Consider the following 53,153-nt stretch of genomic DNA (forward strand, 5'->3'; position numbering starts at 1 on the left):
ACGACTTCTCCTTAATACCCAATATGCTATATATTTGTCTGAAATCCATATACTTCTGAGAGCCACTTACTATTATAATTTTTAACAGATACCTGCTATAAGTCATTGTTAGCCTTTAGGCTATCATTAATAACAGTCAATGCAGAGATGCTCTTACAAGAGATTTAGCAGAGAAAGCGTTTTAATAGTGTAGGTTATCAGTAGCTTGGTCGTTAGATTATTGATAATATTCTGTTATATATAGACACAATACTATAAAACATTACTTTAGTTTAAAGATTTTATATGGACGATTGAGTGTTTGATCCAAAAAATCATAGCTTGAGACAATGTCTAGAGCATATCCTCAATTTAATAGACTATCCTCTAAATAAGTTGAAAATGGTTGAATTTTGCCAAACATCGTTAAATAGCTTATCAATATCTCGATATTATTTGCGCTACTTTCCTTGTTTGATGCCAATTTATCTCATTTTTATCATCATTTTTTAGAGTGAGGATACGCCCTAATAAATATTCGCACTGACTGTCTGTTTTTCTGCTGGCGGCAGCATACTATAGCACTTGGGAATTATTTGTTATACTGGCGCGCATATTAGCCAAATTGGCAAGAATAGATGAAACAAGGTAGATGAGTATGCAAGCTTGGGTAATTGGTAATTGGAAACAAAATCCAGCAACGAGTCACGACGTCGATTTGTTGTTGAATAATTTGTTGACTACAATTGATGCTAAAGAGCAAGCCGCCACAGAACTGTCAAATAGTCGCTGTCAGTTGATGGTAGCACCAAGCTGTATTCATCTGGCAGCTGTCAGTGCGCATTTAGCTGGTAGTTCGATATTGAGTGCAGCGCAAGACGTCAGTGCGCATAGTGCCAGTGTTGGCGCTTATACGGGTGATTGCTCAGCACAGCAAATAGCAGACGCTGGGGCAACTTGGACGATACTGGGTCATTCTGAGCGTCGCCAGTATCATAGCGAGTCTCACGATACGTTATTGCAGAAAGTGACTCACGCACTCACCCAAGGTTTGGGCGTGGTATTTTGTATTGGTGAAACTCAGGCTCAATATGATGATAAGCAAACCCTTGACGTAATTGACACTCAGTTATCAGTAATAAAAGAAGTAATTACTACCCAACCAGATCTCATATCATCACTATCTGATCGATTGATCATTGCTTATGAGCCAGTGTGGGCGATTGGTACTGGCAAAGTCCCAACTGTGAGCGAAGTCAGTCAAACACATCAGCATATTAAGCAAACCATCACAGGCTTTGCAGAATCACTAAAGGTAATGAGTGTATTATATGGTGGTAGTGTCAATGCGGATAATGCCGATAGCTTCGCTGCAGATCCTATGATTGATGGGGCATTGGTTGGCGGCGCATCATTAAAGGTAGAGAGTTTTTTGGCAATTGCCAATGCCTTTAGTCGAGCTAAAGACTAGTCAATAAAGATAAAACGTGCATTTCATGGCGCTCTCGATTATAAAATGTCTTTATCAGTTGGCAAAAGTAGGTTTAACAGTGCCCTTGCAATCGTGTACAATGCGCCTTATTTATATAATCGATTTGGCAGCATTACCCGTCAATTGCTATTCCTATTAACCGTAAGATTTATTTTCCGTTATCAGTCGTCATTACGCGGCAAAAGAGGCCACCATGTTTACGTTTATATTAGCCCTGCATATTATCGTGGCGATTGCCATGATCGGCTTGATTTTGATACAGCATGGTAAAGGGGCAGACGCTGGAGCTTCTTTTGGCGCTGGCTCGTCAGGTACGGTTTTTGGTGCGGCAGGAACAGCGAACTTTTTAACGCGTGCGACAGCAGTATTAACAGTGATATTTTTTATCACCAGTATGACGCTAGCCGTTCACGCGCGCAAACAGGCTGAAGATCAGTTCCGTTTAGATGCACCTGTGTCAGCACCACAAACGCCGCGTCCATTGACACAGAATCCTCAATAACTGTATTTTAAAGAAACTTGCCTTTAATAGCTGTCTTTAGTCATTGCCTTTTAATTGAGGCAGCTCTTGCTATTTTGAGGCGTTAGATTTACAATGCTTTTCTGTTTTAGCAGTCTGATTCTATCGATGCCTACCTTAAGCATCTATTATGATAGATTAGATAGTAATAATAGAGCAGTGAAAAATGCGATTGTGGTGGAATGGTAGACACGCCATCTTGAGGGGGTGGTGGCGCAAGCTGTGGGGGTTCAAGTCCCCCCAATCGCACCAAGTTTTTAAAGTTGTAACGTATTAAGTGCGGCGTTAGTAATATAGGTAAGAAATTTAGTTTTATTTATTTAAAATAAAGATTGACACTTATATAAAACCCCCCTATAATACGCACCATAGATTGATGCGGGGTGGAGCAGTCTGGTAGCTCGTCGGGCTCATAACCCGAAGGTCGTTGGTTCAAATCCAGCCCCCGCTACCACTTTTTATACTGATGTTTTATACACTAAATTTGTCAGTAACGATTAGCCCACCATTATGTTTGTGGGTTTTTTTGTATCTGACGGTCAGTGGTATCGCGGTATCTATCCTACTTATGCTAAGCTCTAGTTCTATAGAGTGCGATATTATTCGTTATTGGTTGTCACCTGCCGCTATCGGCGCGCTGCTTCTTAAGCACACTATCCTTTATTCCTCACTCCTTTATCGATAGTACTGCTTTGTGAATAATAAAAGCATTGTCTGGCTGAGCTTGATGTTTTTTGTGCTCATCCCTATATAAGCGCATATCATATAAAATAATATGTTTGTGATTTAAGATAATATAATGACTGTGTCTCTTACTAATAAATAAATTCCATGAGTGAGCGACAATTAAGCGGTTTACTAAGTACGATAGATACGTGAATAGGAAAAGATAAATAGATTATGAAGCTTTCAACCAAAGTTACAGAACTGACTAATATTATTGCTCCTGCCGTCGCGGCTTGCGATGTGGCATTATGGGGTATCGAGTTTGCACCGCAAGGCAATCGCTCTTTATTACGCATCTATATTGAGGCATTGCCAGAAGAGCAGGCCCAAAATAAACAAGTAACCATTGAAAACTGTGCAGCAGTGAACCATCAAGTGAGCGGTATTCTTGAGGTTCATGATCCGATTGCTGGCGAGTTTATCTTAGAAGTCTCTTCACCAGGTTTCGACCGTGCATTCTTTTCAGATGAGCAGATGCATGCCTATGTTGGTCAAACCGTCAGCTTGCGTTTAATACAAGCGATTGGTGAAGGTGATCAAAAACGTCGCAAAGCGACAGGTACTTTAGATAGTATCGATGCAAATGTCTTAAATCTGACATCAAGCGATGGTCAGCAGTTTGAGATTGCGCTGAGTAATATTGATAAAGCCAATTTGATTTATGAAGATGCCTAAGCTTTTGTACAGCTTGGTTTGATTTGAAAACTTGAAGTAACAAATCATCCATCAGCATTTTAATATCCAAACAGCTTATATAGCTTACGGTGAAAATATAATAGCAATACATAAATTATAAAATTTAAGTCAATTAAAAATGATAGGACAGGTATAGCATGAGTCGTGAAATCTTAACGGTAGTAGAAACTGTCAGTAATGAAAAGGGCTTAAATCCTGAAGATATCTTTGAAGCGATAGAAGATGCTTTGGTGGTATCGACTAAGAAAAAAGTATACACCGAACAGCCAGAAGTGGCAGTACGGGTTGCTATCGACCGTACAACGGGCGATTATGATACTTATCGTTATTGGACAGTGGTTGCAGATGAAGACCATGAAATGCCTGCTTGTCAGCTAGCCATCAGCGATCTTGATCCAGAAGAATGGTCAATCGGCGATGTCAAAGAAGAACAGATTGAATCGATTGAGTTTGGTCGTATTGCTGCGACTCAAGCCAAACAAGTCATCATCCAAAAGATTCGTGAAGCTGAGCGTAATTTAGTAGCAGATGCTTTTGAGCCACGTGTTGGCGAGATGATGTATGGCGAAGTCAAGAAGCAGACTCGTGATGGCTATATCATTGATCTAGGTGACAATGCCGAAGGCTATTTGTCACGTGATCAGATGCTGCCGCGTGAGCAATTACGTGCAAAATCACGTATCAATGCCATTTTGTATCATGTAAACCGTGAAAACCGCGGCGCTCAGTTGCTACTGTCTCGTACTCATCCTGAAATGCTTTCAGCATTGATGCAAAAAGAAGTGCCTGAAATTGCCGAACAAATTATTGAAATCCGCAACGTCGCGCGCTTGCCGGGTACTCGTGCTAAAATAGCTGTGAAAACTAACGATCATCGTATCGATCCAGTTGGTGCTTGTATTGGTATGCGTGGTACACGTATCCAAGCCGTACAGCAGGAGCTTGATGGCGAACGCATTGATGTGGTGGTGTGGTCAGATGATCCAGCACAGTTCATTATCAGTGCTTTAGAGCCAGCTGACGTCAGTAGCATCATTTTGGATGAAGATACGCAGACAGCTGATATTATTTTTAGTACCAATGATCAGTTGGCACGTGCGATCGGTTCACAAGGTCAAAACGTACGTTTGGCGTCTGAGCTAACGGGCTATAAGCTTAATATGATGCTAGAAGAAGAATATCAGCAGCGTCAACAAAACGAATCGAAAGCCTTTATCGAATTATTCTATGAACGTTTAGAAGTGGATAAAGACTTAGCACAAGCACTGGTCGATATTGGTTTTACCAGTATTGAAGAAGTGGCTTACGTACCAGTTGAAACCTTTTATGATATCGAAGGTCTAGACGATGAAGCGATTGAGATGATTCAAGAGCGTGCAAAAGAAGTGGTCATCGCTGATGAGCTGGTCAAACAACAGAACATGAAAGAGCCAAGTCAAGAGCTACAAGAGCTTGAAGGTATGACAGTCAATTGGGCCTATAAAATGGCACAAAAAGACATTATTACCGTTGATGATTTGGCAGAACAAGCAGTCTTCGATCTCGAAGATATCGAAGGTTTAGACTCTGAAACCGCAGGAAAACTCATCATGAAAGCTCGGGAATCTTGGTTCAATGAATAAGCGGTAACTGCATATCGCTGTCTTTTAGTGATATGCTATCGATAATAAAGTGCTGGTATGAGCGCAGTACCAATACCAGCCTTACCCCAATCATTTGTAGCCAACAACTGAATTGAACATATAGCAAATAATAGACAGTAGGTGATAATAAATGGCAGATAAGACCGTCAAAGAACTGGCAGATATGGTAGGCAAAAGCGCAAGTGCTGTACAACAGCAATTGGTAGATGCTGGACTGCCTGCTCGTGCAGAGGGTGACCTAGTCACTGAGCTTGAGCAAGAGAAGTTGGTGACGTATTTAAAGCAAAGTCATGGTCAGCAAGAAAAGCGTCGTATTAGTCTTAAATCTAAGACAACTAGCACTGCGCGCGTGACCGGCTCTTCAGGTAAATCTAAGAGCGTCAATGTGGAAGTGCGTAAAAAGAAAGTATTTGAAAAGCCTGATCCAGAAAAAATGGCTGAAGAGTTGGCTGCGCGTGAGCAAGCGATGATTGAGTCGCAAGAACGTGCTGCTAAAGATGCTGAAGAGCGTGCTGCTACCAAGAAGAAATCTGAAGAACGTCAAGCTGCAACCTTGGCTGCAATGCGTGCAAGCTTAGGCTCTAGCAAAAAGTCAGATGATAAAAACGATGATATCTCAACCTCAGTGGTTGTGAAGAAAGGTGGCAAAACCACTGTCGAAGTCAAACCTAAAGACCAACCGAAGAAAAAAGTTGCAGCGACGAAACCGAAAGTTGAAACGGCGGTTGAACGTAAAGCGCGCGAAATGCGTGAGAAAGAAGAAGCTCGTTTACGTGAAATCGAAACAGAAACACGCCGCGCTCAAGCTGAAGAAGCACAGAAACGTACGCTTGAACAAATGCGTAAAATGGCTGGAAAATATACAGATCAGCCTGCTTCTGAAGTTCGTAAAGACGAGCCACTAGCAGAAGGTTTGGTTGGTGATGCCTTAGAAGAATCATTTGAAAAAGAACGTCGTGAAATCAAGCGTGGCACCAGTAGTACTAGTGCTCGTGGCCGTGGTCGTCGTAAGAATCAAGATGAGCGTGAGATCAAAAACCGTAAAAACGGTTTGCGTTCAACGCAAGCATCACAGCATAAGTTCGAAAAACCTGTTGAAAAAATTGTTTACGATGTTGAGATTAGTGAACAAATTACAGTCGCAGATCTTGCTCAACGTATGGCAGTTAAAGCGCGCGAAGTCACCAAATTGCTTATGAAAATGGGTGAGATGGCTCGTGAGTCAGATACGATTGATCAAGCGACAGCAAGTTTGCTCGTTGAAGAGATGGGTCACAATCCAGTACTAGTTAGTGATACTAAGGTTGAAGACGATCTACAAGACGCCGTTGATGAGCGTAGCAGTAACGTTCAAACTCGTCCGCCAGTAGTCACAATCATGGGTCACGTCGATCACGGTAAGACATCATTACTTGATAAAATTCGTGAAACAAAAGTGGCAACTGGTGAAGCAGGTGGTATTACTCAGCATATCGGTGCTTATCATGTTAAAACCGATCGTGGTGTGATTACCTTCCTTGATACTCCAGGTCACGCGGCCTTTAGTGCTATGCGTTCACGCGGTGCACAGGCGACTGATATTGTTGTGTTAGTTGTTGCCGCTGATGATGGTATGATGCCGCAAACAGCAGAAGCTATTGATCATGCTCGTGCTGCTGGTACGCCAATTATCGTTGCAATTAATAAAATGGATAAGCCAAGCGCTGATCCAGATCGCGTCCTTAATGAATTGACTGCTAAAGAAGTCGTTTCAGAAGAGTGGGGCGGCGATACCCCAATGGCTCGTATCTCAGCCAAAACCGGTGATGGTATTGATGAGCTGTTAGAACTTATTAGCCTACAAGCTGAACTAATGGAGCTAGAGGCACCGTTAGACGGCGCTGCTCAAGGTGTGGTCATTGAATCAAGACTTGAAAAAGGGCGCGGTCCGGTTGTTAGCGTCTTAGTTAAAAAAGGTACGTTGAAGCAAGGCGACTTGGTCTTGGCAGGCGAGCATTACGGTAAAGTTCGTGCGATGACTGATGAACATGGTAAGCGTATTCAATCAGCAGGTCCTTCTATCCCTGTAGAAATTTTAGGCCTACCTGAAACGCCAGCAGCTGGCAGCGAGTTCTTAGTCTTAACCGACGAGAAAAAAGCTCGCGAAGTGGCAGAGTTTAGAAGCAACCGTGAGCGTGAGCGTCAACTTGAACGTCAGAATGCCATGCGTTTAGAAAGCATGTTTGATCAGATGGAACAAGGTGATGTGTCATTCTTGAATATCGTATTGAAAACGGATGTTCGTGGTTCGCTTGAAGCGTTACTTTCTGCCTTGAATGAGCTATCAACTGATGAAGTTAAAGTCAGAGTAATTAGCTCAGGCGTCGGTCCTATCTCTGAATCTGATGTGACACTTGCAGAATCTAGCGAAGCGGTATTGTTAGGTTTCAACGTTCGTGCTGATGCGACCGCACGTCGCAAAGCAGATGCCGCCAACATGGATATCCGTTATTACAGCGTTATCTATGGTTTGATTGATGATGTAAAAGCAGCTATGAGTGGTATGCTTGCGCCAGAACATCGTGAGAAAATACTTGGTGTTGCAGACGTTCGTGAAGTATTCCGTTCTAGTAAGTTCGGTGCTGCTGCTGGTTGTATGGTGGTTGAAGGTACAATTTATCGCAACAAACCTATCCGCGTATTGCGTGATGATCAAGTTATCTTTACTGGTCAATTGCAATCATTGCGTCGCTATAAAGAAGACGTTAATGAAGTACGTACTGGCATGGAATGCGGTATGGCTGTTCGTGGCTATGATGTCGAAGCTGGCGATAAGATCGAAGTCTTTGAAATCCAAGAGTTTGCACGTACTATCTAACGTTACAGTTCGATAGCAGGATATCTAATCATGCAATACGCTTAATCAGCTGAGCAGATTAGTATCTTCTCAATATCTAGCTGTACTTAGGCCTAACAGGTACATCCTGCTAGGCCTTTTTTACCAACTATTAGTCCTAAAATTTGTTAATAAGCCAATATATCAATCAGCGAAAATAAGCCATATTAAAGTAAGGTAACAATATGAACCAACGTCTACAACGCTTAGCCGACCAAATTCAGCGTGAGCTTGCTGTTCTCATCCGTGATGCAGTCAATGACCCTCGTTTGACTGGTTTTGTCACTATTTCCAGTGTCAAGGTTAGTCCTGACTTAGGATATGCTGATGTCTATGTCACCATCATGGAGCCTGAGCTTAACGATTCCATGAATAAGACCAATCATGAAGAGAGTATCAAAGTACTTAATAAAGCGGCGGGCTTTTTGCGCACCGAATTAAGCCACAGCCTAAAAACACGTACCACACCACGCTTGCGTTTTCATTATGACGAAGTGACTGCTCGTGGTAATTACATGATGGATTTAATCAGTAAAGCAGTTATTAAGACTGAAGAAAATGAGTCTGACGAGCAAGAAAACGAAGAGTAGAAGGGTAAAAGTCGTTATGTCTATCGCATCTACGCAAGCGGATAAAAAGTTTAGTAATCACCCTAACAAGATTAAAGTCTCGGGTGTTATTTTAGTTGATAAACCCAAAGGCATGACTTCACAGCAAGTGGTGTCAAAGGTGAAGTATCTTTTTAAGTCGCCAAATCATGACAGTAAAAAAGCGGGGCATACAGGGACACTTGATCCAATGGCAACCGGTCTATTGCCGATTTGTATGGGTGAAGCGACGAAATTTAGTCATTATCAGCTAGATGCGGACAAATCCTATCAAGCAACTATTCTACTTGGTGGTCAAACTGATACTGGTGATGCCGATGGACAAATCACTGCTAAGGCACCCATTCCAAAATTTGATGATGTACTTTTAGACAAAGTCGCCCAGCAGTTTTTAGGTGCCCAGCAGCAGATACCGCCGATGTATTCTGCACTAAAAAAAGATGGTAAAAAACTCTATGAGTATGCTCGTGCGGGAATCGAGGTAGAACGAGCGCCTAGAGATATTGTAATCAAGGCCATTGATTTAAAAGCGCTTGATCATGAGAAAATTCAATTGACAGTGACCTGTACTAAAGGTACTTATGTGCGTGTACTCGGTGAAGATATCGCCAAAGCGATGGGTACATTAGGGCATTTGACTGCATTACGCCGTACGCAGGTTGGTGATTTCAAAATCAATGATGCGATTACTTTGCCAGACTTGGAAGTATTAGCGTTTGATAACAGGCAAGAGCAATTGATGCCGGTAGATGCTTGCATTAATATTGAAGCTGAGATGGTATTGACGGTTGAGCAGTGTGAGCGTATACACATGGGTCAACGTTTGAATGTATTTGAGCAACTGACAGACAGTCTGCGCGACTATATTTCAAATAGTATCAGTCATCAGTCGTCTGTGTCAGAAAACAACGATATTCAACTAGATAGTGATATGGTTAGTAGTGACGATGACCAACAACCCTTGATCCATGAGATTCCAGCTGATATTCGTTTGATAAATCAGCAAGGTCAGTTTCTTGGATTGGGTGCCGTAAGTCTCAACGGTAGATTGCAGCCTAAAAAATTAATCCAGCGTTAATGTTACGGTTCTTATATAACCCTCGTTTAAACACGATTTAGCTTACTAATAGTTTACACTAATCACATATCCTCACATTTTATTGCAGGTTTCATCTATGGTGGAACCTGTTTTTTTTGTACTTTAGATCTACCGGATAGGAAGTCTGGATAGAAAAATAAATCGAACTAAGACTCTAAGAATAAGAACATAAAAAAATAATAAGATAAAAAGTCATATATCAAAAATAAAAACTAGGTTCGAAAGAGAATATTTAATAGGAACAAGATGGGTCAAAGGAAGACTATACAGCCAATAATAATAACGACTTATAAAAATAAAGTATGAATAATAAAAATACCAAAAGAAAATCACTCATAACGAAAAAAGGAATATCATGAAAACCATTGCTTTTTTACTACACAATAACTTCGAGCAAGCAGAATACGAAGAGGTTAATAATCAACTCAAAGATAAAGGTTACAAGACACTTCTTATAACCACAAATAAAGAAAAAGAAGTGCAAGCCATGCAGCAAGATGTAGACAAGGGCGACACCTTTATTGCTGATATTTTTGCAAAAGACGCAAGCGTTTCTGATTATGATGCGTTGGTACTACCAGGTGGTACTGTCAATGCGGATACGATTCGTGGCAATGAAGAGGCTCATAGTATTATCAATGCTATCAATGATGCAGGCAAGCCATTAGCTGTCATTTGCCATGCTCCTTGGGCACTTATCAATACAGGTATTGCCAAAGGTAAAACGCTCACTGCTTATCATACGCTGCAGATAGATTTAGAAAACGCTGGTGCAAAATTTGTAGATCAAACAGTACAGGTAGACGGTAATTTGATTACTTCACGTAATCCAGATGATATCAGCAATTTCGTTGATGCTATTGATAAGGCATTATCTTAATTTTTCTACCCATTTACTGAATAATTAATTATTTATATTTCTTAAACGTTCACAACCGTAACTGAGGAAAATATTATGTCAAATTCTAATCCAAACGATACCAAGCTTGAGCAACAACGTTCTGAGTCAGCAACTGCAGCGCTTAAAAGCCAAACTGAGAACAATCATACTGCAGATAGTGAAGCCGCAGCAGAGCGTATTGCGGACAACCTAGGAAATGCTAAAGAAGACAAGTAGAGTATGTAAAGTGTCATCCATAATAAGGTGACACTGATATATTTGCTTATCATATCAATATCACTGATGACATTTGCATTTCAATGTAAAAAGTATAAAGCAGCTACTTCAAAAAATAATAATTCAGGAGCTAATATGAGTAAATCATTGAATAATATGGATGAGCAAGAAAAAGAGATTAAAAGGCTTGCAGAAGACATCAATCCTAGCGAGCATGCTACTCCTGATAGTTTAGCAGAAGTTACCACAGCTGCACCGCTTGAAGATGATGAACTAGGCGGTAACGCGATGGAAGATGACGTTAAGAAATAAGCAAATTTTATTGCCTATTGACGGATGATTTAACTATAAAAAATAAATCTGACTTTACAAGTATTATGAAAAACTGCTGCTAGTTCAGCAGTTTTTTGTTATAATCACCGTCACATTTACATTAGGTTGAGATAAGACATCGTGCTTTATAGGCTGTCCAAAACGGATAGTTATATTAAGTGCTCTCTCATCGCAACTTATCCTAAATGGTCGTTATGACTCATTAGCTTGTCGTACACTAGGTCAACTCTAGTAATGCAGGGTTGTCCTGAATGACGTGCAGGCTATTTTATTTACTATTCTACTGCTTTAGATCTTACTCAAATTCGAGAATGTCTTAAAGCTTTTAGCATTGCCGGAGATATTTATGCTAACTAATACCGATCGCGAACAAATCATTGCTCAATACCAACGTGGCGAAAATGACACTGGTTCTCCAGAAGTTCAAGTAGCTCTATTGAGTGCTCGTATCAACGATTTGCAGAACCATTTTAAAGCACATAAAGCTGACCATCATAGCCGTCGCGGTCTTATCCGTATGGTTAACACGCGTCGTAAATTGCTTGATTACCTAAAAGGTAAAGATCTTGGTCGTTACACCACGCTTATCAGCCAGTTAGGTCTACGTCGTTAATCTAACGACAATAGTACGAGTGGATGCTAAAATAAAAGAAGCCATCATATGGTGCTATTTTAGAATTTTTGCTGAATCGCTTGGAACTTGCTTGTTGCTATCGATAAAACAGATTTTTCTAAAAACGGTGTGGAATAGTTTCACGCCGTTTTTTTATGCTTATTCATTTTCAAGATTGATTTTGGATAGCATTGGTTATAAAGACCAATTCAAAGTAGGTAATAGAATTTTTCGTGAAAACAGTAATACTAGAGCCTAGAGCTAAGTGTTTTCTATCGATAATTGCTGTGTTCGGCAATTCATTGGTCAATGGCTATAAATCACTGTAAAATAATGCCTTGTGAGTTTGATAGTATATCTACTACATATATGGTGACTATTTATAAAATACCCGTTTCTTAGCTTATAGAATAGCTAGCTGCGCTAATACCTGACTCTCAAAAGCGCAGAAAAATAGCCTATAGGGTTTTTAGCACCGAAGTCTTTTGACTTAAGGTCTTTTTGATAGTATTTATAGTAAAGCCAAAATTGAACGACCAAATATACACAATAGTACGATGTCTAGCACCGATAGGCATATGGAATAACTAGGTAATGTTATTGGCACTGGTTGAGATGATTTCTGAGAGAAAGACTGTCAATTATTAGTCATATACACTAGTAGTCACATACACAGAATTTTAATGAAAAATATCAGCTTTTTATAATGCTGATATTACTTTCGTCAGTCAACATTAGGAAGATTATATGACAATGTTTAACACCATTAAGCGTGAATTTCAGTATGGCAACCAACAGGTTGTGATCGAGACAGGTCGTATTGCTCGTCAAGCAAACTCTATCTTAGTACATATGGGCGGCGTTACGGTACTTGTCGCAGCAGTGGTAAAGTCAGAGGCTAAAGAAGGTCAAAACTTCTTTCCGCTAACGGTCAACTATCAAGAAAAAATGTATGCAGCGGGCAAAATCCCAGGTGCCTATGGCAAACGTGAAGGTCGTGCAAGCGAGTTCGAAACCCTAACCTCACGCTTGATTGACCGCCCGATTCGTCCGCTATTCCCTGAAGGTTATGTTAACGAAATTCAAATTACGGCAACGGTTGTTTCATCAGATAAGACTCAGTCTGCAGATATCGCAGCCTTAATCGGCGCATCAGCGGCACTGGCTATCTCTGATGCACCATTCAATGGTCCAGTCGCAGCTGCCCGTGTTGGCTTTATCAACGGCGAGTACATCCTGAACCCAACCATTGAGCAGCTTAAAGAGAGTGATCTTGATTTGGTTGTGGCTGGTACGAAGTCTGCGGTACTAATGGTTGAATCTGAAGCCGCAGAGCTGTCAGAAGATCAAATGCTAGGCGCGGTATTATATGGTCATCAACAACAGCAAATCGTTATTGATAACATTGCTTCAATGGCAGAAGAAATCGGTACTGCTAAGCAGCAGTATACTGCCCCTGAGCGTGATCAAGCGCTTACCAGCAGCATGAAAGAGCAGTTTGGTGAGCAAGTTGCTGACGCTTATACGATTACTGATAAGCAAGAGCGTTACACTAAGCTTGACGAAATCAAGCAGTCAATTATTGATGCACTTGCTGGTGATGCTGAGTCAGAAAGTTATACTGATACCGTAACTGAGCTTAAAGAAATTTATAACGATCTTAAATATCGTACGGTTCGTGATAATATCTTGTCAGGCAAGCCGCGTATTGATGGTCGTGATCTTGAGACTGTTCGTGCCCTCGACGTACAAGTTGGTGTATTGCCATACACGCATGGTTCAGCATTGTTCACACGCGGTGAAACGCAAGCATTGGTTACGACCACGCTTGGTAACAGCCGTGACGTCAACATGATTGACTCACTAGGTGGCACGATTCGTGACCATTTCATGCTGCATTACAACTTCCCGCATTTCTCAGTTGGTGAAACAGGTCGTGAAGGTATTCCAAAACGTCGTGAAATCGGTCATGGTCGTCTAGCTCGCCGCGGTGTACAAGCGATGCTACCGGATAGCGAACGCTTCCCTTATGTCATCCGTGTGGTATCAGAGATTACTGAGTCAAATGGTTCATCTTCTATGGCGTCTGTTTGCGGCGCAAGCTTGGCATTGATGGATGCTGGTGTTCCACTAAAAGCACCAGTTGCTGGTATCGCTATGGGTCTGGTTAAAGAAGGTGAGCGTTTCGCTGTACTATCAGACATCTTAGGTGATGAAGATCATCTTGGCGATATGGATTTTAAAGTTGCTGGTTCTAAAGATGGTATCACTGCGCTGCAGATGGACATCAAAATCGAAGGTATTACCCCTGACATCATGGAGCAGGCACTTAAGCAAGCCCATGCTGGTCGTATCCACATCTTAGAAGCGATGAATAAAGTATTGCCTGAGAGTCGTACTGAAATCAACGCTCATGCACCAAACTATGCGGTTATCGAAATCAATCCGGATAAAATCCGTGACGTAATCGGTAAAGGCGGAGCGATGATTCGTCAGCTAACCGAAGAGACTGGCGCAGTTATCGATATCGATGATGGCGGCACGATTCGTATTTTTGGTGAGAACAAAGCGGCAACTAAAGCAGCTATCGGTAGAATCGAAGCATTGACGGCAGAAGTTGAAGTGGGCAAAACTTATGAAGGTACGGTTGCTCGTATCGTTGATTTTGGCGCGTTTATTAACGTCTTGCCAAACACTGATGGCTTGGTACATATCTCACAAATCGCTGAAGAGCGCGTTGAGAATGTTTCTGACTACCTAAAAGAAGGTCAGATCGTTAAAGTCTTCGTCCAAGACGTCGATAACCGTGGTCGTATTAAATTGACTATGAAAGGTATCGAGCAAAGCTAATCGATATCTAATATAGTCAACATATAAAAACCGCTTTAAGTCTCTTGTCATGAGTACTTAAGGCGGTTTTTTTATGGGTGTAAAGTAAAATCTTATTTGCAGTAGAATATCTTATTAAAGTAACTGGTCTATATTAAAGTCTTTAGGAAGATGAATATCGATACGAACTTTAGGCAAATCTTGTAGTTGCTGTATGAGTAACGGTAAGATATCAGCGTGCCAGTCTAACGCAAGTGAGCCTGTGTTTGCTAAATTGGCTGCGTTAGACACGTTAGCTGTCTCATTTCGTAAGTGGTTATGAATAAGGGGACGTGCGAGGAGGGCAATTCTACGAATACCTTGATAACGGATAAGCGGGATAAGCTGCTCAGATAAATCATTCAACGCGGCAATTAACCATTGTGACCGTGTGGGGTGGTAAGGATGATTTGATACCACAAAATTAGCGATATAACTGGGCTGATTGCCATTACTGCTGATGCTTAAACCAGCTTGCTCAAGCACGCGTTTATGCAGTAAGCAGCTGCCAACACTCAGACTGCCATCGCGGCATGCGCGATAGTAACGTTGATAATTATCAGCAAATAAAGTTTTAGCTTTTGTGAGAACAGGATCTAAAAGAATCCCTGCAGTATTGACTGGTAGAATAAGCAGCTGCGCGCTACTATTTAAGATAGGGGCGTGGGTAAGTTGCAAAGTCGCCATTGTCAGCCCCTTGATAAAAGTCTAATAATTAGCTACTGTTTGTCGCCGTTTGTCTCGGCTTCTAATTGCGCTATTTGTTGTTCAAGTAGGGCGATTTGCTCTGCTTTCATATCAGTTAATTGCTTGTTCATCGTCAGTTGTTCAGCAGCCAATTTTTCTTGTTCAGCTAAGCGCTTACGCTCGTCTTCTAAGCGATCTATTTCCTCTTTGGCAAGACTATCTTTTTCTGGCAAAGCCGCATTTAAGATCGCATCAGCATTAGGTATTTGATTAACTGTGGTTATCTCATCAGTATTTGACGTTAAGCCACTATTATTTGAACTATTATCATTATTACCTAAAGGCGTAGCATCTAATTGAGTAGCGCTATCTGGTTCGGTAGTCGACGGTGTACTTTCAATAGGCGCAGTATTAGTGTCTATCGAATTGTTTTTCCAGACCAAGTAGCCAATCAATAATGCCGCTAATATAATAATTGACCACCATTTCTGGCGTGACTTAGTGGGCTTTTTTTTCAGTGATTTGGTTGACAGAGGACGCATTTTTTGGCTTTTCATACTATAGTCGATTTATGTTAGAAATATAAGTAGCCATACTATAGCAAACTCAAAATAAAAAGCCTATCTATTGCTAGATAGGCTGGTAGCTATTAAGACTTAACGCTTAATATTTAAGGTTTGAATTTTACTGTGCCGCTGGTACCAGTAGCCATAGCATCACGTATAAGCTGATCTTCAGCATGGTTTTTGGCACTGATGGCATCAGGGTCAGGGCGATGTTCGCTATGTCCACATAATGTGCATTCAATATACTCATCAGGTTCTGGGGTGACGACGTTTATTTGTACCACCGCATCCATCGCTTGACACTTAGGGCAGCGAACACCGGATAAAAACTGTCGCTTTGGTCGCGTTGATTGATAGCGCATTTAAATCATCCCATGTGTTGTTGAGGCATTAGCAGCAGCACTGCCTTTTTTAGTATCAGAAAAACCGCTATGACGTAACAAAGCATCGATACTAGCACTGCGACCACGGAAGTTTTCAAAGTTGATCTTGGCAGGGAAACTACCACCAACGGATAAAATTGTCTCACGGAAGGCTTTACCAGTGACTGGGTTAAAAATACCTTCTTCTTCAAACTTGCTAAAGGCATCTGCCGATAGCAACTCTGCCCATTTATACGAGTAATAACCTGCCGCATAGCCGCCTGCAAAGATATGACTAAAGCCGTTGGCAAAACGGTTATAGTCAGGCGTCTGCATGATAGCGATGTCGTCTCGAACGTTATTTAGCGTGTCTAAGATACCTTGATAATCAAGTGCTGGCGTGTGTGCATGAATCAATAAGTCAAACAGTGCGAACTCGATTTGACGTAGAGTTTGCATACCGCTTTGGAAATTCTTCACCGCCAATAACGCTTTAAGTTTGTCTTTTGGTAAGGGTTCACCTGTTTCGACATGACTGCTAATCAGCGCTATACCTTCGGCATCCCATGCCCAGTTTTCCATAAATTGACTGGGCAACTCGACTGCATCCCACTCGACGCCATTGACACCAGCGACATCACCGACCGTCACTTGGGTTAATAAATGATGTAGGCCATGACCAAACTCATGGAATAGAGTCAATACTTCATCGTGAGTCAATAAGCTTGGCTTGCCATCAAGGGCAGGAGTGAAATTACCCACCATAAAGCATACTGGTAGCTGCTGATGATTTTGTTCATCGTAAGTATAACGTGACTGGAAACCACTCATCCACGCGCCGCCGCGTTTACCACTGCGTGCAAATAAGTCAAAGTAAAAGCCACCAAGCAAGTTATCATCAGCATCGAATAACTGATAAAAGCTGACATCGTCGTGCCAGTGCGATACGGAATCACTTTGCTCTTGAACTTTGATACCGTACAGCCGTTCAACGATGGCAAATAATCCGCTAATTACTTTTGGTAAGGGAAAGTACGGGCGGATTTCTTCCTGCGATAAGCTGAACTCGCTTTGTTTTACTTTTTCGGCAATATAAGCACTGTCCCATGCCTGTAACTCATCTATACCATAATCCTGCGCATACTTTTGCAACTGAGCTAAGTCTTGCTTAGCCGCTGGAGTTGCTTGAGTAGCCAAATCCCGTAAAAAAGTTTCTACTTCTGCCACACTATCTGCCATTTTCGTCGATAGTGAGACTTCTGCATAATTGTTAAAACCTAATAGCTTGGCTTTTTGCTCACGTAATTGCAGGATTTGACTCATGATATCGGCGTTGTTTAGCGACTCACCTTTGGCATTGGTGTGCGCATCAAACTCAGAAGCACGCGTGACATAAGCGCGGTATAGGGTTTCGCGCAGATCGCGGTCATCCGCATGAGTCATGATGGCAAGATAAACAGGAATATTTAAGCTTGCTACGTAATAAGGACTTGGTAACGCATCGACTTCTACTTGCGTAAGCGTACCGTTAGCAAGCTGACGGGCTTTATATTGTTCGCCAGCGTCTGCGAGTAGCGCCAGTCCGCTTTCCGTTAAACCCGTCAATTGCTCTTGCTGTAGCGGTAGGGCATAGGCTTGGGTAGCATCCAATACGTTGTCTGAAAAGGTCGCTGATAAGGTGGAAAGCTGACTTTGAATAGCTGCAAATTTTTCTTGTTCATCTCTTGGTAATGCAACACCTGACAGCTCAAAACTGCGTAGCGCCAGCTCAATAGCCCGCGCTCGTGCAGGTTCAAGGGCGGCAAAAAATGCTGTGTCATTGACGATAGTTTGATAGCGATTAAATAGCGGCTGATGCTGTCCCACTCGTGTGCCATAGGCAGATAGTTTAGGTAGCAGTTCATGATGGACATGACGAATGTCATCATTGCTCATGACGCTATTCAGGTGCGATAGAATGCCCCAACTGCGATCCAATGCCAGATTAATATGATCAAAAGTCATAATATCCGCCAGTGCTTGCTCAGCACTGATATCAGTAGTGCTGTTATGGCTGTCCGTATCTGCGCTCATTTCATCTAAAAATGTATTGGCTGCATCGATTGCACTGATGACATGGCTTTGTAATGTACTTGGCGAAACGTTGTCAAAATCGACAAGGCGTAAATCTGTAGGAAGGGTTTTCATAAAAGTATCCGATATCTGATCGTAGTGAATGAATTATTATTGAGTAAACGTCGCTTTATATAAGAGATTGGCTTGCCGTGACATCTAGAACATCATTAGCGTTGTGTTATTTTTCTTTTTTGCTGTCTTATCGATAAGCTATATAAAAGATGGGTTCGTTTGACGAAAATACAACCTAATCATTGACTATAAAGAAAGTGAATCGAGAAGATAGTGGATATTTAAGGGGTTTAAAAGGGATCAGTCAGTCTTTTAGAACAATACAGAGTGTTCTACTTACAAAGCGCTATCATTTGCTTGCAAATTAACCCTACAGCGAGTGAGGTTTGACTGCTAGCATCAAGGCAATGGAATAAAAAGATTAAGCGCTATTGATAGCAAAAACTATGAATCAGTTGATTCATATTAAAAATCACAATGTTAAAAGTAAATGATAATAAAACAAGGAGCAATAAATGAAAGCGACTCTCAAAAGTTTACGTGAAACCAAAGCCAATCCTGCGGTTAGTATCTTTGTTAAGACTCATCGCGAGCATCCTGCTAATGATAAAGATCCCATTGCCCTGAAGAACCAATTAAAAGTGGCTGAAGAACGCTTAACCAACGAATACGATAAGCGCACAGCGACTACCATACTCGATAAGATCCATGATAAAACCAAAGAGCTAAATCACAACTTAAATCTTGATACCTTGGCTATTTTTGCTAGTACTGAGGATGTGCAAGTTATCCGTATGCCGATTGACACCACGGAGCGTGTGGTGATTTCACATCGTTTTGCGACTCGAGATTTGGTGCGTGATATGGCAAGCGCGGTCCATTATTACACCTTGGTGCTCACTCGTGATAATGCCCGCTTGATTGAAGCGTCTAATGATCGCGTAGTGAGAGAGTTCGATAAGGACGACGACCTGCAAAAAAACATGGATAATATTCCATTTCCTATTGAAAACAATGGTTTGTATACGACAGGCGACGGTGGCTCAGATCGCTCATCTAATAATGAAAGCAGCTATCTAAAAGAGTTTTTTAATCAGGTGGATAAAAGCGTACAAGAGTTGTGGGGTGAGCACAAAATGCCTTTGGTCGTAGTTGGCGATGCTAAAAATATCGGCTACTATAAAGAAGTTTGTGATCGTCCAGACAATATCATTGCCACAGTGTCAAATGCGACCAATCTAGAAGATGGTAGTGCTCAGCATATTATCAATAGTGTGCAAGAGGCGGTGGAAGGCTATCGTACATCACTGCATCAAGCTGCCATGGGTGAGATTGATAAAGCACGCGGTGCCAATATGTTACAAACAGATCTACAAGAAGTCTACCGCAGTGCCTTCCAAGGTGCAGGCGAGACACTTTATGTCCGTCGTGGTTATATACAATCGGCCAAAATTGATGAAAAGGCACAGACTTTGAGTCTTGCAGATGATGCGGCTTCAGAAGGCGTTACTGATGATGCCATTGGCGAAATCATTGAGCATGTCATTCATAATGGTGGCGAAGCAGTATTTATGCCACAAGATATTATGGGTGAAGATCAACCAATTGCTTTGGTGACACGCTATTAATTGCTAGATAGTGCTTATTGATGACAATCTTTTGCGAATTCGCCATTGATAGAAGATAGGTATAATATGGGAGCATTGGTTCGATAAGAATCAATGCTCTTTTTACATTGATGATATATTAAGCCTTTACCTAAAACATATGCTTGATTGCCGTAGATTGTTAAATGATGCGAAATAACATACCAAATACTCTCATGCTATTTAGCGTCACAGCAATGATGGCCTTTAGCTCCAGTCTCAGTATGGCAGAGACAGATGTGAATAATATATCTGTGAGCCATCTATCATGGGGTCAATTGCCGCCTTCTATTCAAAACTATTATCAAATAGACTCTAAAAAAAATAAAATGAGGCTAAAGACCAAAGATATTGTTGCTATTCGTTCTTGGATTGGCACAGTAGGAGAACAGTATTTGGTTCAATTACAGCGTTTCAATTCAACCAATAGCCCTGACGAGCCAGCAGGAGAGGTCTTCACGCATTTATATGTTATAGATGAACAAGAGGCTTTACGAGTATGGCAAATATATGACTATGTACCCTGCGATGGGTTAGATGTAATCGCAGAATTCGCTAAAAACACCGCCGTAGTGACTGATATTAATAATAACGGTGTTGTCGAAGTGAGTGTGCCTTATTATCTCGGTTGTCGTGGTGACGTAAGTTATGATGAGATGAAAGTAGTCATGTACGAAGGGCAGCAAAAATTTGCTGTACGTGGCAATTCTGCAATTTGTAACGCCAAGACAGACCAGCCAGTTGATGCTACTGGTTATTACGGTGGTGACTACAAGATTGATGAAAAATTACTACAGCAATCAGCGCTATCAGCTTCTCAAAAATCAGTATTTAGGCGTCACTTGCAATCAGTGTGGCGAGATAACCAATGTTCCATTTATTTTAAGTATGATGACTAATTCTATGACTACCACAACCTCTTTTGTGCTAACCAGCTATAACATTCATAAAGGCATGTCGCCGATGAATCGCCAAGTTAAAATACAAGGTATCGCCCAAGCGCTCGATATTATTGGCTCCGATGTACTGTGTCTCCAAGAAGTGCAAGGTCAGAATCTTAAGCGCAATATGCAGTACAACGAATATCCTGATCAATCGCAACATGAATGGTTTGGTGAGTATTTACAGCTGCAAAATAGCTATGGTAAAAACTCAGAGTATGAAAACGGTCATCATGGCAATGCGGTATTGAGCCGTTTTCCATTGGATCCTAAGCATAACGTCAATATCACCGTTAATAAGCTTGAGCAGCGTGGCGTCTTGCACTGCGAAGTACAACCAGTTGGATGGGATGTACCAGTGGTTGTACTGTGTGCACACCTAAATTTGTTTGAGCGTGATCGCATCAAGCAATATGAAGCCATTGCCAACTATGTTCGTAATGAGATTGCACCTGATCAACCACTAATTTTGGCAGGAGATTTTAATGATTGGAAAAAAATGTCTTGTGATAAGCTGGCTACTAGCTTGGGTATGACCGAAGCTTTCAAGCATTGTCATGGCAAACTGCTGCCAACTTTCCCAGCCAAGCTTCCTGTGCTGAGCTTAGATCGTATTTATGTGCGTAATCTAAGAGTGAAAAATGCCTGGGTGCATACGGGCAAACCATGGTCGACACTGTCTGATCATCTGCCGCTCAGTGCGGAATTGGCACATTTATAAATGATTATTAAATAAGCTTAAGTTATTCACTAAAAATAAAATTGAATGCAAATATAAAGTAATAGATACCTATAAGGATATATAACGATGTCTACTCTTTCTCATAATGTGCTACCAACGACCCAACATGCTGTACTCATACGTGAGTTTGGCGAACCTGAAGTGATGAGCTATCAAGAGGATGTGGCCATTCCTGTGTTAACAGACAATCAGGTGTTGGTCAAAGTTGCTTACGCGGGTATCAATCCTGTCGATTACAAAACGCGTCAAGGCAAAGGCTGGGGCGCTGATGCCATTCAAAAAGACAAGTTTGATAAAAATGAGCCTGCAATTTTGGGGTTTGATATGTCAGGCACTGTGGTCGATAGTCGTAGTGAGCAATTTACTATCGGTACACAGGTCGCTGCCCTGACTTTTCATGGTGGCTGTTATGCAGAGTATGTAGCAGTCGATGCTGACATGCTGGCAAAAGTACCGGATTCTGTCACATTAGAGCAAGCAGGTGCGCTGCCTTGTATTGGACAGACGGCGATACAGTTTGTAGAGTTTGCAGATATTCAAGATGGTGAGCATGTGGTGATAAACGCGCCAGCAGGCGGCGTGGGTCACTTGTTGATTCAGCTGCTCATGGATAAAGTGGCTAAAAACAATATCAAGGTGACCGTCATTTGCTCACCAGAGAAATATGCCAAGCTTGATGAAATAATAGATACCAATCAGCTTACAGGTTGGATTGATTATACCAAAGATGGTGAATTCCCTGAATTAAAGGCAGATGTGCTACTGGATTTGGTCGGTAATGAGGCAGGCGTGCGAGCGCTTAGCGTGCTCAAATCAGGCGGACGCGTGAATGTATTACCAACCATTTGGGTGGATAAACTCAAAGAAGCGGGTAGCCAGAAACAGTTAAAGGTAGCAGGTTATAAGGCGCAGCGTAGTGGTGAAGATATGGCCCGAGTTTTACAGCTCGTTGCAGATGGTAAGCTAACGCTACGTATTCAGCAAACCTATCCACTGTCTGAAGTGGTCGCGGCTCATCATGAGCTGCAAAAAGGTGCTGCTTTTGGCAAGATCGTTTTAAAAGTGAGCTAGAGTATGTGCTTAATCTGAAGGCATGCGACTAAATGGGCTAAAAGTGGTTAAATCTTTCTAGACTGCATCAAATAGCTGGTTAATATTCCGATATTAACGGTGCTATTTTCCTTGTTTGGCTACCGTTTAGCTCATTTTTATCACCATTTTCAAAACGAGGACGCGCTCTAGCTTATATTAAGTTACATTAATTTAATGCGGTAGCACTTTTCGAAACGTGAGGCTGATGCGCCCTGATGCGACAGTTTTGGTTTTTGTAATGGTATGATTCCAAAAATCCTGCGTATCGCCATGCATGACGATAAGCTGACCGGACTCAAGATATAGCTCAACTTTGACGGGCTTGTTCTTTTGTCTAATAGTTTTATGCTTAAAAACAAATTTTCGCCTAGCACCGAGCGATAAAGAAGCGATAATCGGCTGCGCGCCCAGCTCTTTTTCATCGTCTGCATGATATCCCATGCCATCAGCACCAGAGGGATAGTGGTTAAGTAAGCAAGAATTAAAATCAACGTTGATACCACTGTTTGATAACTGCTGTTCAATATGTCGTTTTACGTGCAACATCTGCTTTGTCCATGGAATGGCTCGACGCGTCTGTCCAGAGTAATGATAACTGACATCGTGGTCACCCATCCAGACGATTTGGCGAGTGGTAACATGTGTTTTACCAAATAACGTCACGATGTCAGACTGCCAAGGTAGCTCATTTAGTAAATTCTCATACAGAGCGTTAGCCTCAAGAATAACTATTCCTAAGTCATTGACCTGACCATCATAAGGCAATAGGTTATCAGTCGGTGTAGGGGCAAAAAGGTCAGTCATGACTTAGATGGCTCAGCTTATTCATGACTATGATAATGCTCATTGATAACTTGAGCACATAATTCAGGTGCTTCCATCGGCAGTAGATGACCATAATCTAACAAAGATATGATGCTGTCATCAGGGACGAATTTTTGCCATTGTTGTCGCACTTTATGGTTGATAAACAACGTCGGCTTGCCAGTGATAAGCGTATAAGGACAGCTCAATTGCTTGAGGGCGGTATCGATATGCGGCGCGCCGAAATAGTTGGCGAGCTCTTGTTCAGGCGCAAATATCAGCGTGTAACTGCCACTGGTATCTTTGGATAAACTTTGCTCTGCAAATACCCGCAAATGCGCATCACTCATTCGTCTATAAGCACGTTGAGCGCGTAAGTTCTCATAATAATCATTGATGCTTGCCCAAGTAGATTGTTTGGTGAGAGTGCTTTTAAACGGTTCGCGACTGAGCAGAAGCTTACGCGGCAATAGGTTGTAAAGTCTGGCTTGTGGTTTGGTAAAGGTCACAGGCTCTATTAAATATAGCTGTGAAAACAGATCTGGGCGCTGGGCTGCAGCGATGGCAGTGGCAGTGGCTCCTTGCGAATGACCAATACCAACGATGGGTTTGTCTTGCGTTTTTTCTAAAAATTCAATAAGTATCTCAGCATCCTGCTCGCGCGTAAGACGACGGCGCTGCGGCTTGTCATACCAGTAGCCACGAAGCGCAAGCGAGCTGATTTCAAAGTCAGTTGCCAGCGCATTTAATAAGGGACTATAAGTACCAACGGTAAAACTATTGCCACCATAAAAGTGTGCTGGCACGCGAGAGGTAGTACTTGACTGTATCGATGGCGTAAGCTGACTAAGGTTATAGTAGCGCGCTTGTTTTCCACTAATATTAATATTTTTTGCAAATGCTTTCATAATGTACACACATCCTTGTGTCTGATTTTTAATGAAAATTAAGGGTTGTACTTAGCTGTCTTCGCCTAAAAATCCGCCACTTTGACGGTGCCACAAGCGAGTATAAACACCGTGTAGATTTAATAATTCATCATGGCTGCCTTGTTCGATAATTTGACCTTTATCCATGACCACCAATCGATCAAGTGCGGCAATGGTGGAGAGACGATGGGCAATCGCAATGACCGTTTTACCTGTCATGATGTCATTCAGGCTTTCGGTAATGGCAAATTCAATCTCAGAGTCAAGGGCGCTGGTCGCTTCGTCCAGTAGTAAGATGGGCGCATTTTTTAGCATAACACGTGAGATGGCGATACGCTGACGTTGACCACCAGAGAGTTTGACGCCGCGCTCACCGACTTGGGTATCAAGTCCTGTATTGCCTTTATCATCATATAAGTCTTTGATAAAGTCCCATGCTTGTGCTTGCTTGGCAGCCGTAATAATTTCTTCATCGGTTGCATCAGGACGACCGTAAGCGATATTTTCACGTACTGTCCGATGTAGCAAAGACGTATCTTGCGTCACCATACCTATCTGCTGGCGCAAAGACTCTTGGGTGACTTCATCAATTGCTTGTCCATCGATAAGGATTTTACCGCTATCAACATCAAAGAAGCGTAACAATAAATTAACTAAGGTGGATTTACCGGCACCTGAGCGCCCAACCAAGCCTATCTTTTCGCCGGGTTTAATATCTAAATAAAAGTTATCGAGCAGTTTAGTCTTCGTAGTAGGCGTTGCTGATGTTTTCACTGTATCTAAGCTATCGCCTTCAACAGCGTCGCTATCATTCTCATAACTGAAATCAACATGATCGAAAACGATACGACCTTCGGTGACTTTCAAAGTGGGTGCATTGGGCTTATCAATGATTTTTTGCGGCGCTGATAAGGTACGCATGCCATCTTGTACGGTTCCGATACTTTCAAATAGGCTGGCAGTTTGCCACATGATCCAACGAGTCAAACCGTTCAAACGTAGTGCCATGGCTGTCGCGGCAGCAATCGCACCGACACCGACCGCGCCTTGTTGCCATAAATATAAGCCAATAGCCGCAGTGCTACTAACCAAAATCACACTAATCATATGGGTTGATACTTCTAAATAACTGACCCAGCGCATCTGTGCATGGACGGTACCTAAAAATTGCCCCATGGCGTTTTTGGCATAACTCAGCTCACGGCGTGAATGACTAAACAGCTTGACGGTCATGATATTGGCATAAGCATCGGTAATGCGGCCAGTCATCAAAGCACGGGCATCTGCTTGCACAATGGCAGTTTGTTTGAGCTTAGGGATAAAGTACCAAATGGTCAGCGCAACCAAGACCAACCAAACAATGAACGGGATTAATAATAGGCTGTCCAGATTAAATAAAATGACACCTGACGTAATAAAATAAACGGTGACATACATAAACATATCGGTGACGGTCATGACTGTATCGCGTACGGCCAATGCGGTTTGCATTACTTTGGCTGAGACACGTCCAGAAAATTCATCTTGATAAAACTGCATCGATTGCCCAAGCATCCGCTGGTGAAAGCGCCAGCGCATTTGCATAGGAAAGACGCCTTGCAAGGTCTGAAAATGGATGAATGATGACAATGCAATCCATAGCGGACTCATGATCATGACGGCTAGCATGAGCAGTAGCATATCGCCTTTTTCTAACCACAGATTCTGCGGTGTATAGACGCCTAGCCAGTCAACGATATTCCCAATCCAAGCAAATAGCATCGCTTCATAGATGCCAATGCCCGCAGACAAAATCATAAATATCAGTAGCCAGCCACGTAAACCGTTGGTACACGCCCACAAGAACTTTAGCATGCCATCACGGGGTGAAGGTAGCGGCATAGGGGTTTCAGGAAAGGCAGGGAGGCGAGTTTCAAAAAATCGAAATAGAGCATTCATAGGCAGTCATAAAACATCAATAGCAGTACGCCAAAATCAACGACATTACTCGTTATTTTGAATCTTTACTTTTGTTATTAGGATTGAGTACTATTTTAGCAAACTTCCCAATCAGACCTGCATGCTAATTGTAAATTGAAGGCTAAAGAGCCACTTATCACCAGTCAAATAAAAGCCAATAAATAGATTGCTGTGTAAGAAATACTTTGTTACATTCTATGGCTTTATCCCAATTGGCAGTTCGCGCTCTATCTTCAGTATATGAATGATGAGCGAATAATACCCCCATAAAGTGGCATTTTTACAAGGTAAGAGCTCATGATATATTTGACGATTGCGGTGCTTTGTAGTGTCGCCGTTTCAGTATTGCTAAAAGTGTTACGACAGAAAAATATAGACATACGCCAGACCATCGTCGCAGGCTATCCGGTCGCTTTTCTGCTGACGTGGTTTTTATTGAAGCCAGACGTCAGTGGCATGAATGCACTTGGCGGTGCTTGGGCGATTATTATTGCTCTTGGTATCCTACTTCCCGCCGTGTTTATTGTCCTTGGAAGGGCGATTGAGTCAGTGGGAATGGTAGCAACCGATGCGGCTCAGCGGCTATCGTTGATTATTCCTATCGTCGCGGCTTTTTTATTGTTTGGTGAAGTACTGACCAGCACGCGAATATTTGGGCTGTTATTGGGCTTTCTAGCACTCGGAGCGTTGATTTATCGTCCACAGCAGGGTCAGATTAGCAGACAAGCGAAGCATACACCGCTTTGGCTATTTGGCGTCTGGGCAGGCTATGGCATCATTGATATCTTGTTCAAGCAAGTTGCCAATCAAGGCACTGCTTTTCCTCTTACATTATTTGTCAGTTTTGGTTTAGCAGGATTATTGCTGTTTATTTATTTGCTGATTACGCGGGTGCGCTGGCAGGGGAATGCGCTCGCAGCAGGATTGTTATTAGGTGCGCTCAATATGGGCAATATCTATGCTTATGTACGTGCGCATCAATTATTGTCCGAGTCGCCTAGCATCGTCTTTACCGGTATGAATGTCGGTGTCATTGCAGTGGCAACCTTGATAGGGGTTGGTGTGTTTAAGGAGTCGCTTAACCGTATTAATGTATTGGGTTTATTATTAGCCATTTGCTGTGTGGCAGTGCTATTTTTGGCATAGGATTTCGTCTGCATTTATGATTATATTTATTATTTTATAAAAGCGTTAACTTATCAGATATAGGCACAAAGAGCGTCCTATGATAAGGTTGTCTATAAATAGTAAGGCTGATACAAGCTAATAAAAAGCGATTTACTTTGTGACACTTGAACTCAACCAATAACAATAGGACGCACTCTCAATGGAATATCAAAACCAATATAAAAAACAGCTACAACGTATCGAAAATGGTTCAGGGTTCATTGCAGCACTTGATCAAAGTGGTGGCAGTACACCAAAAGCGTTAGAGAATTATGGTGTCACAGGCGATGATTATGACAACGATGAAGCCATGTTCGACCAAGTGCATGAGATGCGCGCGCGTATCATGACTTGCGAGGCTTTTGATAATGAGCGTGTGCTTGGGGCGATTTTGTTCGAAGATACTATGGAACGTGAGGTCAATGGCAAACCGACGGCCAATTATCTATGGGAAGAGAAAAATATTGTGCCATTTTTAAAAGTGGATAAGGGTTTGGCTGAGCAAATGAATGGCGTCCAAGTGATGCGTCCGATGCCAAATTTAGATTTGCTACTCGATAAAGCCAAAAACTATCCAGTATTTGGTACCAAAATGCGCTCAGTAATTTATGAGCCGAATGTCGATGGCATTGAGCTGGTCGTGCAACAGCAATTCGATGTGGCAAAACAGATACTTTCAAAAGGTCTGATGCCAATCGTAGAGCCTGAAGTAGATATCAACAGTAGCAAAAAACATGAATGTGAAGTCATACTCAAGACCAGTATTTTGCACAATCTGGATCGTTTGACTGATGACCAGAAAGTCATGCTAAAACTGACTTTACCAGAAGAAGCGTGTTTTTACCAAGAGCTGATTGATCATCCAAAAGTGCTAAAAGTTGTAGCGTTATCGGGCGGCTACAGCCGTGGCGATGCTTGTGCTAAGCTCAAGCAAAACCCGGGTATGATTGCTAGCTTTTCACGGGCCTTTACTGAGGGGTTGAGTAAGCAGCAAAGTGATGATGAGTTTGCTAATACTATCAACACGTCTATCGAAGAGATTTATGAGGCGTCGAAGGTTTAAAGCCTTCAACCTTTATAATTGATTTTGAATCCCAGCTGACTTTAGGTTTGCTGGGATTTTTTTAATGGCATTCACAGTAGATATTTATTAAACTTGTGTTTGTTTTTATGGTTTCTGGAGAGGTTGTGTTTCGCTTTATTACTTTAGGAGTGTTTTTATTAAGTTGGAGTGTTTCTAGTCAATCTATGGAGCCTGTAGGCTATTCAGGTACTTGGGCAAGCGCTGCTTATTTTAATAATGCCATCGATGTTATATCAGAGACAGTTAATATCGATATTACAGATGATGCTAATAATGCTGGTTATACAGTGAGCTATAAACTGTATAACAATCGTGAAGGCCTTCAATTCCCATTGGTTTTTGAAGTATTCGATGAATTTGGACAAAGTGATGAGTTCGAAATTACTGTCGATGGTCAATCAGTGCCTGTCGTAACGGTTACTGAAGATAATAAAGGGCTTGAGACATCTGATTTCTATATGCCAGTCAATACTGGTTTAGAGCAATTCAGAGCAGATTCAAAGTATATCAACCTGGATTTGTCGTCAGGGTTGCATACTATTACAGCTACTTATGACGTCCAGCCGCATTATTATGGCAGTGATTGGACTGGGATAAGCACTTACTCTTATTCGTTAGTGCCGATGAAGGAGAGTGTCAGTGATGATAAGCAGTTTAAAGGGTCATTTATTAAGCTAAATTTCAATGGTAGTTTAGACTATATCAGTATGGATATCGATGATACGAAGAATACTTTACCTTCTAATAACCAATGGCATTTCAACGATAATCTCGCGAAAGAGATTGATTTTATTATTCAAGCACCTCTGAATCCTGTGGCAAAAGTTTTGACGGCTGTTTCGCCATTCATAACTATAAGTTTCGCGCTATTTGTATTGGGTGGACTGCATTTACGTATGATGAAACGTAGACAGCAAGCCTAGCCCGAAACCCTTTGGACAGTCATGCTGGTGGGTGGTTTTCTAGTGCCTCTGCTTAGCCTGATAATTTATTACCTCTATCTACTGGTGACAGATATGATCATTGGTCAAGGCGCAACAGGAGAGAGTCGTGGTTTGTTCTTTATATGGGTTTTGCCGTTAGGCTATATAGTAATAACACCTATTTATTTGATAATTAGTTTTGTGGTTTTTATGATGGTTAAACAGACGGTTACTAAAACAGTAAAGTAATTATAGCTGAAGGCTGTAAATAGCTTTGTGATTCGCGAACAGCTAGCTGACGAGCCATTTGAGAGAATATTAATGCGTAGGATCATCTTAGGATTGCTTTTATTAAGCCACAGTATGTTTAGCTATGCCAATATGGCGTCTCCCATTATCGAAGGTACTAATGCCAGTACGGCATATTCAAGCAAAGATATCGATATATTGTCTGAAAACATAGATATCAATATTGCTGAAGGTTTTAATCAAGCTGACTATGATGTCACTTACGAAATTTATAGCGCTAAAGAAGGCGATCGAATACCTTTGGTTTTTGAGGTGTTCGATAACATAGGTAATGATGCAGACAAAAGCTTTATAGTCGAAGTCGATGGGCAAGCAGTACCAGTACTTATCAATTATGATTATGAAAGTCAGTCAAAATCATTGCCTGCTTATCATGATCCAGAAACGGATACGGCTGTGCCGTTCAATAATGACGCTAAATACTTTGAGATAGACTTAAGCGAAGGCAATCATGTCATTAATGTTAAATATTCTGCTCATCCTACAATAGACCGTAGTAATTGGACCAATCAGTATATCTATAGCTATTCATTAAAACCTGCCAAAACTTGGAAAAGCTTTGGTGACCTGACCGTTACTCTAAAGATTGCTGATGAACCACAATACTTAAAGACTAATCTTGGTAAGCCTTTAGATGGAGCGCTACAAGCTGATTCGAAGTGGGTCTTTGATCATCTGCCTCAAGATGTTCTTGAGATATCTTATCAACCACAACCAATGCCTCTAGCACAGTGGTTAATTAACTTAGACTCATTAATACTTCTGTTGTTTTTGATATGTTTGTTAGGGGGTGCTCACTATGGACTTATGTATTGGAGCCGGAAGAAAAGCCTTAAAAAAGCATGGATGGTCACATGGTTAGGGATTCTGATAGTTCCATTTATCGTATTGATGATAGTTTTCTATAAGATATATCTTATAGATTGGTTACTGGGCGAGCATGCCAGCAGGTATCATGGTTATACTATTATTATTATTATTATCTTTGGCTATCCACTGATTTTGCTTGTTTATTTAATCATTATGAAGTTATGCGATTCTTATTTGAAACGGGTTTTTTTACAACCCTCACAAGTAAGTACTTAAAAAGCTTGAACCCAGTGGATGGATTCAAGCTTTTTAAGTTAGCCAGTTTTCAGTAAGTAAAGCACTACACCTCTTTAATAACATGACCTACATTGATTGAATCATCCGATTTCGGAGTTGATTTTTTATTAGCGGCATCTTTATCCAGCCCTGCCGCATAATCCCGCACATTCTGAGTGATTTTCATTGAGCAAAACTTAGGGCCACACATAGAGCAAAAGTGCGCCGTCTTATGCGCGTCTTTAGGTAAGGTTTCATCATGGAACTCACGGGCGGTATCAGGGTCGAGCGCCAGATTGAACTGGTCGTCCCAGCGGAATTCAAATCGGGCTTTAGATAACGCATTATCACGAGCTTGTGCGCCCGGATGTCCTTTGGCAAGGTCGGCGGCATGAGCAGCGATTTTATAGGTGATGATACCGTCTTTAACATCTTTTTTATTAGGCAGACCTAAATGCTCTTTTGGCGTGACATAGCAGAGCATTGCCGTGCCAAACCAGCCAATCATCGCCGCACCAATCGCACTGGTAATATGGTCGTAACCAGGTGCGATATCAGTGGTTAGTGGCCCTAAGGTATAAAAAGGTGCGTCGGCACAAACTTCTAACTGCAAATCCATATTTTCTTTAATACGGTTCATTGCTACGTGACCGGGACCTTCAATCATGACCTGTACGTCATGCTTCCAAGCCACTTGGGTCAACTCGCCAAGGGTACGCAGCTCACCAAATTGCGCCTCGTCATTGGCATCTTGCAAACAGCCTGGACGTAAGCCATCGCCTAGACTAAACGCCACATCGTACTGCTTCATAATCTCGCAGATATCTTCAAAATGGGTGTATAAAAAGCTCTCTTTATTATGAAACATGCACCACTGCGCCATGATAGATCCGCCACGCGAGACGATGCCCGTTAAGCGTCCAGCAGTTAGCGGCACATACCGCAGCAGTACACCGGCGTGAATGGTGAAGTAATCAACGCCTTGTTCCGCTTGCTCAATGAGCGTATCGCGGAAAATCTCCCACGTTAAATCTTCTGCCACGCCATCGACTTTTTCGAGTGCTTGATAAATAGGGACGGTACCAATTGGTACGGGCGAGTTACGAATCAGCCATTCGCGCGTTTCGTGAATATGATTACCGGTGGATAAATCCATGATGTTATCCGCGCCCCAACGCGTCGCCCACGTCATTTTGGACACTTCTTCATCGATAGAAGAACCTAACGCCGAGTTACCGATATTGGCGTTAATCTTGACCAGAAAATTGCGCCCGATAATCATTGGCTCAGATTCAGGATGATTGATGTTGTTTGGAATAATCGCGCGACCAGCCGCCACTTCACTACGGACAAATTCAGGAGTGATAACCGTCGGCGTGTTGGCGCCAAATGTCTCGCCTTCATGTTGACGCATATCGGTCAGCTCATGCTGTTTTTGCGTTTCGCGAATGGCGATATATTCCATTTCTGGGGTGATGATGCCGCGGCGTGCATAGTACATCTGCGTGACGTTGCCAGCTTTGCCATCGACATCTTTGGCGCGGCGTGGTTTGTCGATATGAGCAAATCGTAGATTGGCAGTACTGATATCGCGGGCGCGTGCCATTCCGTAAGCGCTAGACAGTCCGCTTAATTGCTCGGTATCACCGCGCTCAGCAATCCAGCCTTCACGCAGCTTTGGTAAGCCTTTGGTCAAATCAATCTCGACGTTGGGATCGGTATAAACGCCTGATGTGTCATAAACATAAAAGGGTGGGTTCTGTTCCCACTCGCTCTCAGGAACGCCTTGAATAGGAGTGGGGCCAAGAGTAATCTCGCGCATCGGTACTTGAATATCAGGACGTGAGCCTTCGATATAAACTTTGCGAGAGGCGGGCAAAATACGATGCAAATCACGCGCGTCTTCTTCAAAACGGGCGTCAGTTGCCGAGCGATGAGCTGGGGTTTTTAGCGCATCTGTCTTAGAATTTTTTTGAGCAGGGGAAGTGGCTAATAAAGTTGTCATATGCTGTCCTAGCGTGTTGGTTTTTGAATAAAAGCAACACCGCCAGTAGCTGCGGGGGTAGCATCTGTGATCCAGACAAATTCCGCTCATGAGCATCAGCCTACGACCAAAAAACATAGTCGCGAATGATGCTCATCAAACGTTGGACGCAGCTTTATATCAGTCTTCACTACTTAATAGTACATCACGCATATTAAGGTAGTAATGAGGATAAAAAGGTATTTCTACGCGTCCATTGTCATAAATAACAAAGTGCTTAAGACTTCCCTGCGTCGGTACTAACCGCATCAGGTTCGGCGGGTGATCTCTCAGCGAATGTATAAAGGCGACCACTTTAATAAAGCAAGCTTAAAAGTAAGTCGATAATACACCGCACCCCGAGTCTGTCAGTGTTGTAAATCAACTCAATACTAACAAAGTTCTGCAATGAGGGCTAATGATATTTAGATGAAAATATCAGGCTTTGAGTTTGAGGTTCGATGTTTTTATGAGAAGGACTCTAGAGTACCAGTGATTAAAATCACTTGATATTACTGAGCTGTAGATAGCTTATCTAAATATTATGTAAAGCGAATGAAAGATTGCAGAGGTTGTCATTAAACTGTCATAAAGATTTGGCAAGATAGCACGCATGTCACAAACAATGCTTTTTTGTATCGTTGTTAAACTTTAGGAGTCCTACATGCGTTATTCGTTATTAGCAGTGGCCGTTAGTTGTACATTAGTGCTTACGGCATGTAATAAATCGACTGAAACGACAGAGCCAGCTACCGATAGCAGTAGCGCTGTCACTACCACTGAAGCAAATACTCAGACAACAACTGCTTCTACAACAGGTTTTAAATCTGCTGAGAATATCGCTATGAATATCACGGGTGCAGGGGCATCGTTCCCGCAGCCTATTTATGCTAAATGGTCTTACGACTACAACGCTGCTACCGGTGGCCAAGTCAATTACCAATCGATTGGCTCTTCTGGTGGTATCAAACAAATCGAATCAAAGACAGTCGATTTTGGGGCGTCTGACGCGCCGATGACGCCTGAAGAGCTAGACGCAGCAGGCTTGATTCAGTTTCCGACGGTTATCGGTGGCGTCGTGCCAATCGTCAACATCGATGGTATTGAGCCGGGCGCGTTGAAATTAGACGGTGCAATGTTGGCAGACATCTATTTGGGTAAGATTAGCAACTGGAATGACCCTGCTATCAAAGCCATGAACCCAGATTTGACCTTGCCTGATGCAGCAATCACCACGGTATTCCGCTCAGATGGTTCAGGCACGACTTTTAACTTTACGGATTATCTAGCCAAAGTCTCACCAGACTGGAAAGACACAGTTGGTGTTGATAAAACAGTCAAATGGCCAACGTCTGCGACTGGCGCAGGTGGTAAAGGTAACGAAGGGGTTTCAAGCTATGTAAATCGTATGAAAAACTCTATCGGCTACGTTGAGTATGCTTATGCCAAGCAAAACAACATGTCACATACTGCATTGAAAAACGCTGCTGGCAACGTCGTTCAGCCATCTGCTGAGACATTTGCTGCGGCAGGTGATATCGACTGGTCAAAACAAGCAGGCTTTTATAAAGTCATCACCAACTCTGAGACTGAGCAAGCATGGCCGATCGCTGCTGCGACCTTTATCTTGGTACATAAGCAACCAGAGAATCCTCAGCAAGTGGCTGGCGTGTTGAACTTCTTTGATTGGGCTTATAGCCAAGGTGATGACAGCGCCATGGCGCTAGACTATGTCCCATTTTCTGATACGGCAGTGGCCTTATTCAAGGAAAAATGGAACGAGGTAAAAGGCAGTGATGGACAGCCTGTTTATAAGCCTGCTCAGTAACCTGTTTCTGCTAAATATTCTTTAATACCTTGTCAGTGCCTTACTAGTCCCTTTCGAGTTATCCTCTCGAATAACTATTCTCCGGTAGTTATTTGAGAGGTTTTATCACAGCAAATTTGATGACAAGTTTGTTGTGATAAAACCGAATGAATGCTTCTACTATTTTGACTTGATTCTATTTAATGCTGAGACACTTATGAATGATTTAAGGTCCCAACTGGCTAAACAAAAGCGCTATGACTTATTGTTTGTGAATGCCACCAAGGCTTTTGCCATATTAGTACTCTTATCGTTGGGCGGCATTTTAGTCTCCTTGATCATCGGAGCATGGCCGAGCATTCAAACATTTGGTCTTGGATTTTATACCAGTAATAATTGGGATACGGTCGCCAATGAATACGGTGCTCTTGCCCCTATTTATGGCACGCTAGTAACGTCATTTATAGCTATTCTCATTGCAGTACCAATCAGTTTTGGCATTGCCATATTTTTGACCGAGATGTGCCCAACATTCCTCAAAAAACCACTTGGTATTGCCATTGAGTTATTAGCGGGTATCCCTTCTATCATTTACGGTATGTGGGGTTTGTTTGTCTTTGCGCCTTTCTTCGGTGATCACATTCAGCCATGGTTTATCGAGCATATAGGGCCATTGCCTATCATCGGTAAGCTATTTACGGGTGCACCAATGGGACTGGGTATGTTTACGGCATCCCTTGTACTCGCCATTATGATTATTCCATTTATCGCCGCCACCATGCGAGATGTTTTTTCGGTCGTGCCAGACCTGCTCAAAGAGTCGGCATATGGTATGGGCGCGACGACGTGGGAAGTTATGTTCAAGATTATCCTGCCGTATACCAAAGCCGGTGTCGTGGGCGGCGTTATCTTGGGACTGGGACGAGCATTGGGTGAGACCATGGCCGTGACCTTTTTGATTGGTAATGCCTTTAACATCAGCCCAAGCCTGTTTACTTCAGGCGTGACTATTACCTCAGCCTTAGCCAACGAGTTTGCCGAAGCGTCGAGTGAGCTACATTTGGCTTCCTTATTACATTTAGGCTTAATCTTATTTGTCATCACCTTCATTGTACTATCTCTAGCAAAACTCATGCTCATGCGAATGGATCAAAAAGCAGGCAATCGGTAGTCGTTTGACAATCTCGATAGGTCTTTTACGGATTTATTGGACATCAATAAACATTGATAGATATTGATAAAAGATATGGGAAATAAATAGTATGGCTGCTAACAATGCGATCAATGCACCACTACCGACTCAGCCAAACAGCGCTAACCGCTACAATCAAAACCTTTATAACAAGCGCCGTTTGACCAACAAGTTAGGTCTAGGCTTTGCCATGTCAGCGATGGTTTTTGGATTGTTCTGGTTGTTTTGGATTTTGCTTACGCTTTTCGTGGAAGGCTTTCAAGGTATTGTACAGCTACCTATTTTTACTGCTGATACACCGCCACCGATGAGTGCGGGTGGGCTGCGTAACGCCATTGTCGGTTCAATAATGCTCGCGTTTTCAGGATTGTTCATCGGTGCGCCTATTGGTCTTATGACCGGTATTTATTTATCTGAGTTCGCTCAGGGCAGTATGCTTGGCAAGGTAACGCGTTTCTTAAATGATATTTTGTTATCCGCACCCTCGATTGTGATTGGTCTCTTTATTTATGCATTGATGGTAAAAGGTCAAAGTTTCTCTGGTTGGGCAGGCGCGCTGGCCTTGGCATTAATCGTTATTCCTGTGGTCGTGCGTACGACGGAGAATATGCTCAATCTGGTTCCTAATAGCATTCGTGAAGCGGCTTACGCACTTGGCACACCTAAGTGGAAAATGGTGACTCAAGTAACAATTAAGGCAGCTAGAGCAGGACTGACCACTGGGGTGTTATTAGCTTTTGCTCGAATCACTGGTGAGACAGCACCGTTGCTATTTACGGCGCTTAACAACCAATACTTCAGTACAGATATGGGCCAGCCTATTGCCAACTTACCCAATACCATCTATCAGTTTGCGATGAGTCCTTATGAGAACTGGCATACTTTAGCGTGGGCGGCGGCATTACTGATCACAACCTCTGTCTTGGTACTCAATATTTTGGCAAGGTTCATCGGTAGTAGGGGTCAGGCTAAATAAATACTGATGGTAAATTAAGGCTTGTCCTAGATTACCTCGAGCATTTACTTCCATTTATATTCATTGAGCTGGGTTGGAACACATTATGAATGACGTCATGAGCAAAATCCGTACAAAAAAGCCTGTCGATAAATTCAATGCGGCAGATAAATTTAATCCAACAACAGACAGTTTATTAAACAGACCGATGTCGACAGCAGCACAAATGGAGCAGCCAGATATTGCCAGCCTAACCAAACAGACGCTTCATGATATTCCCAAAAACATGCCTGCAGCAAAAATGCAAATTCGGGATCTGAATTTTTATTATGGTGACTTTCAGGCGCTAAAAAATATCAACATCGATATTCCTGATAAAAAAGTCACTGCTTTCATTGGTCCTTCAGGTTGTGGCAAATCGACGCTATTACGTACCTTTAATCGGATGTATGACTTATATCCAGGGATGCGGGCAGAAGGCAATATTAATCTTGATGGCAACAATATCTTGGGCAAAGACGTCGATGTCAATTTGCTGCGCGCCCAAGTCGGTATGGTCTTTCAGAAGCCAACCCCATTCCCGATGTCAATCTATGACAATGTCGCCTTTGGAGTACGCCTTTATGAAAAGTTGAGTAAGGCTGAGCTGGACAATCGGGTAGAGTGGGCGCTAAAAAAATCTGCATTATGGCCAGAGGTGAAAGACAAGCTCAAAGCGTCAGGGCTTTCGTTATCAGGCGGACAGCAGCAACGCTTGTGTATTGCGCGTAGCGTCGCGACCAAGCCTGAAGTGTTATTGCTTGATGAGCCAACGTCAGCGTTAGATCCTATCTCGACAGGTGCTATCGAAGATTTGATTGAAGACTTAAAACAGGATTACACCATTGCCATTGTCACGCATAACATGCAACAGGCTGCGCGGGTGTCAGATTACACCGTATATATGTACTTAGGCGATATGATTGAGATGGGCGAGACCGACCAGATATTTACCAAGCCTGCCCAAACCGCGACGGAAGATTATATTACGGGTCGTTATGGCTAACATCGCGGTCTGAGCAAGGACGACGTGCTCGATACGTTCAATAAGATATCGTGAGCCAATCTGTTCGACTAGCCACACCGCGCTACCAAAATATGGATTTTAGGGAATACCTCTTATGCAAAGCGATAAGCATATCTCCAAAAGTTTTGACCAAGATCTTGATGAAGCTATCCGTCTATTTCTATACATGGGCGATAGCGCGGCCAACCAAGTGGCGAAAGCGATCCACGCGCTTATCGATAAAAATGAGACACTGGCGCAAGAGGTGATTGATATGGACTTTGATATCAATCGAATGGAAGTCGAGTTGGATGAGCATATCTTACTATTGGTCGCCAAACGTCAGCCTGCCGCCAGCGATTTACGCCTGGTCATGTCCATCAGTAAAGGCGTGGTTGATTTAGAACGCATCGGTGATGAAGCCGTCAAAATCGCTCAGATGGCCAAAAAAATTGCGGCACAAGGTAAGCTGTCGTATGGCTATGCGGAAGTGCAACACCTCAGCAATCAGGTTCGTTTGATGCTGCACAATGCGCTAGAGGCATTTAGCCAATCGAATGCTGAGCAAGCGTTTGAGGTCATGCGTAACGATAGCATGGTCAATGATGAGTATCAGTCAGCCATCCGTGCTTTAATGACCTATATTATGGAAGATTCACGGCACGTTTCAAAAGTCATCAATATTATGTGGGTGTTGCGCGCGCTTGAGCGGGTAGGCGATCATGCACAAAATATTGCAGAACTGGTGATTAACTATATTAGTGGGCAAGATGTGCGTCATTCCGACTATGCGCTGGTCGAAAAAGCGGTACAAGAGGCCAATGACCGTATGGCGGCGCGCCAAGTCAGCACCCTGTTTGCCGCTAAATCTGCCACTAAACCTACCGTCAAGTCAGCCACGGATTTTGTAGACTCAAACGGTGATGAGGGCTAAAAAAAACAGTTCATCGTAAATTTTACATCCAAAAAAACGCGTTATATTAAATAGCGCGTTTTTTATATTGTGGCAATAATAAAAGATAACTAGCTCTCTGGCGTCCAACCTTGTGCACGCTCATAATCTTCATTATCTAAAAATTTATCTCGTTGTTCGGTAAGGAATTTTTTGGCAGCAGGATCTAACATGCTTAGATGGTTTTCATTAATCAGCATCGTTTGCTGTTCAAGCCATTCTTTCCACGCTTTGTCAGATACCGTTTCTTGTAGCTCCTGACCTTTTTTATTAGGAAAAGGGGGGTGCGGCATTTTTGGCAATTCTTGCTGATATTTACGGCAAAATACCGTATTGGCTTGCGGATTAAAAGTCTCAGTCATAAGGCGTTCCTTATTATGGTTTGGTTATTATAAAAATATGTTATTGAATCACTCATGAGAATAGTTATACCAAACCCAAAAAGTAAGATTAGCTGTGTCAAACTTGCTTAGCCTACAAGGCGTAGTACTTTCACTCGTTTTCCTTGCAACTCTAATTTCTGTGAATGGTATTAGTTAGCACTTATTCAGCATAAGTGACTTAAATATTATTAGCTGAATTTACTTTACCCCATCATGGTATCAAAAACACCCGCAGCAGGGGCGGGTGTTTTTTATGGTAGAAGCTGTCAGGTCAACAATGCGTTTTTACGCAAATACCTCTAAACGGCTGCGACCGCGAGCAACGGCTTGCTTAACTTGATTTGGCGCTGTACCACCCAGATGGTCACGAGCTGCCAATGAGCCTTCTAACGTTAGATATTCAAAGACATCATCGCCGATAGCATCGCTAAATTGCTGTAGCTGCGCCAATGACAAATCGCTCAAATCAACACCTTCTTTGATACCTAAAGCAACGGCATTACCCACCACTTCATGAGCATCACGGAACGCCACACCATTACGTACCAAATAATCTGCAAGGTCAGTAGCGGTAGCATAGCCTTTCATTGTGGCAGCGCGCATGTTTTCTTTATTTGGGGTGATATTCGGTAGCATATCAGCAAAAGCCAATAAACAGCCGGTAAGCGTATCGACGCAATCAAACAACGGCTCTTTGTCTTCTTGGTTGTCTTTGTTATAAGCCAGTGGCTGGCTTTTCATCAGGCTAAGGAGTGTCATTAGCTGCCCAAAGACACGTGCTGCTTTACCGCGAACCAACTCTGGTACATCAGGATTTTTCTTTTGCGGCATGATAGATGAGCCAGTACAGAAGCGATCAGGGATTTGCACAAAGTTAAACTGCGCTGACATCCATAGGATAATCTCTTCACTCATGCGAGACATGTGCATCATAAGGATAGACGCGGCAGAGGTAAACTCAATAGCAAAATCACGGTCAGAAACCGCATCTAGCGAGTTTTGGCAAATACCTTCGAAACCTAACAGCTCAGCAGTAATGGTACGATCAATGGGGAATGTCGTGCCAGCAAGGGCAGCACTACCAAGTGGCATCTGATTGATACGGCGGCGCGCATCGACCAGACGTTCGGTATCGCGATATAACATCTCAAACCACGCCATGACGTGATGACCAAAGCTCACTGGCTGCGCCGTTTGTAAATGCGTAAAGCCGGGCATAATAGTGTCAGTATGCTGCTCAGCCAAATCAAGCAAACCACTTTGCAAGCGTACTAACAAGGCAATGATATTATCAGTCTCTTCGCGTAGCCAAAGACGAATATCGGTGGCAACCTGATCGTTACGGCTACGACCCGTATGCAGTTTTTTACCAACAGCACCGATGATGTCAGTCAAGCGCGACTCAACATTCATGTGCACGTCTTCTAGCGCGATTGACCAGTTAAACTCGCCAGCCTCAATCTCGCGCATTACCTGATGCAGACCATCAATAATGGTGGCTACTTCGTCAGCGGTCAAAATGTCACATTCTTTAAGCATGGTCGCGTGGGCGATTGAGCCTTGAATATCGTGACGCGCAAAGCGTTGATCAAAGCCAACAGAGGCGGTGAAGGCAGCGACAAAGCTGTCCGTCGCTTCACTGAAGCGTCCGCCCCACATTTGCTGACCTTGGCTGTTTGAAGGACTGCTTACAGGGTTGTTTTGTGCAGCGTTATTTGTTATCGGAGCATCTGTGCTAGAATCAGAGACAGATGGGTTTACATTTGATTCGGGACTACTAGGTTTTGAAGAATTGGCGTTCATATCGGTACAAGACAAGTCAGCAGAATAAGAGCTCAAGTATAGCAAAGGATGAGGTTGCCTTACTAGCGGAGCGCTTAGAGTTTTTTATTCCCAAGCTCATGGAAGTCATGAAGCCTTGGCAGTGGTTCATTTATATCTTTTTTTGGTCACTATTCGTCACGGTAATAAATCGCTATGATATTGCCACGTGGTCAGATTTTTTGATTCAGCTGTTTAGCAGAGTCCTGCAAAACACCTTGAGTATTATTCCTTCCTTATACCTCATTGATTATTTGCGCCCCATTTTTAAGGGCATGAGCATACCTAAAGCCAGCATGTATGTGCTTGCCTTAATCATGGTGGCATCTACCATATCCATGATTTTAGTCATGCTGGTGATGATTAACATTGGTTGGTTTGAATATGATCGTCAAACTTTTATTCTAAATATATTATTTGATGCGGTGATTAGTGGTGGCTTTACCTTAGTGTTCTTACTGTATTTTTTACGCCGTTATCGCGAGACGAATGCGCTCAAACAATCGTTTGAGCAGAAATTGAGTGCACAAAATGATGTGATCAAAGCACGAATCGCTCCGCATTTTTTCTTTAATACCATTAATACCCTTGTGTCACTGATAGAGTCCAATCCAGCAAGAGCTTCTGCTTTATTACAGCACGTTTCTGCCTTATTCCGTGCCAGTTTCAATGGGGCACGAGAGATTAGTTTTGAAGAAGAAATTGCTCTTTGTGAGCACTATCTAGCGATTGAGTCTAGCCGCTTAGCGGATAAGCTTGAAGTGAGTTGGCAATTGCCTGACGAAGATGTCATGTATGACATGGTGATTACCGCCTTGACCTTACAGAGCGTGCTAGAAAAAATGCTGCTGAATGTGGTGGAGATGACCACTGAAACCATTTATATCAATATTAGAGTCACTTGGCAGCAGCATCGGGTTGTGATTACGATTGGTGTCGCGCTGCCGAAAAAAACCATGATTATTAACCATGATTTACGTCAGCACATGAACTTTTATATTCAAGCGGAACGTTTACGGGCTTATTTCGGTCAAAGTGCGGATATTAAAAGTAGCGTTACCAGTAGTCGAATTATTACCGTCATCGACTATCCGCTGCAAGATGTTAGTTTATGATCGTTTTTTTGGGGCTTACTTTTTTTATTTCTCAAGAAATAGGTATGGCATAGTTATTGCACCATCTTTATAGCTAATGGGTTGTTTTACTTTATATTTAGCCATGATTCCCCATAAAAATTATTATCGATAAATGCATCGCAATAAAACTCAATGCACAAGGCTATCAACGTCAATATAGCCAGTTATTGTTTTATGAAATAATTAAAGGTTTTTATGCTAAGTGATTGGTAATGAGTGCTAATATGTTGGTAAGGCCATTGAAAAAAATACTAAGTTTATCCTGGGATTGGAGTTTGCATGCGTATCGTAGTTTGTGATGATGAGCCACTAGCACGTGAGCGTTTGGTTAGAATTGTACAGGAGTCAGGTCATCAAGTCGTTGCTCAAGCAACCACGGGTGCAGAAGCCATTATCGCTGTCAAAACTCAGCAGCCAGACATCATATTATTAGATATTCGTATGCCTGAGATGGATGGGGTGCGCTGTGCGCAAGAGCTTGCCAAGCTTGAGCATCCGCCAGCTATTATATTTGTCACCGCTTATGATCATTATGCCATTGCCGCGCTAAAAGCCAATGCGATTGGTTATTTATTAAAGCCTGCCAATAAAGATGAACTACTAGAAGCACTAGATAAAGCGAAAAATTTGAACGCGGCGCAGTTAAATGAGATTCGTAAACTCGAAGACCCAACAGCGCGGCCAGTGCGTGAGCATATCGCTGCTCGTACTCACCGAGGCGTTGAGCTCATCAAGCTCAAAGATATCTATTATTTTACCGCCGATCAAAAGTCCGTCACAAAGATGGCATTGTCCTGATTGATGAGACGCTAAAAGAGCTTGAACAAGAATTTGAGGATCGGCTGTTTCGGGTGCACCGTAATGCCATCATCAACCTTAGCTTTTTGGACTTTTTAGAAACGTTGGATGCAGGACAATATCAAATACGCTTTAAAGGCATTGATGAGACACTCGCGGTTAGCCGCCGTCACTTACCTGCATTACGTGACAAGATTCAAAGCATGTAAACTGCGGTTTCCATTGTGAAATAACAGCAAAATAACCGTGAAATAATCATCCCATATCATCAAACCCTTATTTATGCTTAAATAGGGGTATTTTTTTGCGTCAGCATTGACTATATATGGTTTATATCGCCCATTTTTTGTGGAAAATTTGCAGTATTGTTTAATACTGACCTGCATAGTACTGACGTGAACAGTATCGAATTTATTGAGGCCCTTTATGAGCAATCCGCAGCAAACTGCTTTGACTACCTTGAATATCGCCACGCGTCAGAGCCCTTTAGCACTATGGCAAGCTGAGCATATCCGTGCTCGTCTACTAGATTTGTATCCTGAATTGACGATTAACTTGCTAAAAATTGTCACTAAGGGTGACAAGATTTTGGACACACCTTTGGCTAAAATTGGCGGTAAAGGTTTGTTTGTCAAAGAGCTTGAGCAAGCACTATATGACAAACAAGCGGACATCGCGGTACATTCATTAAAGGACGTACCGATGCAGCTTCCTGAAGGTTTGATGCTGGGCGTCTATTGCAAACGCGCCTCACCGACTGATGCTTTTGTGTCTAACACCTATAATAGTATTGATGAATTGCCGCAAGGGGCAGTCGTTGGCACGTCAAGTTTGCGTCGTCAGTGTCAGCTTAAAGCCTATCGTCCAGACCTACAAATTAAAACCTTACGCGGTAACGTCGGTACACGTTTGGGCAAGCTGGATGCTGGCGAGTATGATGCGATTATTTTAGCGACCAGTGGTTTGCAGCGTATCGAGCTGGATGAGCGCATACGCGGCGAGCTTGATATCAATGCCTGCCTGCCTGCGGTTGGTCAGGGCGCCTTAGCGATTGAATGCCGTGAAGGTGATGATGAGGTGCTAAAATTACTGGCACCACTGAATGATGATAAAGCTCGTATCCGCCTCATTGCTGAACGCGCGCTAAACCGTCATTTAGAGGGTGGCTGCCAAGTACCCATTGCTGCTTATGCTGTGTTACAAATGGCGGATGAAACAAGCAGCAACAATGATGATAACGGTGACAATGGCAATAACGACAACGGCAATGTGTTATGGCTACGTGGCCGCGTCGGTCAAGCGGATGGCAGTGAGCTGCTAAAAGCAGAAAAACGCGTCACCTTGATCGGCACACAAGCCGAGCAAGAAGTACAGGCTAATCAGCTTGGTATTGATGTTGCCAATATACTGCTTGCCGATGGCGCGGGTGATATCTTATCTGCGATTTATCATCCTGAATAACATGCCAGTATTTTGATTATCTTAGTCATAGCCCCAGTATTATTGATGCTAGGGCTATCGTTAAGCCAATTCTATCAGTCTTTTGTCATGGTACGTCTATGTCATCAACATTAAATCACGCCCAGCTTATTGCTAACAATCAATCAAATAATGAGTCATCACTCACGCAAGTAGTCATCAATACTCGCCCAGTGGAGCGTGCCGCTGCATTGACGGATCATCTACAAGCAGCAGGGCTGACGGTGGTAGAGATACCGATGTTGACGTTACAATCGCGCCCAACGACTGAGCAAGACATGACGCTGATGCGCCAGTGGCTATCAGGCGATTATAAGGCGCTTGTGATTGTTAGCCCAACGGCGGCCGCTTCAGGACTGGCTGTTTGGCAAGCGCTTGAAGATGAGCGTCAAGCTCAAAACCATGACAATGATAATGACGATGATAATAATAATGAGCGAAAAGATATAGCAATTAATGCTCTGCAAGCGCCGAGCTACTTGATTGCCGTGGGTGAAGCGACCGCGTCGGTATTAAATAATGCCAAAATAGAGGCATCGAATTATCAAGTACTTCAGCCTCACATTGCCAATAACGAAGGTATGCTAGCGATGCCTGAGATTGAGCGTTTGCAAGCAGGTGACAAGTTGCTCGTGTGGCGCGGATTGGGTGGTAGGCGACTATTGGTCGATACGTTGCTGGCACGCGGTGTGCATATCGATAGCATTGCTTGGTATGAGCGCATAATGCCAGTCGATGCGATGGCTCAATATGAGCAGTGGCTAAAAGAGTTTTTAACCGATAATTTAACGCATAATATGATGCAAGATGCGTCGGCAGTGCAGCAACCAAAGCCAATCGTTGTGGTCAGTAGCGGTACAGCCTTTGAGCATTGGGAAAGCATCGTTCGGGCTGTAGCAGAAAAGGTATTAGAGCAAGAAACAGCCAGAGAAACTCCCGCTACTTTGCCTTATAAATTGTCAGACTTTTCTTATGTGGTGTTGGGTGAGCGTTTAGCCAATATGGTCGCTGAGCAGCAGTTAAGTTATTGGCGTGTGGAAGATTTGGCGCCAGAAACCATTCTTGCTGCTATCCATGCTAAAGCCTGTTAAATGTACCAACCGATGATCTGTCCTTATCTATTATGTTTCACTTTTTATTTATTCGCTTTAAACCTGTTTTGGCCAAAATAACGGTGCTGCCTTATGTCAATCAATTCTGAATCGTTATCTCAGGAACCTTCTGCTACTCAGCAGCGCCGACAAGCAAATGTGTTTTTGTTGCGCCTGCAGTGGCTGGTTATCTTGTTGCTTATCGCCGCCCTATTGTGGCTCTACATCAGCCAGCAGCGTTTCCAGCATAGTGTTAATGAGCGTTTGCAAAGCAACGAGCAAGTCGTCAGCCGTCTCAATGAGATGGACGATCGCATCTTTGCCATGAGTCAGCAGACGCTGCCAGAGCCTCGATCTGCCGCCAGTAGCCAAGCGCAAAACCAGTTAGATTTATTGCGTATTCAGATACAAGCCGCTGATAGATTATTGGCAGACAATAACGACAGTGCAGCGATTGATTTGTTGCGTGGTCTACACTGGCAGCTTTCGCAAAGTAGCAATGAGATTGCTCCAGCGCTAACGGTTGTGATCAAACAAAGCTTGATGAAAGACATCGAACGTTTGCAGGCAAGCAGCACTCAGCCCAGTCCTTGGCAGCTACAAAACCTCGCCATCCAAAATATTCAAGAGTTTTTGCACAGCTATGAGCGTGTGAGTAGCGAGGCGACACCGCACAATAGCACCGATAGTAATATGAGCCTCTCGCGCAAACAACTGACCATTCACGAAGTGATTATGACCTTGAATCTGGCCAGTCAAGCCAGTAATATGCGCGAACAAGAGCAGCTGGTTGGTTATCTGCGTCAAGCACGAAATCAACTACAAACCTTGGTGCCGAAGTCTGCTATTCCTCAAGAGTCAGCACCAAAGGCAGCCATGACTAATACTGAAAGTACCTCTAATGATGCGTCCGTAGGCAAAAAACAAACCTCTACCGACAAGAATCTACCAACCAGATCCTCTCCGACAAATATCGCAGAAGTTATAGATTGGTTAGATAAATTGATTGCCAATGCACCGAAACCAACGCCATTGTTGACCACTCAGATTTTGGATAAATCTCAGCGTTAGTGGTTCAGTGGATGTTGATTGATAGATTTATGAATATAAAAATAAGAGAAATGACGTTATGGACAGTTTGAATCAAGCAGCACATGTAGCCTCTAATATCGCAGATAATCATCCTGACGAATTGTCACATTATCCCATTATTCATCACCAGCCCATTCACTGGGGCGAGATGGATGCGTTTAACCATTTAAATAATGTGATTTATTACCGTTATGCTGAATCAGCACGAATTGGCTATTTGCAGGCGCTAGGTATGTTTGATGGTAATATGGTGACGGTATTGGCACAATCTAGCTGCCAGTATTTACGCCCTGTGACTTATCCTGATACTTTGCTATTAGGAGTGCGCTGTCAGCGCTTGGGCAATACAAGTATCGTGATGGAATATAGCTACTATAGCACCGCGCAAGCGGCCATCGTCGCGACAGCTGAGGCAGTCGTGGTACGGCTCGATAGTGATGGAAAGCGTAAGTTAGCTTGGACAGAGGAAGAGCGCGCTCGGCTATTGGCATTAGAAGCAAAAGTTGGTCATATACCGAAGCTTTAGCACTGAATATTAAATAAATAGCAAAAGGGCACGCTAACGTTACGTTAGCGTGCCCTTTTGCTATTTGACTGCTATCTAATCAGCCAGTCAATCAGTCAATCAGTCAATCAGTCAATCAATCAGTCAATCAGTCAATCAGTCAATCAGTCAATCAAACATTAATCTTGCTTTGGCGCATGTACGAAATCGATGACGTTCAAGTCAAAGCCTGATAATGCGTAAAACTTCATGGGTGATGATAATAAACGCATATCACGAACGCCTAAATGACGCAAAATCTGTGCACCAACACCAATGCTGCGATACGGCTGCTGAGTAATGGTCGATTGCGATTCATTGTCTGCCGCTTTGTCTAACGCCTCTCCTAAATCTATTGGCTGGTTGCTACCAATCCAAACTAATACGCCGCGATCTGAGTTGCTTATTTCCTCCAGCGCTGAGCGTACGCTCCAGCCGCTACGACCCGTCATATCATTTTTGGCAGCAAACAAGTCGCGTAGTGGATGAAAGCCATGGACACGGACAGTGCTGACGCCTTCGCTCACATCGCCTTTTACCAAAGCCAAATGCGTTTCATCAGCGCCAAATTCGCGGAAGCGATGTAGCGTAAAGGTGCCGTATTCCGTTTCAAAAGGACGCGACTCAATTTCTTCTACCGTTTGCTCGTTCGCGATGCGGTAGTTGATGAGGTCAGCAATTGTACCCATTTTGATGCCATGCTCTTCGGCAAATATCTCTAGATCATCACGGCGAGCCATCGTACCATCAGCATTGATGATTTCGACAATCACTGCTGCGGGCTCAAGCCCTGCTAGGCGTGCTAAATCACAACCAGCTTCGGTATGTCCAGCGCGGTGCAAGACGCCACCATTTTGAGCCATGATTGGGAAGATATGTCCAGGCTGGACGATGTCTTCAGGTTTTGCCGAAGAAGAAACCGCTGCTTGAATCGTACGAGCGCGATCAGCAGCAGAGATACCCGTTGTAACGCCTTCAGCGGCTTCGATAGAAACCGTAAAGTTGGTACTAAATTTTGCCTCGTTACGATCAGACATCAGCGGCAACGCCAGCTGTTGGCAGCGTGCTTGTGACAAGGTTAAGCAGACCAAACCACGTGCATGAGTAATCATAAAGTTAATATCTTCAGGGCGCACATGGGTCGCTGCCATAATGATATCACCTTCATTCTCACGGTCTTCATCATCCATTAAGATGACCATCTTGCCAGCACGAATGTCTTCGATAATCTCAGGAATCGTATTTAAACTCATAGTAAGTCTCAATATTTTATTATTTATAGATAGGTGTGATGTGGAATATAAAGCATTGTCTGTCTATTGTAGCAGTAGATGCTATAGAGCGCTGTTGCGGTTAGGCAAAGTGCATTGGATCAAATTGTTCCACCGTAGACGTTATTTAATCATTGCTCATATATCAATATGAGGACATTTTAACGCTTTTCAGCCCACTGTGCTGCTTCATCTCAAAACTATATGGGCCAGTCTGTCAAATATAGTGATAAGTATTATTAATGGTAAAGCCGATTCACGTATTCAATGACATAGTAAGCAAAGGGATAACCGCCCATGTGAGCCATCAGTCATTACTGGCTGCTTGGCTTTTTAGCCAATCCATAAACTGTTTACTGTGTTGCTCGCGCTGATTGTCGGCAAATTCATAAAAGCTAGTACCAACTAAATTGTCTGGCAAGTAGCTTTGTGGATAATAGTGATTGGGATAATCGTGTGGATAGGCGTAACCTTGGCCATAGCCTTGATTGCGCATCAGTTTGGTCACGCCATTACGTAGGTGTAGCGGCACAGGAGAGGCATCTTTTTCTGCCAACGCCATCGCAGCATTGATGGCTTTATAAGTGCTGTTACTTTTGGCACTGGTCGCTAGATAAACCACTACTTGCCCCAAGATAATACGCGCTTCTGGCATACCAATTGATTGCACACTACGCAATGCTGCATCGGCAAGCAGTAAAGCATTAGGGTTGGCATTACCGATATCTTCACTGGCCAAGATGACCAAGCGCCGCGCGATAAAATCAGCAGGCTCACCGCCAACTAACATCCGCGCCATCCAATAAAGCGCAGCATCAGGGTCTGAGCCACGTACGGACTTGATCATCGCCGAGATAATATCGTAATGCTGCTCGCCATCTTTGTCATAGCGTACCAACGCGGTCTGAGCGACACGAGCGACCAATTCATCGTTAATGACGAGGGGTGATTGCTTAGTGTCCGCCGTTTGAATAGCCAGCTCTAATAAATTTAGCGCCTTTCTAGCATCGCCATGCGCCAGTTGGCTGATAGTGTCCTGTGCTTGTAAATCAACCGTCAAATTTTTCAGCACTGAATCTTCTGAAATTGCCCTTTGCAATACCGCACTGATTTGTTCAGGCGTCAGTGGCTCTAAACGATACACTTGGCAACGTGATAGCAGCGCATTATTGACGCTAAAGGACGGGTTTTCAGTTGTCGCACCAATCAAGGTAATATCACCAGATTCGACCGCGCCCAGTAAGGCATCCTGCTGAGCCTTGTTAAAGCGGTGTATCTCATCGATAAACACCACTGGCGATTCAAATGCCAGTGAGTCCTTATTATCTAACACTTCTCGCAGCTGTTTGACCCCAGTATTCAAGGCAGACAAGGCATGAAACGGTCTGCCAACAGCATCAGCCAACAGCATGGCAATAGTCGTTTTGCCGATGCCAGCTTCACCATGCAAAATAATCGATGGCAGATGCCCTTGTTCGACCAAACGCCGCAAGGGTGCACCTGCCGCCAGTAGATGTTCTTGACCAATGATTGCATCAAGTGTCGTTGGGCGCATACGCTGGGCAAGGGGTGTATCGGCATGAAAATTAGGCGGCATAGAAATCTCTATTATCAATTTAAACAGCTATCAATTAGTTCATAACGACAGTGATTAATGGGTTTTTATTGCTGCATCTAAATGACTACATCCTAGATTACATTCATCATTGCTATGGAAAAAGACCATATCTGTCTGTTTGGCATGATTTTCGCACTAATGAATATTAGACATGAGTAGTAAAAGTAGGCTAATTTATAAAGATGCTATTTGGTATGTGTCTTGGTATGTGGCATACACAATAGGCTAACTCAGATTTACGTTAATAAAAGTCAATCAAGTGTACAGCTTATGTCCCAAATACTTTGATTTTTATGCTTTTATCCCTATTAACGGTTCAACAGCATTGATAGATCGTAGATATCACGCGCGATTTACGACCTATCATTTGTGATCATACATTCATTAGGCATAAGGTATTACCGTCATGATGTCTCCGCCGATATTGCAGCGCTTGTTTGCTCGCTATTTATATCGCAGTGCCAAGCAGCAATCACGTTTGCTTACTACAGGTGAGATAGCGCTGGCGCGTTCAGTATTTGGCGACAGTATCAATCTCGATGAGGTTCAGCTCAAGACTGCTTGGTGGGTGTTGAAACATTATGCCGTTAGTCCTAATGGCAATATTTATTTTAACCGAGCAGATTGGATAATAGATTTTAGCGATGCTTCATTGAGTAAAAAAAGTTGGCTGATACATGAATTGACCCATGTATGGCAATTACAGCAAGGCTTAAAAGTGGTGCGCGGTGCACTTATTGATCGCCGTTATGATTATGTGCTCAAGACAGGCAAATCCTTCTTTAACTACGGTATCGAACAGCAGGCGCGTATAGTTCAGGATTATTTTATTCGTCGTCAGCGTGGACAAGACTGTCAAGCATTAGAAACTTGTATTCCATTTTTAATCGTGAAGTCTGACGACAATATGAAGTGATATCCATTGGCAATGGATTGCCATGATAATTTTGGTTTTTATTATTTTGCCTTAACAAGGACACGTACCCTTATGTTTAAATTTTTGCCAAAAAAGCCCAATTATAAAATGAGTAAAGGTGTGGTTGATAATTCTATCAATCAAAACAACAACCCTTCACAGCACTCGTCAACCTTGCTTGCGGCAACACTCAGCGGCGTATTGCTGTTAAGTGGTTGTCAGCAGCAAGCAGAGACTCAACCTGCGCCAGAAGACAGTCAGAGCGTTGAAAAAACGAGCACTGAAGACAGTCAGCCTATGCGCCCAAGTGATTCTGCTGCTGCCCGTATAAAGCAGTTTCAGCCCATATATGTCGCGCAAGCACAAAGGCTACAGCGTCGTTTACAAGCAGAGTATGAATCCCTACAAGCCGCTGATAGCTCAGATAGTGAGGATTCATTGCTGCTAAATGATGATACAGCTGCTAGCGATACTAATACTGATAACGTGATGGAGAATGACAACGACACAGCTGATAGCAGCTCACTATCTGCTGACACCACAGATGATGAAGTGGATATCTCCGCTGAGGCTGATATCAATACCAGTACGGAAGTTGGCGAGCGTGATTTAACGGTGTTAAAGCGCATTAGCCTTGAGCCGCGTAAGCCTGTCATGCTAACAGAAGATCAAATCATCGAAAGCTACCAGCAAGCGATGGAAGCGCTTTATCAGCCTGTGACGACGCCTCTTAGCGCAGAAGATGTTGATACTTTAATTAATATCGCGACATTGGCTCCGCAGTTATTTGAGCATGCAGAAATTGCCGGTAGGCTCAGTGCCAAAAGCCCAGCATTAGCGCGTTTGATTATTCAGCATCAGGTTTGGGAGCAGATAGAAGCTCAGCAAGTGATTGATATGCAGCAGATGAAACTGAATCAACAAAAAGAATTTGAGACGCTTATGACTAAGTTTAATGACACCATTAAAGGTTATGATGAGCAAATTGCCAAATATGAGCAAACACTAAAAGAATTCCAGTAGCCGCAATTCTGTCACTCAACCAGTTATTCATTCAGTAACGGATAGGGTTTCTTTGACTTCCTCCCCGCCCTCAAAGGAGGGGGATTCCTACTAAAGACGGCCAAGCCCGACCGCGAGAATGTTTTTTGCTCCATTAACGTCTCTGTTATGGGTCGTTTTACAAGAACGACAAAACCATACTCTTATACCAAGCGCTGATCTACCTTTCGGACTGTCTTGGCGAGAGCCGCAACACGAGCAGGTTTGGGTGGTGTACGCTTCATTCACTTCGATATAGTGGCAACCTGCGTTCGCGCATTTATAATCCAGTTGCCGCTTAATTTCAAACCAACCTGCATCATAGACGGATTTGGCAAGTTTGCCCTTAGTGAATGATGTTGATTTTATTTTACCAACAACAATTAGGCTGTTGGCTTTGACAAGCTTTGATGTGAATTTATGAATGAGGTCTTGACGGGTATTTTTAATCTTGGCGTGAATGGCCTTGACCCGCTTTTTATTCTTAGCTCTTTGAGCAATGGCCAGTTTTTCAGCGTATTGATGAGTGACTTTGGTTTGTAGTTTGTCGCCATCACTATTGACTGCTGAATCTTTGCAGCCTAAATCAATACCGACCTGACCAGTGCCACACGCTGTTTTTGGAAATTCTTTAACCGTCACACAGACGTACCAGTTACCGCGATTGTCCTGTACCAATTCGCAAGTATTGATGGTGTAGAGCGCTAAGTTATAGCTGTCCCATAGGTCAATAGTGAGTTTTTTACCTTTAGCTAAGCTGAATTGTAGGGTGCTTTTTAGACACTTTTTACCACTTTGGCGGGTGCTGATATGCTTAATAGCGGTCTTTTTAAACGGAATCCAACCAAGAGAACTACGTTTGGCTTTAAGATTATTGGTGCGCCAGTTGAGTTTGGCTTTTTTAAACTGTTTACGAGCCTTGGCATGGGTTTCGGTCACTGCTTGTAAGGTTTGGCTGTGTAGGTTTAGATATTCACCCGCACCTTTGGTGTAAGT

General features: G+C 42.9%; 44 protein-coding genes, 2 tRNA genes, 2 pseudogenes and 1 riboswitch. Of the genes and pseudogenes, 35 read left to right on the forward strand and 13 right to left on the reverse strand.

Annotated elements, in window-relative coordinates; translation table 11 throughout:
• The first annotated feature begins 637 nt into the window (after positions 1-637).
• The 14 genes from tpiA (at position 638) to pnp (ending at position 14,551) form a co-directional block, all read left to right on the forward strand.
• On the forward strand, positions 638-1,450 hold the full coding sequence (gene tpiA, locus JMW94_RS05580; RefSeq protein ID WP_201602657.1) for a triose-phosphate isomerase: 813 nt from the start codon (positions 638-640) through the stop codon (positions 1,448-1,450).
• 214 nt (positions 1,451-1,664) lie between these two features.
• Positions 1,665-1,973, forward strand: coding sequence for a preprotein translocase subunit SecG (gene secG / locus JMW94_RS05585; protein ID WP_025652589.1), 309 nt, complete (start codon positions 1,665-1,667; stop codon positions 1,971-1,973).
• 186 nt (positions 1,974-2,159) lie between these two features.
• Positions 2,160-2,243 (forward strand) — tRNA-Leu (locus JMW94_RS05590).
• Positions 2,244-2,368: 125 nt separating this feature from the next.
• Positions 2,369-2,445: transfer RNA gene (locus tag JMW94_RS05595), tRNA-Met, on the forward strand.
• A gap of 446 nt (positions 2,446-2,891) precedes the next feature.
• Entirely contained in the window at positions 2,892-3,392 is a 501-nt protein-coding gene (gene rimP / locus JMW94_RS05600) for a ribosome maturation factor RimP (protein WP_045454872.1), read from the forward strand.
• 158 nt (positions 3,393-3,550) lie between these two features.
• On the forward strand, positions 3,551-5,035 hold the full coding sequence (gene nusA, locus JMW94_RS05605) for a transcription termination factor NusA (protein WP_055123697.1): 1,485 nt from the start codon (positions 3,551-3,553) through the stop codon (positions 5,033-5,035).
• Positions 5,036-5,186: 151 nt separating this feature from the next.
• The gene (infB, locus tag JMW94_RS05610; RefSeq protein WP_201602660.1) at positions 5,187-7,913 is read left to right on the forward strand and encodes a translation initiation factor IF-2; all 2,727 of its coding nucleotides are present in this window, start codon (positions 5,187-5,189) and stop codon (positions 7,911-7,913) included.
• A gap of 203 nt (positions 7,914-8,116) precedes the next feature.
• Positions 8,117-8,521: a ribosome-binding factor A gene (locus tag JMW94_RS05615; RefSeq protein ID WP_045443024.1), complete on the forward strand. Its 405-nt coding sequence runs from the start codon at positions 8,117-8,119 to the stop codon at positions 8,519-8,521.
• A 16-nt stretch (positions 8,522-8,537) separates the two neighbouring features.
• Positions 8,538-9,617 (forward strand): tRNA pseudouridine(55) synthase TruB, encoded by a 1,080-nt coding sequence (gene truB / locus JMW94_RS05620; RefSeq protein ID WP_201602663.1) that lies wholly within the window; start codon positions 8,538-8,540, stop codon positions 9,615-9,617.
• Positions 9,618-9,993: 376 nt separating this feature from the next.
• Positions 9,994-10,518, forward strand: a complete 525-nt coding sequence (locus tag JMW94_RS05625; protein ID WP_201539390.1) for a type 1 glutamine amidotransferase domain-containing protein — start codon at positions 9,994-9,996, stop codon at positions 10,516-10,518.
• A gap of 75 nt (positions 10,519-10,593) precedes the next feature.
• Entirely contained in the window at positions 10,594-10,755 is a 162-nt protein-coding gene (locus tag JMW94_RS05630) for a hypothetical protein (protein WP_201602666.1), read from the forward strand.
• A gap of 135 nt (positions 10,756-10,890) precedes the next feature.
• Positions 10,891-11,067: a hypothetical protein gene (locus JMW94_RS05635; RefSeq protein ID WP_201602669.1), complete on the forward strand. Its 177-nt coding sequence runs from the start codon at positions 10,891-10,893 to the stop codon at positions 11,065-11,067.
• 367 nt (positions 11,068-11,434) lie between these two features.
• Positions 11,435-11,701 (forward strand): 30S ribosomal protein S15, encoded by a 267-nt coding sequence (gene rpsO / locus JMW94_RS05640; protein WP_045443035.1) that lies wholly within the window; start codon positions 11,435-11,437, stop codon positions 11,699-11,701.
• A gap of 747 nt (positions 11,702-12,448) precedes the next feature.
• Positions 12,449-14,551 carry a polyribonucleotide nucleotidyltransferase gene (pnp, locus tag JMW94_RS05645; RefSeq protein WP_201602684.1) on the forward strand — a complete coding sequence of 701 codons (2,103 nt, stop codon included), beginning with the start codon at positions 12,449-12,451 and terminating at the stop codon, positions 14,549-14,551.
• A 114-nt stretch (positions 14,552-14,665) separates the two neighbouring features.
• On the opposite strand, the gene JMW94_RS05650 is transcribed toward pnp, so the two are convergent.
• The 4 genes from JMW94_RS05650 to JMW94_RS05665 all read right to left on the reverse strand — a co-directional run bounded on the left by JMW94_RS05650 (position 14,666) and on the right by JMW94_RS05665 (position 18,371).
• On the reverse strand, positions 14,666-15,256 hold the full coding sequence (locus JMW94_RS05650; protein ID WP_201602686.1) for a hypothetical protein: 591 nt from the start codon (positions 15,254-15,256) through the stop codon (positions 14,666-14,668).
• Positions 15,257-15,288: 32 nt separating this feature from the next.
• Positions 15,289-15,813, reverse strand: a complete 525-nt coding sequence (locus JMW94_RS05655) for a hypothetical protein (protein WP_201602689.1) — start codon at positions 15,811-15,813, stop codon at positions 15,289-15,291.
• 113 nt (positions 15,814-15,926) lie between these two features.
• Positions 15,927-16,184, reverse strand: a complete 258-nt coding sequence (locus tag JMW94_RS05660) for a YheV family putative metal-binding protein (RefSeq protein ID WP_055123691.1) — start codon at positions 16,182-16,184, stop codon at positions 15,927-15,929.
• On the reverse strand, positions 16,185-18,371 hold the full coding sequence (locus JMW94_RS05665; RefSeq protein WP_201602692.1) for a M3 family metallopeptidase: 2,187 nt from the start codon (positions 18,369-18,371) through the stop codon (positions 16,185-16,187). It lies immediately after the preceding gene.
• Positions 18,372-18,826: 455 nt separating this feature from the next.
• Here JMW94_RS05665 and JMW94_RS05670 point away from each other — a divergent pair, with 455 nt between their 5' ends.
• The 4 genes from JMW94_RS05670 to JMW94_RS05685 all read left to right on the forward strand — a co-directional run bounded on the left by JMW94_RS05670 (position 18,827) and on the right by JMW94_RS05685 (position 22,711).
• Complete coding sequence (locus tag JMW94_RS05670) at positions 18,827-19,939, forward strand: hypothetical protein (RefSeq protein ID WP_201602697.1); 1,113 nt, start codon at positions 18,827-18,829, stop codon at positions 19,937-19,939.
• A gap of 164 nt (positions 19,940-20,103) precedes the next feature.
• Positions 20,104-20,856, forward strand: a complete 753-nt coding sequence (locus JMW94_RS05675) for a M949_RS01915 family surface polysaccharide biosynthesis protein (RefSeq protein ID WP_201602699.1) — start codon at positions 20,104-20,106, stop codon at positions 20,854-20,856.
• 4 nt (positions 20,857-20,860) lie between these two features.
• Entirely contained in the window at positions 20,861-21,619 is a 759-nt protein-coding gene (locus tag JMW94_RS05680) for an endonuclease/exonuclease/phosphatase family protein (protein WP_045443058.1), read from the forward strand.
• 87 nt (positions 21,620-21,706) lie between these two features.
• Positions 21,707-22,711, forward strand: a complete 1,005-nt coding sequence (locus tag JMW94_RS05685) for an NADP-dependent oxidoreductase (RefSeq protein ID WP_201602701.1) — start codon at positions 21,707-21,709, stop codon at positions 22,709-22,711.
• A 192-nt stretch (positions 22,712-22,903) separates the two neighbouring features.
• Here JMW94_RS05685 and JMW94_RS05690 read toward each other — a convergent pair whose 3' ends face one another.
• From JMW94_RS05690 to JMW94_RS05700, 3 genes are read right to left on the reverse strand one after another with little or no spacing between them, the layout of a single operon-like run.
• On the reverse strand, positions 22,904-23,536 hold the full coding sequence (locus tag JMW94_RS05690) for an alpha-ketoglutarate-dependent dioxygenase AlkB family protein (protein ID WP_201602703.1): 633 nt from the start codon (positions 23,534-23,536) through the stop codon (positions 22,904-22,906).
• Between the two features lie 17 nt (positions 23,537-23,553).
• Positions 23,554-24,444, reverse strand: coding sequence for an alpha/beta fold hydrolase (locus JMW94_RS05695; protein ID WP_201602705.1), 891 nt, complete (start codon positions 24,442-24,444; stop codon positions 23,554-23,556).
• Positions 24,445-24,495: 51 nt separating this feature from the next.
• Positions 24,496-26,403, reverse strand: coding sequence for an ABC transporter ATP-binding protein (locus JMW94_RS05700; protein ID WP_201602708.1), 1,908 nt, complete (start codon positions 26,401-26,403; stop codon positions 24,496-24,498).
• Between the two features lie 318 nt (positions 26,404-26,721).
• Between JMW94_RS05700 and JMW94_RS05705 the strand changes: the two genes are divergently transcribed.
• From JMW94_RS05705 to JMW94_RS05720, 4 genes are all read left to right on the forward strand, one after another.
• On the forward strand, positions 26,722-27,570 hold the full coding sequence (locus JMW94_RS05705; RefSeq protein ID WP_201602711.1) for an EamA/RhaT family transporter: 849 nt from the start codon (positions 26,722-26,724) through the stop codon (positions 27,568-27,570).
• Positions 27,571-27,751: 181 nt separating this feature from the next.
• Positions 27,752-28,654 carry a fructose bisphosphate aldolase gene (locus tag JMW94_RS05710; protein ID WP_201602714.1) on the forward strand — a complete coding sequence of 301 codons (903 nt, stop codon included), beginning with the start codon at positions 27,752-27,754 and terminating at the stop codon, positions 28,652-28,654.
• 125 nt (positions 28,655-28,779) lie between these two features.
• Positions 28,780-29,598 (forward strand): hypothetical protein, encoded by an 819-nt coding sequence (locus JMW94_RS05715; RefSeq protein WP_201602716.1) that lies wholly within the window; start codon positions 28,780-28,782, stop codon positions 29,596-29,598.
• A 276-nt stretch (positions 29,599-29,874) separates the two neighbouring features.
• On the forward strand, positions 29,875-30,993 hold the full coding sequence (locus JMW94_RS05720; protein ID WP_201602719.1) for a hypothetical protein: 1,119 nt from the start codon (positions 29,875-29,877) through the stop codon (positions 30,991-30,993).
• 64 nt (positions 30,994-31,057) lie between these two features.
• Here JMW94_RS05720 and thiC read toward each other — a convergent pair whose 3' ends face one another.
• Positions 31,058-32,998 carry a phosphomethylpyrimidine synthase ThiC gene (gene thiC, locus JMW94_RS05725; RefSeq protein WP_201602735.1) on the reverse strand — a complete coding sequence of 647 codons (1,941 nt, stop codon included), beginning with the start codon at positions 32,996-32,998 and terminating at the stop codon, positions 31,058-31,060.
• A gap of 247 nt (positions 32,999-33,245) precedes the next feature.
• Positions 33,246-33,388: riboswitch (TPP riboswitch) on the reverse strand.
• A 292-nt stretch (positions 33,389-33,680) separates the two neighbouring features.
• On the opposite strand from thiC, the gene pstS reads away from it, so the two are divergent.
• From pstS to phoU, 5 genes are all read left to right on the forward strand, one after another.
• The gene (pstS, locus tag JMW94_RS05730; RefSeq protein ID WP_201602738.1) at positions 33,681-34,844 is read left to right on the forward strand and encodes a phosphate ABC transporter substrate-binding protein PstS; all 1,164 of its coding nucleotides are present in this window, start codon (positions 33,681-33,683) and stop codon (positions 34,842-34,844) included.
• 196 nt (positions 34,845-35,040) lie between these two features.
• Positions 35,041-35,994 (forward strand): phosphate ABC transporter permease subunit PstC, encoded by a 954-nt coding sequence (gene pstC, locus JMW94_RS05735; RefSeq protein ID WP_201602741.1) that lies wholly within the window; start codon positions 35,041-35,043, stop codon positions 35,992-35,994.
• A 91-nt stretch (positions 35,995-36,085) separates the two neighbouring features.
• Complete coding sequence (pstA, locus tag JMW94_RS05740) at positions 36,086-36,991, forward strand: phosphate ABC transporter permease PstA (RefSeq protein WP_201602744.1); 906 nt, start codon at positions 36,086-36,088, stop codon at positions 36,989-36,991.
• A 97-nt stretch (positions 36,992-37,088) separates the two neighbouring features.
• On the forward strand, positions 37,089-38,015 hold the full coding sequence (gene pstB / locus JMW94_RS05745; protein WP_087814967.1) for a phosphate ABC transporter ATP-binding protein PstB: 927 nt from the start codon (positions 37,089-37,091) through the stop codon (positions 38,013-38,015).
• Between the two features lie 115 nt (positions 38,016-38,130).
• Positions 38,131-38,949 carry a phosphate signaling complex protein PhoU gene (phoU, locus tag JMW94_RS05750; protein ID WP_227685431.1) on the forward strand — a complete coding sequence of 273 codons (819 nt, stop codon included), beginning with the start codon at positions 38,131-38,133 and terminating at the stop codon, positions 38,947-38,949.
• 89 nt (positions 38,950-39,038) lie between these two features.
• On the opposite strand, the gene JMW94_RS05755 is transcribed toward phoU, so the two are convergent.
• The gene (locus JMW94_RS05755) at positions 39,039-39,329 is read right to left on the reverse strand and encodes an oxidative damage protection protein (RefSeq protein ID WP_045443086.1); all 291 of its coding nucleotides are present in this window, start codon (positions 39,327-39,329) and stop codon (positions 39,039-39,041) included.
• Positions 39,330-39,635: 306 nt separating this feature from the next.
• Positions 39,636-41,009: an argininosuccinate lyase gene (gene argH / locus JMW94_RS05760; RefSeq protein WP_201602792.1), complete on the reverse strand. Its 1,374-nt coding sequence runs from the start codon at positions 41,007-41,009 to the stop codon at positions 39,636-39,638.
• A gap of 251 nt (positions 41,010-41,260) precedes the next feature.
• On the opposite strand from argH, the gene JMW94_RS05765 reads away from it, so the two are divergent.
• The 6 genes and pseudogenes from JMW94_RS05765 (at position 41,261) to JMW94_RS05790 (ending at position 47,293) form a co-directional block, all read left to right on the forward strand.
• On the forward strand, positions 41,261-42,286 hold the full coding sequence (locus JMW94_RS05765) for a sensor histidine kinase (protein WP_227685432.1): 1,026 nt from the start codon (positions 41,261-41,263) through the stop codon (positions 42,284-42,286).
• A 300-nt stretch (positions 42,287-42,586) separates the two neighbouring features.
• Positions 42,587-43,314: pseudogene (locus JMW94_RS05770) on the forward strand (LytR/AlgR family response regulator transcription factor).
• A 217-nt stretch (positions 43,315-43,531) separates the two neighbouring features.
• Positions 43,532-44,566, forward strand: coding sequence for a hydroxymethylbilane synthase (gene hemC, locus JMW94_RS05775; RefSeq protein WP_055123673.1), 1,035 nt, complete (start codon positions 43,532-43,534; stop codon positions 44,564-44,566).
• 98 nt (positions 44,567-44,664) lie between these two features.
• On the forward strand, positions 44,665-45,675 hold the full coding sequence (locus JMW94_RS05780) for a uroporphyrinogen-III synthase (protein WP_201602750.1): 1,011 nt from the start codon (positions 44,665-44,667) through the stop codon (positions 45,673-45,675).
• A 93-nt stretch (positions 45,676-45,768) separates the two neighbouring features.
• A complete protein-coding gene (locus tag JMW94_RS05785; RefSeq protein WP_201602753.1) occupies positions 45,769-46,746 on the forward strand; it encodes a hypothetical protein in 978 nt (325 codons plus the stop codon).
• Between the two features lie 58 nt (positions 46,747-46,804).
• Entirely contained in the window at positions 46,805-47,293 is a 489-nt protein-coding gene (locus tag JMW94_RS05790) for an acyl-CoA thioesterase (protein ID WP_201580696.1), read from the forward strand.
• A gap of 158 nt (positions 47,294-47,451) precedes the next feature.
• On the opposite strand, the gene ribBA is transcribed toward JMW94_RS05790, so the two are convergent.
• Positions 47,452-48,564 (reverse strand): bifunctional 3,4-dihydroxy-2-butanone-4-phosphate synthase/GTP cyclohydrolase II, encoded by a 1,113-nt coding sequence (gene ribBA, locus JMW94_RS05795; protein WP_055123670.1) that lies wholly within the window; start codon positions 48,562-48,564, stop codon positions 47,452-47,454.
• Positions 48,565-48,889: 325 nt separating this feature from the next.
• A complete protein-coding gene (locus JMW94_RS05800; RefSeq protein ID WP_045454903.1) occupies positions 48,890-50,179 on the reverse strand; it encodes a replication-associated recombination protein A in 1,290 nt (429 codons plus the stop codon).
• Positions 50,180-50,609: 430 nt separating this feature from the next.
• Between JMW94_RS05800 and JMW94_RS05805 the strand changes: the two genes are divergently transcribed.
• Positions 50,610-51,116, forward strand: coding sequence for a type IV secretion protein Rhs (locus JMW94_RS05805; RefSeq protein WP_201602807.1), 507 nt, complete (start codon positions 50,610-50,612; stop codon positions 51,114-51,116).
• 72 nt (positions 51,117-51,188) lie between these two features.
• The gene (locus JMW94_RS05810; RefSeq protein WP_201602756.1) at positions 51,189-52,139 is read left to right on the forward strand and encodes a hypothetical protein; all 951 of its coding nucleotides are present in this window, start codon (positions 51,189-51,191) and stop codon (positions 52,137-52,139) included.
• Positions 52,140-52,209: 70 nt separating this feature from the next.
• Here the strand turns inward: JMW94_RS05810 and JMW94_RS05815 are convergent.
• A pseudogene (locus JMW94_RS05815) lies at positions 52,210-53,153 on the reverse strand (RNA-guided endonuclease InsQ/TnpB family protein); the annotation flags it as partial.

The sequence above is a fragment of the Psychrobacter immobilis genome (assembly GCF_904846185.1).
In the GTDB taxonomy this organism is placed as follows: domain Bacteria; phylum Pseudomonadota; class Gammaproteobacteria; order Pseudomonadales; family Moraxellaceae; genus Psychrobacter; species Psychrobacter immobilis_B.

What these genes read in the sequence shown, in the direction of transcription:
- JMW94_RS05630 (WP_201602666.1), top strand. Translation starts at nt 10,594, where the DNA reads ATGTCAAATTCTAATCCAAACGATACCAAGCTTGAGCAACAACGTTCT.
- infB (WP_201602660.1), top strand. Translation starts at nt 5,187, where the DNA reads ATGGCAGATAAGACCGTCAAAGAACTGGCAGATATGGTAGGCAAAAGC.
- nusA (WP_055123697.1), top strand. Translation starts at nt 3,551, where the DNA reads ATGAGTCGTGAAATCTTAACGGTAGTAGAAACTGTCAGTAATGAAAAG.
- JMW94_RS05635 (WP_201602669.1), top strand. Translation starts at nt 10,891, where the DNA reads ATGAGTAAATCATTGAATAATATGGATGAGCAAGAAAAAGAGATTAAA.
- pstC (WP_201602741.1), top strand. Translation starts at nt 35,041, where the DNA reads ATGAATGATTTAAGGTCCCAACTGGCTAAACAAAAGCGCTATGACTTA.
- pstS (WP_201602738.1), top strand. Translation starts at nt 33,681, where the DNA reads ATGCGTTATTCGTTATTAGCAGTGGCCGTTAGTTGTACATTAGTGCTT.
- ribBA (WP_055123670.1), bottom strand. Translation starts at nt 48,564, where the DNA reads ATGAGTTTAAATACGATTCCTGAGATTATCGAAGACATTCGTGCTGGC.
- JMW94_RS05800 (WP_045454903.1), bottom strand. Translation starts at nt 50,179, where the DNA reads ATGCCGCCTAATTTTCATGCCGATACACCCCTTGCCCAGCGTATGCGC.
- phoU (WP_227685431.1), top strand. Translation starts at nt 38,131, where the DNA reads ATGCAAAGCGATAAGCATATCTCCAAAAGTTTTGACCAAGATCTTGAT.
- pstA (WP_201602744.1), top strand. Translation starts at nt 36,086, where the DNA reads ATGGCTGCTAACAATGCGATCAATGCACCACTACCGACTCAGCCAAAC.
- JMW94_RS05700 (WP_201602708.1), bottom strand. Translation starts at nt 26,403, where the DNA reads ATGAATGCTCTATTTCGATTTTTTGAAACTCGCCTCCCTGCCTTTCCT.
- JMW94_RS05655 (WP_201602689.1), bottom strand. Translation starts at nt 15,813, where the DNA reads ATGAAAAGCCAAAAAATGCGTCCTCTGTCAACCAAATCACTGAAAAAA.
- JMW94_RS05785 (WP_201602753.1), top strand. Translation starts at nt 45,769, where the DNA reads ATGTCAATCAATTCTGAATCGTTATCTCAGGAACCTTCTGCTACTCAG.
- pnp (WP_201602684.1), top strand. Translation starts at nt 12,449, where the DNA reads ATGACAATGTTTAACACCATTAAGCGTGAATTTCAGTATGGCAACCAA.
- argH (WP_201602792.1), bottom strand. Translation starts at nt 41,009, where the DNA reads ATGTGGGGCGGACGCTTCAGTGAAGCGACGGACAGCTTTGTCGCTGCC.
- JMW94_RS05780 (WP_201602750.1), top strand. Translation starts at nt 44,665, where the DNA reads ATGTCATCAACATTAAATCACGCCCAGCTTATTGCTAACAATCAATCA.
- JMW94_RS05680 (WP_045443058.1), top strand. Translation starts at nt 20,861, where the DNA reads ATGACTACCACAACCTCTTTTGTGCTAACCAGCTATAACATTCATAAA.
- tpiA (WP_201602657.1), top strand. Translation starts at nt 638, where the DNA reads ATGCAAGCTTGGGTAATTGGTAATTGGAAACAAAATCCAGCAACGAGT.
- JMW94_RS05810 (WP_201602756.1), top strand. Translation starts at nt 51,189, where the DNA reads ATGTTTAAATTTTTGCCAAAAAAGCCCAATTATAAAATGAGTAAAGGT.
- JMW94_RS05615 (WP_045443024.1), top strand. Translation starts at nt 8,117, where the DNA reads ATGAACCAACGTCTACAACGCTTAGCCGACCAAATTCAGCGTGAGCTT.
- rimP (WP_045454872.1), top strand. Translation starts at nt 2,892, where the DNA reads ATGAAGCTTTCAACCAAAGTTACAGAACTGACTAATATTATTGCTCCT.
- rpsO (WP_045443035.1), top strand. Translation starts at nt 11,435, where the DNA reads ATGCTAACTAATACCGATCGCGAACAAATCATTGCTCAATACCAACGT.
- JMW94_RS05675 (WP_201602699.1), top strand. Translation starts at nt 20,104, where the DNA reads ATGATGCGAAATAACATACCAAATACTCTCATGCTATTTAGCGTCACA.
- JMW94_RS05625 (WP_201539390.1), top strand. Translation starts at nt 9,994, where the DNA reads ATGAAAACCATTGCTTTTTTACTACACAATAACTTCGAGCAAGCAGAA.
- JMW94_RS05790 (WP_201580696.1), top strand. Translation starts at nt 46,805, where the DNA reads ATGGACAGTTTGAATCAAGCAGCACATGTAGCCTCTAATATCGCAGAT.
- secG (WP_025652589.1), top strand. Translation starts at nt 1,665, where the DNA reads ATGTTTACGTTTATATTAGCCCTGCATATTATCGTGGCGATTGCCATG.
- pstB (WP_087814967.1), top strand. Translation starts at nt 37,089, where the DNA reads ATGAGCAAAATCCGTACAAAAAAGCCTGTCGATAAATTCAATGCGGCA.
- truB (WP_201602663.1), top strand. Translation starts at nt 8,538, where the DNA reads ATGTCTATCGCATCTACGCAAGCGGATAAAAAGTTTAGTAATCACCCT.
- JMW94_RS05710 (WP_201602714.1), top strand. Translation starts at nt 27,752, where the DNA reads ATGGAATATCAAAACCAATATAAAAAACAGCTACAACGTATCGAAAAT.
- JMW94_RS05670 (WP_201602697.1), top strand. Translation starts at nt 18,827, where the DNA reads ATGAAAGCGACTCTCAAAAGTTTACGTGAAACCAAAGCCAATCCTGCG.
- JMW94_RS05665 (WP_201602692.1), bottom strand. Translation starts at nt 18,371, where the DNA reads ATGAAAACCCTTCCTACAGATTTACGCCTTGTCGATTTTGACAACGTT.
- thiC (WP_201602735.1), bottom strand. Translation starts at nt 32,998, where the DNA reads ATGACAACTTTATTAGCCACTTCCCCTGCTCAAAAAAATTCTAAGACA.
- JMW94_RS05650 (WP_201602686.1), bottom strand. Translation starts at nt 15,256, where the DNA reads ATGGCGACTTTGCAACTTACCCACGCCCCTATCTTAAATAGTAGCGCG.
- JMW94_RS05685 (WP_201602701.1), top strand. Translation starts at nt 21,707, where the DNA reads ATGTCTACTCTTTCTCATAATGTGCTACCAACGACCCAACATGCTGTA.
- JMW94_RS05755 (WP_045443086.1), bottom strand. Translation starts at nt 39,329, where the DNA reads ATGACTGAGACTTTTAATCCGCAAGCCAATACGGTATTTTGCCGTAAA.
- JMW94_RS05695 (WP_201602705.1), bottom strand. Translation starts at nt 24,444, where the DNA reads ATGAAAGCATTTGCAAAAAATATTAATATTAGTGGAAAACAAGCGCGC.
- JMW94_RS05805 (WP_201602807.1), top strand. Translation starts at nt 50,610, where the DNA reads ATGTCTCCGCCGATATTGCAGCGCTTGTTTGCTCGCTATTTATATCGC.
- JMW94_RS05705 (WP_201602711.1), top strand. Translation starts at nt 26,722, where the DNA reads ATGATATATTTGACGATTGCGGTGCTTTGTAGTGTCGCCGTTTCAGTA.
- JMW94_RS05765 (WP_227685432.1), top strand. Translation starts at nt 41,261, where the DNA reads ATGAAGCCTTGGCAGTGGTTCATTTATATCTTTTTTTGGTCACTATTC.
- JMW94_RS05660 (WP_055123691.1), bottom strand. Translation starts at nt 16,184, where the DNA reads ATGCGCTATCAATCAACGCGACCAAAGCGACAGTTTTTATCCGGTGTT.
- JMW94_RS05690 (WP_201602703.1), bottom strand. Translation starts at nt 23,536, where the DNA reads ATGACTGACCTTTTTGCCCCTACACCGACTGATAACCTATTGCCTTAT.
- hemC (WP_055123673.1), top strand. Translation starts at nt 43,532, where the DNA reads ATGAGCAATCCGCAGCAAACTGCTTTGACTACCTTGAATATCGCCACG.